We start from the raw sequence: 57,671 nt of genomic DNA on the forward strand, positions 1-57,671 counted from the left end.
CCTTCGGGTGTTTTTTTATTTAAGAAATAATCTCTGTCTCAAAAAGCTAAAGTACAACCGATCAGCAGCACAATTTGAATATGATCTTCTCATTCATTTTTAATGGTTGTATTAAATTTATCACTGTTGCAATTCAACATATTAGCGACTGATTTATCGTGCAGACAGAACACATCGAATAAAAACGATATACAAAACCCTGCTTATATCGTATTATTTCGATATACACCGCAAATTTGAGAAGCCGAATGCGCACATTGTCCGAAACTCAATTTTCTATTTTAGAATTAGCTCCTGTCCGCGAAGATCAAACTGTACAACTCACCCTACAGCATAGCTTAAAATTGGCCCAACAAGCTGAACGTTTAGGCTATAGCCGACTTTGGCTTGCAGAACATCATAATATGGATGGTATTGCCAGCTCTGCTACTGCGGTGCTACTCGGCTATTTACTCGCGAATACCTCAACTTTAAAAGTCGGCTCAGGTGGCATTATGCTCCCAAACCATGCGCCACTTGTGGTAGCAGAACAATTCGGTACACTTGCTACACTCTACCCGCATCGTGTTGAGTTAGGTTTAGGTCGCGCACCCGGTACAGACCAAGTCACCATGCGCGCATTACGTCGTGGTCGTCAAGAAACTGAAGAACAATTCCCACAAGATGTCTTAGAAATTCTGCATTACTTTAAAGATGCTGAGCCGAATCAACGTATTGTTGCAACGCCGGGACAAGGGACTCATGTGCCAGTATGGTTACTCGGTTCAAGTTTATTTAGCGCACAACTCGCAGCAAAACTCGGTCTTCCCTACTCATTCGCATCACACTTTGCACCGCGTATGCTGAAACAAGCGATTCAGCTCTATCGTGAAAATTTCCAACCTTCTGAATACTTATCGAAACCTTATGTGTCGATGGGTGTCCCTACGGTCGTTGCTGAAACTGATGCTGAAGCGGAGTTCTTGGCAACTAGTGCCTATCAACGTGTTTTAGGTCTGATGCGCGGTCAAAGCTTAAAGTTAAAAGCACCGATTTCCAGCATGGATGGCCTTTGGTCAGCTGCGGAAAAAATGTCCGTAGACAGTTTCTATGCTATGGCACAAATTGGTTCCAATGGCACCGTAAAAGAAGGCTTGAAACAACTTCTTTTAGAATATGATGTCGATGAATTTATTTTCACTTGTGACATCTATGATACAGAGAAACGTTTAGAAAACTTTGAACGTTTAATGCAGATCAAAAATAGCTAAGCGGACGTGAACCTATTTGCCCAATGACTGTTCTATCGACATTCATTGGGCAAAATGAACACGAAACCTTTCCATCTCTGTCCATCCTTAAAAGCATAATCAAAATATGTTATCGCCTTAGACTAAAGTTAACGTGACTGCTCAGACAGTTAATCATTTTGCCTTTTTAGAGTAAAAACACTAAAAATAAAAGATTAAGGAAAAACTAAAAAAACAATTAAGGATCGAGCATGGTTAATTTACATCCAACAGATAGCCTATCGGGTTTATTTCAAAACCATCCCGAATATTTTCAGCATTTCAGAGGTCAACTGATTGCATCATCAGACATTAAACAGCATGATTTTAACCAACAACGTGTTGCGATTATTGGCACCAATCAGCACACGGTAAGTGGACTTGAGTCAATCTGCCAGGTGGCACAATCTGTTCGTGTTTTTCAAAATGAACCTCACTTCATTTTACCCAAAACAGAACGCGGGGTTCAGCGCTTAATCCAGCATCCATTAGTCATTAAAAACCGCCGATTATTTAGTACCCGTATTAAATGCCTATTGGCTTTACGTTTTTTAGAAACCCAAGTTGCTGACCCGTGGCTCAGACACCAACTTAAGCCTAATACTGCTGCCAATAAACTCAAATTCTTTAAGTCCGATTTCTACTACCATGCTTTACAGCGTGAAAACTGTAAATTGGTGACTTGGCCAATTGTGAAAATTCGAGAACATGATATCCAGAGTCTTGATGGTGCAGAACATCCAGTTGATTTGATTATTACCACCTATACACACTAGACATCACGTGGGTAAGCATTTTAGCTTGCCCTCTTTAATTCACTACACCCTGATATTGAAAAGCTGACTTTCCACGTGCATAGCGCAAATACTGACCTGTTGGCTGACTATTTTGATTCAGTAATTTGATATCAACATACTTTAAATCTTTCGAAACCCGAATATACGAACCCTGACGCGCTTCATCATAATGACAGTCATAATCCACTTCTATCGAACTCAACTGCTTCTTATTTTTCGTCTGAAAAATTGGGGCTGGTGTCAAAGCTTGAGCATGCATTCTAAAGGCTTGAATTTGATATAGACCGTGGCAACTATCCCCTTTGTAATAGCTTTGCACGAAGTAAATCGGTTGCGTCCCCATTTTCACTTGATCAATATTTAAAATATAGCCCGTATTGATCGCTTGAAGCTTGCTAGACGGTCTCGATTTCATCTGTACATAGGATGAAAATTCACCCATAGTACCACCACCGCCCACATCAAAGGTATAGAATTTAAGCAGTCGATCAGGTGAGCTATTAATCTTTAGTCTAAGATTTTCAGTTAATTTGGGGAAAGAATAAGCATAGCTTGCAGTATTTTTCTGGATTAAATCGACAATATCCTGTTCGATTTTCTGATTGACTTCATAAAAATCCAGTGTCGCATATTTTAAAATAATCGCTTGTTCGGACTGCTGAATGGATATATTTTCCGCATAAAGTGTCATATTAAAAGAACTGAACAAAATAAGGCTAAAAATGCATTTTGATATTATTTTCATATAATCTGATCTATATTTTTCTATTTATAGCGAAATTAATAAACAGTATAAAGCATCACCACGATGACCCTTTATACTGTCATCTCGATATCAACCAATGCGACGTTTTAGACCCGTCATTTGGAGTACACGAGTAGAAATTTCCTCAATTGACATTTCAGAGACATTTAAATATTTAATCCCCTCAGAAATATAGATCCCTTCAATAGCGCGTAGTTCCATTTGACATTGACTAAAGCTTGCATAGCGACTATTCGCCTTACGTTCAGAGCGAATGGCAACCAAACGTTCAGCATCAATCATTAAACCAAACAGCTTATGCTTATGCGCTCGAAGTACTGCAGGTAAGCGGTTATCATCTAAGTCTTCTTCAGTCAGTGGGTAATTAGCAACACGAATTCCAAACTGTAATGACAAGTAAATCGAGGTCGGTGTTTTCCCCGAACGTGAAACCCCAATCAAAATCAAATCGGCCTTGTCATAGTGACGTGTACGTGCGCCATCATCGTTATCTAAGGCAAAATGCACCGCATCAATACGCGCTTTATAAGACTCAGAATCAGTCACAGCATGGGTCTGTCCGACTAAAGTTGTAGGTGGAGTGCCTAACTCTTCAGACAACTTACTTATAAGCCCCTCAAATACATCAAGATTTACTGCATTTGCAGTATTGATAATATCCCGCACATACGGGTCAACCAATGTGTCAAACACCAATGGTTTTTGACCATCGTGTAATGCTCTTTGATTAATCTCAGCTACAACATTGGTCGCAGCTTCTTCTGAACTAATATAAGGAATAATATGAATGTCAAAGTCAACATTTGGAAACTGCGCCAATAGAGAGTGCCCAAGGGTTTCTGCGGTAATTGCAGTACCATCTGAAATAAAAAAAACACTCCGCTTAAACTGTTTACTTTCTGACATTAAAATTCTCCTTAAACATTTGTCTTAGTGCTATATAATCTTTATAGTAAACCGATCTTACATGACTGTCGCTTAGTAAAATCAAAAAGCTAAGTAGATTTGTTATAATCTGATGCCAAGATAGTGATTAAATACTGCAAAAGTGGAGTAACAACTTTGGAAGCGCGCGTAATTGGTCTAGAAAAATTAGGGAAACACGACGTTGAACTCGTAGGTGGGAAAAACTCATCTCTAGGTGAAATGATCAGCCACCTATCAAATGCAGGTGTATCTGTACCAGGTGGCTTTGCTACTACAGCTCAGGCATATCGTGAATTTCTCGAGCAAAGCGGCCTAAACGCTAAAATCAATGCAGAGCTAAAAACACTCAATGTTGATGATGTAAATGCTTTGGCTGAAACAGGTGCTAAAATTCGCCAATGGATTGTTGACACTCCACTTACAACAGAACTAGAAAAAGAAGTTCGTAAAGCATTTGAAGAACTTTCAAACGGCAACCCTGACATCGCGGTTGCCGTTCGTTCTTCTGCAACAGCAGAAGATTTACCAGATGCGTCTTTCGCAGGCCAACAAGAAACTTTCTTAAACATTCGCGGTATCGACAACGTTTTGATCGCGATCAAAGAAGTGTTTGCATCACTATATAACGACCGTGCAATCTCTTATCGCGTACACCAAAACTTTGCGCATGATGTGGTGGCTTTATCTGCTGGCATTCAACGTATGGTCCGTTCTGAAACGGGTGCAGCGGGTGTAATGTTCACTCTTGATACTGAATCTGGTTTCCGTGATGTCGTCTTCATCACTGCATCTTATGGTTTGGGTGAAATGGTTGTTCAAGGTGCTGTCAACCCTGACGAATTCTACCTCTCTAAACCACTTTTAAATGCAGGCAAACACGCTGTATTACGTCGTAATTTGGGTTCTAAACACCAAAAAATGATTTATGGCGAAGAAGCATCTGCGGGTAAATCAGTTGTTGTGGTTGATGTTGAAAAGCAAGAGCGTCAACAATTTGCATTGAACGACCACGAACTTCAAGAACTTGCAAAACAAGCGCTCATCATTGAAAACCATTACGGTTCTCCAATGGACATCGAATGGGCAAAAGATGGTGATGACGGTCAAATTTATATCGTTCAAGCACGCCCTGAAACAGTGAAGAGCCGTGAAAACGTCGGCACAATGGAACGCTACCTTTTGAAACAAAAAGGTACAGTAATTTGTGAAGGTCGTTCAATTGGTCAACGTATCGGTTCTGGTAAAGTACGTATTGTTACGTCTATTAAAGAAATGGACAAAGTACAAGACGGTGACGTTCTTGTATCAGACATGACAGACCCAGACTGGGAACCAGTAATGAAACGTGCGGCTGCGATTGTCACTAACCGTGGTGGTCGTACTTGTCACGCTGCAATTATTGCGCGTGAACTGGGTGTTCCAGCAATCGTGGGTTGTGGTAATGCAACTGAAGTTCTAGTAGACGGTCAAGAAGTAACTGTTTCATGCGCTGAAGGTGATACAGGTTTCATCTATGAAGGTTCACTAGACTTCGAGATTCAAACCAATTCAATTGAATCTATGCCAGCACTTCCATTCAAAGTAATGATGAACGTTGGTAACCCTGACCGTGCATTTGACTTTGCACAAATTCCAAATGAAGGGATTGGTCTTGCGCGTCTTGAGTTCATCATTAACCGTATGATCGGTGTCCACCCTAAAGCATTGTTGAACATTGACAGCTTGCCACGTGAAACACGTGCTGCGGTCATGGCGCGTACTGCGGGTTATGCATCGCCAATCGAATTCTATGTTGAAAAACTAGTTGAAGGTATTTCTACCCTTGCTGCCGCATTCGCAGACAAGCCTGTGATTGTTCGTATGTCTGACTTTAAGTCAAATGAATATGCAAACTTGATCGGTGGTAAATTATACGAGCCTGAAGAAGAAAACCCAATGTTGGGCTTCCGTGGTGCAAGCCGTTATGTGTCTGACAACTTCCGTGACTGCTTCGAGTTAGAATGTCGCGCGTTGAAAAAAGCACGTGACGAAATGGGCTTAACCAACATTCAAATCATGATTCCTTTCGTCCGTACTGTACACGAAGCAAAACGTGTCATCGAATTATTGGCTTTAAATGGTTTGAAACGTGGTGAAAATGGTCTGAAAGTAATCATGATGTGTGAGTTACCAACGAACGCATTATTGGCTGAACAGTTCCTTGAACACTTTGACGGCTTCTCTATCGGCTCAAACGACTTAACCCAGTTAACACTCGGTCTAGATCGTGACTCTGGTATCGTATCTCACCTATTTGATGAACGTGATCCAGCTGTTAAAGCGCTTCTATCTATGGCAATTCATGCATGCCGCAAAGCAGGTAAATATGTGGGTATCTGTGGCCAAGGTCCTTCAGATCACCCAGATCTTGCTCAATGGCTCATGGAACAAGGCATCGAATCTGTATCACTAAATCCTGACTCAGTATTAGACACATGGTTCTTCCTTGCAGCAGAAAAAGCTCAAAAATCTTAATTTTTTGATGCGATAAAAAAGACCCTTTCACGGGTCTTTTTTTATGCCGACTACTTTTAGGTGTCGTCATTAAAATAAGCCCCTTTATACAAAGCTTCAGCTAAATTCAGCATTCATATATCAACATCTTGATTTAGCAAAGATCGTATTGCGATAAAACTAGAAGAAGCGGCTCATTCCTTGCTACACTGTCATAAGTTTTGTGTATCTTTGGTTAATTTCATCTTGAATTTTCCCAGACTATCCACAAGTTTTAACATAAGATTTTTTTATTTGTTTTTAATTTGAAAACAAATACATCTATTATTTTGACATCCCAATTTATATTTTGAGATTAAGTTTATATGCAGATTTACTTGGCACGAAATAATCAACAAGCCGGTCCATATACCTTAGAGCAACTGAATCAGATGCTCGCAAGCCAACAAGTTTTATTGACGGATTTAGTTTGGCATCAAGGTATGCCTGAATGGAAAGCTTTAGGTGAACTCACCCAAGGAAAACTGGCCTATGAACCTGCAGGCTATCAAGCTCAGCCTCCTATTCCTGAACCAGTACAGCTGACAAACCAATTCGCACAGCAGAACCGTACGACTGCAAAAGCGGTTCAACCTGAACTTGCCTCTATTGGTACTCGTGTTTTGGCGAAAATTATTGATTTATTATTATGGTTACCTGCAGCTGCCATTCCCTCATTTTTCTTGCAAGCCGATCAGTTCGGTGAACTCACCGAAATTCAGCAGAAAATGCAAGCAGCTACAACGGCAACTCAAGCCAGTGAACTGCAAGCGCAACTATTTCAATTGATTCCCACTGAAGCTTGGACAAGCATGGGGATTTACTTGCTGATCATGCTTGGTATTCAAGCCTTTTTCTTGGCAAAAAACGGTCAAAGTATTGGCAAAAAAATCACCAAAATTAAAATTGTAGATATTGAAACCAACGAAAAAGTTAGTTTAATGCGTGTATTCACATTACGCAGTGTTGTCTTTATTGTGCTCAACATGCTATTTATGCCATTCATCACGATCGTCGATCACGTCTTTGGTTTAAGCGCAAAGCGTCAAACTTTGCACGATAAGCTGGCTAAAACCAAGGTTATTAAGCAATAATTTGGGCATATTCGGACTGAGGTTTAGCACACATCTATTTTCCGCAGTATATTGATATTCAATATAAATATCTAAGGAAAAACACCCAATTCCGAGTAAAAAAATCGGTTTTTATAACAGTCATTTAAAGCATCTTTACGTATAGCTTAGTTTGTCGATATGAGGCATAATGCCCTACAACGTAGCGGTGTCTTATGATTGAGAAGTGTTTTTAGTCTTAAAAAGAAACTTTTCAATCATGCGACACTTTAATCGCTATCCCAATTTTATTAGGGAATGGGACTCTTCACCGAGGTTGTAAAATGAGACAAACGATTTTAGCTGTATTGTCTTTATCTACGATTGCCGCGCTCTTGACTGGGTGTGGCGGTGATATGGTACTTCTAAACTCGAAAGGTCCAGTTGCACAAGGTCAATCTGACTTAATGATGACTGCGATCTATTTAATGCTGTTGGTGGTTATTCCATCAATCATTATGGCATTATGGTTTGGTTGGAAATATCGCGCGTCGAATAAAGATGCAGACTATAAACCTACATGGGCACACTCTACTACAATTGAAATTGTAGTTTGGGGTATTCCTGTCATTATTATTGGTATTCTGGCGTGGTTAACTTGGTGGGGTTCACACAAGTATGACCCTTACCGCCCTATCGAATCCGATAAAGCACCTGTAAATGTTCAAGTCATTGCAGAACAGTTTAAATGGATCTTCATTTATCCTGATCTTAATATTGCTACGGTTAACGAAATTCGTTTCCCTGAAAAGACTCCAATTGCACTTAAATTAACTTCTAACTTTACGATGAACTCATTCTTCATCCCTTCGTTAGGCGGTCAAATTTATGCAATGGCAGGTATGCAGACTCACTTGAATTTGTTAGCAGATGGAACTAGCCCAGCTGAAGGCTACCGCGGTTTCTCTTCAAACTATTCAGGTTATGGCTTCTCGCAAATGCGCTTCCGTGCTCACTCTTTAACAGACGCTCAATTCGCTGAATGGGTTGCTGCTATTAAAGCAGGTAACGGTACAAGCATTAATCCAAAAGCTGTACAAAAAACAATTTTAGATCAGTCTGAATTTGCATCTTTACGTGACGGTAACCGTGGTAAGCATCAAATTGAAGCTTTAATTGCAAAAGCAAAAACTCCTGAAGAGAAGGCTGTTGCTGAAGCAATGAAGCCTTACCCAACTAAGCCACATCCAGTGACTTACTACTCTTCTGTAGAGCAAGGCTTGTTTGAATCAGTGATCAACAAATACATGAGCAACTATCACGGTGCTGATCATTCAGCAACTGCGGGTGCTCACGGGGCTGCTGCTTCTGAAGCACATGCCGCAGTTGAACCTGCTTCATCAGTTGTAGGGGAATAAGACATGAGCTTCTTAGGTAAGTTAGGTCCGGACGCTATTCCGTATGATCCAATTGTACTGGTAACAGTTGCAATGATGATCTTAGGTGGCATCGCAGTTGTTGCTGGTGTTACCTATTTTAAAAAATGGAGCTACTTGTGGAACGAATGGTTCACATCGGTAGACCATAAAAAAATTGGTATTATGTATCTAATTGTATCAATCATCATGCTTGTGCGTGGTTTTGCTGATGCATTTATGATGCGTTTACAACTTTTCCTCGCTCGTGGTGGCGGTGAAGGTTATTTACACCCAGAACACTACGATCAGATCTTCACCGCTCACGGTGTTATCATGATCTTCTTCGTAGCAATGGGTCTTGTTGTAGGCTTAATGAACATCTCTGTACCTCTTCAAATTGGTGCACGTGACGTTGCCTTCCCATTATTGAACTCACTCAGCTTCTGGTTATTTGCTGGTGCTGTTGGTTTGATGATGGCATCTCTTGCAATTGGTGAATTCGCTGCTACAGGTTGGATGGCATACCCTCCTCTTTCAGGTATCGAATACTCTCCAGGTGTGGGTGTGGATTACTATATCTGGGCACTTCAGATTTCCGGTTTAGGTACGCTCTTAACAGGTGTTAACTTCTTCGTTACCATCATTAAAATGCGTGCGCCTGGTATGTCGCTTATGGACATGCCGATCTTTACTTGGACATCTTTGTGTACAGCAGTATTGATCATTGCGTCATTCCCAGTGTTAACAGCAACCATTGCAATGTTAACGCTTGACCGTTACTTCGGTTTCCACTTCTTTACAAACGACATGGGTGGTAGCCCAATGTTGTACGTAAACTTGATTTGGACATGGGGTCACCCAGAAGTTTACATCTTAGTATTACCAGCATTTGGTATTTACTCAGAAGTTGTAGCGACGTTCTCTCGTAAAACGTTGTTCGGTTACAAATCAATGGTGTATGCAACTATCGCGATCACAGTACTTGCGTTCGTGGTATGGGTTCACCACTTCTTTACTATGGGTGCTGGTGCCAACGTGAACGCGTTCTTTGGTATCATGACCATGGTGATTGCGATTCCTACTGGTGTGAAGATCTTCTCTTGGTTATTCACCATGTATAAGGGTCGTATCAGCTTCACAACACCAATGCTATGGACACTTGGCTTCCTTGTGACTTTCGGTATCGGTGGTTTAACAGGTGTATTAATGGCAGTTCCACCAGCGGACTTCTTGGTACATAACTCGTTATTCCTTATCGCTCACTTCCATAACGTAATTATTGGTGGTGTAGTATTCGCAATGTTCGCAGGTATCATTTTCTACTGGCCAAAAATGTTTGGTTGGAAGCTCAATGAAGCTTGGGGTAAAGCTGCGTTCTGGTTCTGGTTCTTTGGTTTCTATTTTGCGTTCATGCCGCTTTATATCCTTGGTTTCATGGGTATGACTCGTCGTTTGAACACTTATGACAACCCAGAATGGGACCCGTACATCGCTATTGCATTCTTCGGTTCAATTTTAGTCGCGCTTGGTATTGCATGTTTCATTATGCAAATTGTTGTTGGTTTCCTACAACGCAACGACCATCTCGACCTTACAGGCGATCCATGGGATTCTCGTACGCTTGAATGGGCGACTTCGTCTCCTGCTCCGTTCTATAACTTTGCTCATGTTCCAAAGATCAATGGTATTGATACCTTCTGGAATGACAAAGAAAACGGTGTGGCTTATGCGAAACCAACGTCGTACGAAGACATCCACATGCCAACGAATCGTGCTGCCGGCTTTGTTATTGCAATGTTCATTACTGTGATGGGCTTTGGCTTAATCTGGCATATCTGGTGGTTGGTTGCTGTGACTTTCATCGCTGCTATTATCAGCTTCATCACTTCTTCATTCACGAAGAAGGTGGACTACTATGTTCCTGCTGCTGAAGTTGAGCGTATTGAGAATGAACGTTACGCGATTCTTGAAAAACACTTGAAGAAGGACTAAGACAATGGCTGACGTACTTCATCACGAAAACCACGGACACGATGAGCATCATCACCACGATGATACGGATATCACCGTCTTTGGTTTTTGGACTTATTTGATGAGTGACTTGATCTTATTCGGTACACTCTTCATTGCATTCGCTGTATTAAGTAGCCATGTACCTATGGGTACACCAAGTGCAAAAGAACTATTTGGTGAGTCTTTAGGTTTCGTTTTAACTGAAACTTTTGCTCTCTTGATCTCTTCTGTGACTTTTGGTTTTGCGGTTCTTGCTGCATACAAAAAGAACGTCAACCAAGTGTTAGCTTGGTTAGCGATCACTTGGTTATTCGGTGCTTCATTCATCGGTATGGAACTATATGAGTTTCATCACTTAGTTCATGCTGGCCATGGTCCAAGCGTGAGTGCGTTCTTATCGTCGTTCTTTACTTTAGTAGGTACGCACGGTATTCACGTAACTTCTGGCTTAGTCTGGATGATCGTGTTAATGGTTCAAATCAAGAAAAATGGTTTGACTCTTCCAAACACGCGCCGCCTTGCTTGCCTAAGCTTGTTCTGGCACTTCCTTGACATCGTTTGGATCTGTGTATTCAGCGTAGTTTACTTGATGGGAGTTCTATAATGAGTCACGATCATAACTCTGCTGGTGCTTCACACGGTAACACGAAGCAATATACGATTGGTTTCATCCTTTCAGTTATCCTCACCGTAATTCCATTCGGTATGGTTATGACTGGCGGTTTTGGCCGTGGTATTTTGATGACTGTTATTGCAATTACAGCGGTTGCTCAGGTTCTTGTTCAATTAGTTTACTTCTTGCACATGAACTCATCTTCAGAGCAACGTTGGAACGTGATTGCATTTATCTATACAGTACTTTGTATTGCCGTACTTCTGGTTGGCTCTGTATGGATTATGAACTACTTACACTACAACATGATGATCTAAACTGGTTGTCATGCTGAAAAAGTATTTATTCCTGACTAAACCAGGAATTCTCTTTGGTAACTTCGTTACCACTCTGGGCGGCTTCTTTTTAGCCGCTCAGGGGTCTGTAGATTTCCTTCTTCTTATCATCACACTACTTGGTACAACATTAGTTGTTGCTTCTGGCTGTGTCGTCAATAACGTCATTGATCAAGATATTGATCAAAAGATGGAACGGACGATGAACCGTGCATTAGTTAAAAAAACCATCAGTCCTTCCGTTGCTCTAGCATTTTCTGCTGCACTCGGAATATTGGGCTTTGCCCTACTCTGGTTCTTTGTAAATGCCTATGCCTTTGGCTTTGCTGTACTTGGTTTCGTGGTTTATGTGATTTTTTATAGTCTATGGAGCAAACGTACATCTATTCACCAAACCGTGATTGGAAGTATTTCTGGTGCTAGTCCACCAGTGATCGGTTATACAGCTGTGACCAATGAATTTGATGTTGCCGCATTACTAATTTTCTTAGCATATGCACTTTGGCAAATGCCTCATTCATGGGGAATTGCGGTATACCGCTTTAATGACTATAAAAATGCAGGCATTCCAATTTTACCTGTCGCACGTTCAATTTTTCGTACAAAAGTTGAAAGCTTGATTTATGTCTTGCTGTTTGCTGCGGTGTTAAATGGTTTGTATTGTTTTGGCTATACCAATGTGTTTTTCCTCATCACTTTTAATGCACTTTGTGCTTATTGGGTGTATTTATCACTGATTGGTTTTAAAGCCGAAGATGATCAATTATGGGCGAAACGCTATTTCTTATATTCAGTGATTTTAATTACCGCATTAAGTTTTAGTTTTAGTTTTAGCTACGTCTCACCTGCTCCACATTTGCCACTGTTTTAAAAAAGATAGAGTTCTCTCTATCTTTTTTTATTTCAACTTATTTAATATTTAAGTCTAATCTTTAAATTGTTACTATAGCAGGCACAACAATAACTCATGCACTGCAATCAAAATGCCATCACAATTCCTAAAAAAATCTATTTTTATTGGTTTGTTTCCTATCAGTCTTGCTTATAGCACGCACAGTTTTTCTGGTTTTGATGTTTCTTGCTACCCATCGACCAACATCCAAACCAATGCCTATACAGCCTGTGACAATTTACCAGCACTCACGCCTGCTAATGACAACCAAACCAATATGCTTCTACTCCTGAGCGACATGGGGTTGGCCAAATTGAATTTTAATCAGCCAAATAGCCCGCTTTGGGAAACCGAATATAGCAACGTACCATTTGCGGCTAAAACACTGTTTGAAAGTGTAACCAATAAACGCCCCAATGCTCGCTTAAAACCAAGTAATGAAAAGACACCCTACCAAGAACATTGCTCTAGTTTAGACAATGGTTCGGATCAATTTACACAGCAGGTACAAGCCGACAAAAATCTCAGCAAAGCGGAAAAAGATTTACTGATTCAAGAAAGACAAAATATCTCGGCCTGTAACCGTGATCTAGCCCTCATTCAAGTTAATCCGAACTGGTCAATTCAAGCACGTCAATATGCGTCTTATTTAAATGCAACCATTGCCTTTTACAATAGTAACTTTTCCATAGCAACTAAAATTTACTCAGTATTAACTACGGTTGATCATCCTTGGATCCAAGAAACCTCTCAATATATGTTGATTCGTAGTAGCCTCAATGAAAGCTACCAATCTGGAGTTGGTAAATATGGTGACTTAAAAATAGATAAAGTAGATCAGACTTTACTCAAAAACACCTATGAGCATATCACTACATATTTCAAGCGTTTTCCCAATGGAAAATATGCAGCCAGCACACGTGGTTTGCTGCGTCGTTGTTATTGGCTAAGTGGCAATACCGAACTCTTAACCAACGAACTCGCATGGCAAATCAATCATCCAGAGTCGAAATACTATAATTTAGAACTCGATAATCTAGTTTTCGAAATGGATCGCCATGTTTTTCAAAGCCGCTCATTCAATGCAAAAAATTTAAAAGATCCCTTCTTTCTAGCCATTTCAGATTTAATGCAAATGCGTCAGGCAACATCGGCAGAAGCTAAAATCTTGAGCTGGTCTGAACTCAACAACCAAAAAACACGATTTAAGAGTCAGCCAGAACTGTTCCAATACCTACAAGCCAATCACTTATTCTTTGTACAGAACAAGCCAGCCGAAGCTTTAAAATATTTGCCAGAACACTCCTCAAATTCAACCAATAGTTACCTGCAACTCAGTCAAATACTGTTAAAAGGTCGTATTTTAGAAAAACTCGGACAAACTCAAAATGCCCAGCAATATTGGGAAAATTGGTTAGACCGAGCTAAAACAATCGAACAGCGTGGTTTATTTGAGCTGATGTTGTATCCACATTATGCCCAACAGCAAAATGCCAGCGCTTTTATCAGCGCAGATGCTAAAATCAAACAAGCTTCATTGCAAAAAAGCTTTATTGAAAATGAAGCCAATGAAAAAAGCTTAATGCACATCATTCAGACTAAAACATCAAGTACTGACCAAAAAAATTTAGCCTTGTATAAAGCTTTGCAAAAATCATTAATTCATCAAAACTATAAGCTGTTTAATCAAGGCTTTGTACTGCTACCACAAGACGCAGCAAAGTATAAATATGATTCGGAAACATATACGAACTATAAAAATCAGCCACCCTTCAGTGATTTCATTTGGACAGGAACAAAAATCACTGCGCAGATTCAATGCCCTGACTTATTCAACCTGACTCAAAAACTGGAAAATTCACCTCAAGATTTAAAACTCCAACTGTGTCTGGGTGAATATGCACGCTCGCCTCAAGGCTACAACATCACTTATGTCACCGCTTTAGAAAAAGAAACCGCTCGCTTCCAAGGTACAATTTTTACCCGTGGCCAAGTGTATAAAGACATTATCAAATCCAGTTCTATACCCGATTTAAAAGCTTATGCACTTTATCGCTCAATCATGTGTTATTCACCAAGCGGAATGAATGACTGTCAGGATGCAGAAGTTGCTAAATCCACCCGTAAACAATGGTTTGATCAAATGAAACAAGACTATCCAAATACCTCTTGGGCACAATCTTTAAAGTATTACTGGTAAGATTCATGATAAAGCAGTTTTTTTCATTTGGCCTAATGTTGATCTGTATGTTGGGCATCATGGCTTGTCAACCAAGTCAGTCAGCTTCAACATTAACATCTGGTCAAGTAAATGCCGAAGACTATGATTCATTTTGGGTTTGGGGCAACATTTCATCAGCCCCTTATCTCAAAACAGCCAAAGAAATTTATGTATTACAGGGTGAAGTTCGTCTACATCCGCAAACTCATCATTCACACCTCATTCCACAAGGGGTGCAGGTTTTAAATATTCCTCAACAAAAGGTGTGGCTGGTTTTTCGTAATTATCATTTAAACTGGCAAGGCCATGAGCTTACACAAATTTTAAAACGCGTTCAGCAATGGGAAAATGCAGGGAATCATATTCAAGGCATACAAATTGATTTCGATGCCAAAACCAAACACATTCACCAATATGCCCTATTTTTAAGCCAATTAAGAAAACAATTGCCTCAGCACTATCAACTCAGTATCACAGGTTTAATGGACTGGACCAATGTCACAAATCAGGAGACGTTAAAGCTCCTCAATAACACCATCAATGAGTTGGTTATTCAAACTTATCAAGGCTCAACGACCATACCCAATTATGCATCTTATCTAAAGAAAGTTTCAGCACTGAAACTTCCTTATAAAATTGGCATCGTTCAACACGGTGAGTGGCGAAGCCCGCCAAAGCTTGCGAATGATACAAACTTTAAAGGTTATGTGGTCTTCCTTTTACGCTCAAAACCTCAAAATAATTAGGGCTTTTTAAGAGAAGTCCTTGAATTTGGCGAGCAAAGTCTCTAAAATTCCCCCTTCGCATCTAATGCGACACAACCTTGGTTGTGACTCCTTGCTTCTAACAATTATGTTAGGGGCTGTATAATCCGTAAGGAGCTGACAATGCGTCACTACGAAATCGTACTTCTGGTACACCCAGATCAAAGCGATCAAGTTGTGGGTATGGTAGAACGTTACCTAACTCACATCAAAGAAGCTGAAGGTCAAATCCACCGTCTTGAAGACTGGGGCCGTCGTCAATTGGCTTACCCAATCAACAAGATCCACAAAGCTCACTACATTCTTATGAATGTTGAGTGTGGTCAAACTACTCTTGATGAGTTGGAAGAATTGTTCCGTTACAACGATGCAATTATTCGTAGCTTAATCATCCGTCGTGAAAACGCTATCACTGAAGAGTCACTATTGGCTAAGAGTGCTGAAGAAAAACGTGCGCGTAAAGCTCAACGTGAAGAAGCACAACAAGCTCAAGACTCTGCTGAAGCATAAGGAGAACATCAATGGCACGTTTTTACCGTCGTCGCAAGTTCTGCCGCTTTACAGCTGAGAACGTTACGTACATCGACTACAAAGATATCGACACTTTAAAACAGTACATCACTGAAAACGGCAAGATTGTTCCTAGCCGTATTACAGGTACTAAAGCTCGTTACCAACGTCAATTAGCGCTTGCTATTAAACAAGCTCGCTACTTGTCTTTGATCCCTTACACTGACAATCATAAGTGAGGTTGAGCTGTGGATATTATCTTATTACAACGCATTAAAAACCTTGGTAAATTAGGCGATAAAGTTTCAGTTAAAGCTGGTTACGGCCGTAACTACCTTATCCCTCAAGGTCAAGCAGTTGCAGCTACTGAAGCTAACACTGCTGCTTTTGAAGCTCGTCGTGCTGAACTTGAGAAACAAGAAGCTGAAATTTTAGCTGCTGCTCAAGCACGTGCTGACCAATTGAACGAAGTTAACATCGTGATCACTGCTAAAGCTGGTGACGAAGGTAAACTATTCGGTTCTATCGGTACTCGTGACATCGCTGACGCGTTAACAAATGCTGGTCTTACAGTTGACCGTGCAGAAGTTCGTTTACCGAACGGTGCACTTCGTCACACTGGCGAATTCAACATCGCAATCCAATTGCACCATGATGTTGTTGCTGAAGTTCTCGTTACTATCGTATCTGAGTAATTTCTTGCAAAAAAAAGAGCATGCCTTGGCATGCTCTTTTTTTATCTCTATCAAAAAGCCATTTTTTACACAGTCCTATTTAGGCTTCCAAAATCCATTTTTAACATGATGGTTTTTATCCATAACACAGTTTTTCAATTCAACACACAGCACGCACATTTTTTGGTAAAGTGCATATTGCTGATCAACTGAAAGTTTTAAAAAAAATTTCAGTGAAATTGACTTTTGTTTCAACATTTACTGCATTAAAAATCAGGGCGTTATATGTCACAGGCGACTGCCACTGCTCAAAAGAGCTCATCGAAACAAGGCAATAAACCGAATGAGTCAGGGCAACTGAAAGAATTCCGCACGCCTCCGCACAATTTAGCATTAGAGCAAGCTGTTCTTGCCGCGCTAATGACGGTTGCTGAGTCCTTTGAACAAGTCGGCGATGTACTTACTGAAAATGACTTCTATGCAACACGCCACAAGTATATTTTCCGTGCAATTGCACAACTTTCTAAAGACAGCTCCCCCTATGACGCTGTTTTAGTGCATGATTGGCTCACCACACAAAACCTACTCGATGCTGTAGGCGGTGAAGAATATCTAATGCAACTGATGGCAGACTCCCCTTCCAGTTTCTATAACATGGAAACTTATGCCACCAAGATTAAAGAGTTTTCAACTTTACGCAGCATGATTAAAGTCAGCTCTGAGATTCTACAAAATGCCTATGACACCAAAGGTCGTAGTGTCAGTGAAATTTTAGATTTGGCAGAAACCAATATTTTCTCATTGGCTGAACAACACAATAACAATGCGAAGGCACAAGGCCCGAAAGCTATCAACACCGTTGTAGCAGATGTTTTTGATAAGTTAAATGAACTGTCTCAGATGGAAGGTAGCATCACTGGTTTAACCACAGGTTTTGTTGAACTAGACAATAAAACATCAGGTATGCAAGCAGGAGACTTGATCATTGTCGCAGCACGTCCCTCAATGGGTAAAACCACCTTTGCAATGAATTTAGTGGAAAGTGTGCTATTTAATAATGACTTACCTGCTCTGGTTTATTCCATGGAAATGCCAGCAGATTCGATTGCTATGCGTTTGATTTCTTCTTATGGGAAAGTGCATCAAGGGCATTTGCGTGCGGGCAAACTTGATGGGGATGAATGGTCTAAAGTTACGGGCACTATTTTGCAACTGCAAGAAAAAAAGCTCTATATTGATGACTCCTCTGCACTTCCCCCAACAGAAGTTCGTGCGCGTGCACGCCGTATTGCGAAACAGCACGATGGTAAATTGGGCTGTATCATGGTCGACTATTTACAGTTGATGAAAGTGCCTGGCATGGGTGATAACCGCGTAGGCGAGATTTCGGAAATTTCACGAAGCTTAAAAGCTCTAGCCAAAGAAATGATGTGCCCTGTGATCGCACTATCTCAGCTTAACCGTTCTCTTGAGAACCGTCCCAACAAGCGCCCCGTAATGTCGGATTTACGTGAATCTGGTGCGATCGAGCAGGATGCCGACTTAATCATGTTCATTTACCGTGACGAAGTCTATAACAAAGAGTCCAAAGAAGCAGGCACAGCGGAAATCATTATTGGTAAACAGCGTAACGGACCTATTGGTACCGTGCGACTTGCCTTTGAAGGCCAATATACCCGCTTTAGTAATCTATCCCCTGAGTTTTATGCTCAGTACGATGATGAAGAATAGTTAATGCTTCATCATCGCCTTTCCATGACCCTGTAGGAGTAATGAGGGTGCGTCAAGCAACAGTTTATATTGACAGTACAGCACTGCAATATAATTTAAACCGTGTCAAACAACTTGCCCCAAACGCGAAAATCGTCAGCATGGTCAAAGCCAATGCTTATGGACACGGAGTCAAAGACTGTTTAGCAGCCTTAAGTGAAACAGACGCCTTTGGTGTCGCCTGTTTAGAAGAAGCACTGGAAATTCGTGCACTCGGTTTTGAGCAACCGATTACCCTGATTGAAGGGGTTTTCACGGCCGATGAAATGTCGAGTGTCATCGAACAAAAGCTTGAATGCGTAATTCACCATTCACAACAAGTCGATTGGTTACTCGCGCATAAAACTGCATATATCGAAAACAAGCTTAAAGTGTGGGTCAAACTCAACAGCGGTATGAACCGTTTAGGTTTTAAAGTTGCTGAAATTATAGATGTAATCAACACACTGAAAGCCGAAGGCTTTACATGTGTACTGGCTATGCACTTTGCGAATGCTGATAGCGAGCAGCACCCACTGAATGACCAACAGCGAGAACAATTCCTACAGGTTAAAAATGCCTGTGCTCCGATCCTCGCATCTTGTTGTAATTCGGCTGCTATTTTTAAATGGCCAGAACTTAATTTTGATTTTGTCCGTCCGGGCATCATGCTTTATGGCGCATCGCCTTTTGCCGATAAAAATGCACATGACTTGGACTTAAAACCTGTTATGACTTTCACAGCAGAAATCATTGCGTTGAATACCATTCAAGCAGGTGAAGCAGTTGGTTATGGTTCACATTTTGTCGCAAACAACAAAACTGAGCTGGCTATTGTGTCTATTGGTTATGGTGATGGCTACCCACGTGCATTTCCAAAGCAAAACTATGTTGCCATTAAAGGACAAACTGTCCCAGTGGTTGGACGTGTGGCAATGGACATGATTGCCATTGACGTGACTGGACTCAATGCTCAATTAGGCGCAAAAGTTGAACTTTGGGGCAATACCCGTTTAGTCGATGAAGTCGCTGAAGCCAATGGAACCATTGGTTATGAGTTGCTTTGCCGTTTAAGTAACCGCCCTACCCGCAAGCAAATCTAACAAAAAAGCCCAAGTTTTAACTTGGGCTTTTTTCAGTGCGAACCATCATCAGCCTGAGCATCATCAAGATCTTGCAACAACTAAACAATTTACCGTTGGTGCATGGTCTGTGGGTCAAATTTAGTAAAACTCATCTCATACATTTTGTGATGTACACGCTTCAGGTGTTAGGCATACTTCATGCCTCAAGCCTGAAAATGTCTTGCCTGTATGGGTTTTACCTCAAAGACCTTGATATCTTTATGTCTGGGGTGCTTTTAATAATTTTGACATTAATCATCATAAAACAACGTCATCACCTACTAAGTATTAAAAAATAATGCTGATCTACATCGTAAAGAACAACCAAAACATCCAACAACGCATTAAAATTGCGCGCTTGCTTTAAAATATCTCAAACATCTTAAAACAGTTGTACATGACTTGAAGTTGAAATACTTGCATAGAAAATTTGCCGCATAAACTTCTACAAGTTTCTATTTTTAATACCGAGGACTATTATTCTAAATAGTCATCTGTAGGTTTTGCCAGTTCTTGCAACCCTTTTCTTAAAGTGTCTGACCATTGCTTACTGATACTTGAAAAGTACGGATCCTCTTCGTAAATCCTTTTACCTACAGGAACATGCAGACTATCTTTTTTATATACCAATGCATCTAAGGGTAATCCAACAGAGACGTTAGAGCGTAAGGTCGAATCAAACGAAATGAGACTACATCGTACGGCCTCATCTAAAGGCATGTCATAACGTAGCGCGCGGTCTAAAATTGGTTTGCCATACTTACTTTCACCAATTTGAAAATAAGGGGTATCTTTCGTTGCACAAATAAAGTTACCTTGTGGGTAAATATTATAAAGTTGCATTTCTGCACCTTTAATTTGCCCGCCGACCAATAAACTACAGTAATAATTACTTTGTTCCTGCGTGTCTGAGGTCACATCTGCCAAGACCTTTTTTAAGGTATGCCCAACCAGCTCTGCAGCCTCAAACATAGTGTTGACACTATATAAATTGGGTTCTTGGCTTAACTCCAAATGATTTTTTAGATGTCCTATCACAGCTTGGGTTGTGGCTAAGTTTCCAGAGGTCTGAATGGCAATAAATCGTTCACCCTCAATCCCAAAGGTATACAGCTTTCTAAACACTGATATATGGTCTACGCCCGCATTGGTACGTGTATCACTAATAAAAACCAAACCATCTTGAAGACGAAGAGCACAACAATAGGTCATAGAACATCCTTTTCAGCTAAACCTTAACAACTTAAAACTTGTACAATGGAATGCATAGATTCCACTCCACCTTTTTCACGTACACCGCGAACGGGTGCAACATCCCAGTAATCACGTCCAATAGCTACATAAATATGCGACTGCGGTCTAAATAATTGATTACTGGTGTCAAAACAATACCATACATCATCAATATACACCTCTGCCCATGCGTGACTGGCGAGGTGCGAAGTTTCAGGTACATGTAAATAACCCGAAATATAACGTACTGGCAAGCCTAAATGCTTACACATCGCAATAAAAACATGACTATGGTCCTGACATACGCCTTGCTGACCATTAAATGCATCAATTGCAGATGTATGTACCGACGTTTCTGCAGCTACATAAGGAATATGCCCCAAAATTGCATTGGATAGTTGCATTAAATTTTCACGATTAACTGTCGGCACATACTGATGTGCAAAAGCCTTCATTTCAGCATTACATTGAGTATTCGGCGTAGGCTGTAAAAATAAATTTGGGTTAAGATGATCTTGAATACCATGTTCAGCCTGCGTGTTAATCTCAACAATACCTTGCGCCATAATAGTCAATTGTTGATAAGCTTCACGCTGTGAACTCGTGATCCAAATATTTTGAAAGGCATCTCGTTTCTCTTCACGTACTCCTGGCACACTCACATGCCAGTGGCAAACTTCCTGATGTGAATTATCCGATGGTGTCATTTTAATATATTGGATGCTATTGCATGCAGCTTCACTGTATTGATAATGCGTCTGATGGTTGATCATAAGTCTCATACATCTACCTCAAACAATTGTTGGATATAATCACTAAAATGATAAAAACTCATTGCATCTGGCTGTGCTTTAAGTTGTGTCCACGCTTGAGCGAGAGCAATCCACCCCATTCCTTTTAACACATCAACAATATTATCAATCTCAACCAATGTACGGTGCTTCTCTTGCTTCAGACGAATTTGCCTATCAAGCTGTTCAATCATTTGTCCTAAACTAAAAAATAAGAATACATCACTTGCTTCTGCTTCGAGCACATCCTGACATTCACCAACAACATCACAAATATAAGCTGCATTTTCTGTAGCATTTTTTATAAATTGATTTAGTTCCGCATAGGCTTTTGCCGATAAAATACCACGCAGGTCTTGCACATTGGATTTAGCATTTTGAAATTGTTGATTAAATGATGCAGGATTGCTTTGGTCTAAAATCAGTTCATTCAACGAACAAGCATCAAAAGCAGGTAGGCAAAACGCATGTGCATAGTCCATTGCAGGTTGATCTTGTGTAAACGGAAACTGTGAACACAAATATTGAGTACGAGTTAAATAGCGTCCTAACCAAAAAATATTTTCTGCATTGGTGCTTAATAAAATCATTCTTATACCCTCATATTTAGTTATTTATGAATGTAAATTTTCTACAACCCAAGTATCTTTAATTCCTCCTCCTTGGGATGAGTTGACCACCAGTGAACCTTCTTTCATCGCAACACGGGTTAGTCCACCAGGGACGATTTCGGTACGATATGGGGAACTAAGTACAAAAGGTCTTAGATCAATATGGCGCTCTGAAACACCCAATTCAGTCATCGTTGGGCTAACGGAAAGCTCTAATGTAGGCTGAGCAATATATAAATGTGGCGTAGCCATGAGCTTGTCTCTGAACTGCTCAATTTGGCTTTTGCATGCTTGCGGTCCAATCAGCATACCATAGCCACCTGAGCCTTGTGCCTCTTTAACCACTAATTGCTCAAGGTTATCCAGTACATAAGCCAGATCTTGCTTGTTACGGCATTGATATGTTGGAACATTTTTTAAAATAGGTTTTTCACCTAAATAGAATTGGATCATTTTATCGACATAAGGATAAATCGCCTTATCATCTGCGACTCCTGTGCCAGGCGCATTTGCAATCACCACGTTATGGCTGAGATAAGCCGACATTAATCCAGCTACACCTAAAGTACTGTCTGGCATAAAACATAAAGGATCAAGATAAGCATCATCCAAACGGCGGTAAATGACATCAACACGCTGACGTCCACGAATCGTTTTCACATAGACTTTATCATGCTCAACAAAAAGATCACGTGATGTCACTAAAGGCACATCCATTTCACGAGCTAAAAAGGCATGTTCATAATAAGCACTGTTAAAACGTCCCGGTGTTAACACCACAATAAAGGGCTGATCGACATAGGCATTTTCAGCCAAAATTTCTTTGAGTAATTGTGGATATTGTTCTATGCCTAAAATATTGCTTTTTTGCATTAAATCAGGCATTAATTTTTCACTAATTTTGCGACTCTCTAGCATATAAGAGACGCCTGACGGTGTTCTTAAATTATCTTCAAGTACATAAAACTCACCCTGACCATCACGTATAATATCTATACCACTGATTTGACTGTAAATTTTACCTTTTAAGCTATGTTCATACATATGTGGCTGATACGCTTCATGTGTTAGCACTTGAAGTTCTGGAATAATCTTAGCTTTGAGAATCTCTTGTTGATGATAAATATCGTGTAAAAATAAATTTAAAGCCCTTACACGCTGTGCGGAACCCGATGAAATTTTATTCCATTGCTGTTTCGCAATTACTCGCGGAATCAAATCGTAAGGAATAGTGCGTTCAATGCCCTCAGATTCTCCATAAACAGTAAAAGTAATACCTTCATATAAAAAATGTTGCTTTGCGACTTGGTTTAATCCTTCAAGTTCTTTTAAGTTGTACTGTGACAACCATTGCTCAATCCGTACACAGGCATCGCCTGACATCGCGTTATCGTCCGTCATTTCGTTAAAGAAATTTGACGTCATTTGATGGAATAATCCAACAGATTGGCTCGATAAGCGATCTTGAGAGTCGATCGGGTTCAATACAGGTTGGTCTAGGTTGTAGCCTTCCAACATCGTATTCACATTTGTATCTTTATCTTCTTTAAACATACAAACCTCTCAATTATTATCGGTATGTAATACTTATGAAGCAATAACTATGCCATAGGTATGGTGATTGCTTTCTTTCATTAATTGATAAAAAGCCAAACACTTCAATTCTATTTCGCATTAAGTTGTGTCAAAAAATATAACTGAAAAAATTAAAGCAAAGCTTGCTTAAACGAGTGAGTTTTTTTATTGTGTTCTCATTCAAGTAAGTAATTTCGACTTCTATATTTTATTCCATTATGTCTGCACAAGAAAAAGAAACGTCCAATAGCCTCTACCGTCAGTGGCAAATTTTATCCCGCCTTTCTACTGGAAAATGGATGGGGACACGCGAGTTGCAAGAGATTTTGCAACGCGAAGGCATCGACATTACTTTACGTACCATTCAACGTGATTTAAATCAAATTTCGCAACGTTTTCCTATTGAAAATAATGGTACGGTTCCTCAAGGTTGGCGCTGGCGCTCCGATGCACCTATTCAGAGTTTACCGCACATGACCAGTTCGCAGGCGGTCACTTTTATGATGGTTGAGGAACACTTAAAACATCTGCTGCCACCAAGTTTAATTGAAGAAATGAATCCTTGGTTTGACTTGGCTCGCCGAAGTCTATCCACACAAAACAATGTGCGTCAATGGATTAACCGTGTACGCATCGTGCCTGCAACTCAACCTTTGATTCCTCCGATTGTTGAAAAATCAGCACAACAAGCCATCTATGAAGGACTACTACAAGACAAACAACTTGAGTGTGTATATCAAGGCTTAAATCAAGCTATTGAAGCAAAAACTTATACATTAAACCCACTGGCATTGGTCCAAAAAGGTGCAATTATTTATCTGATTTGTACCCGTCACGATAAAACGGATATCCAAACTTTCGCGCTGCACCGTTTCAAGTCAGCCACAGTTTTGAACTCTCGTGCTTTACATCCTGTTAATTTCGATATTGATGAATATATCGAATCAGGTGCTTTGGGTTTCCGTGTTGACTTCTCTAAACCCACAGAGAATGTTGCACTCACTCTGACCATGACTGAAATTGATGCGTTGTATTTGGAAGAAACCAAACTCAGCACCAATCAAGTATTAGAACCGCTTGGAAATGGACATATTTTGGTTCATGCTACAGTACCTTTCACCTCGCAACTGGTGTGGTGGTTACGTAGCTTTGGCAATAAAATTAGCCATATTGAACCCAAAGAAGTGCGTGATGCTGTGAATCAAACAGTTACAGATTAAAATAAAAAAAGCCCCAATCTCAGGGGCTTTACAGTTTTTTTGGCATTAGATATTTGAATTGCTTGTGGTTGTCATTTTCATTGCTCATCTTGATTTGATACCTCCCCTAAACCAAGACGAGTGCGCTGTTTTTGGTGATTCATACAAACTGGCATTGGCATGCAAGTTCTCCACTGTTAAAACGGATACATTTCATCGTCATGTTATTGACCTCATATTAAGAACGTAAAATCAATTTAAGATACAGCGACGATTTTGTGAAATAACATAATTGGCAATTTTTATCTATTTTTCTATTAAACAACTCTTAAGCTTAGTTTATCTGTCAAAACAAAAAGCAGACAATCTCGTCTGCTTCTTAAATACCCATTTACACCAAAAAGTTACTTATGCTTTCGTTTTATAACGAGACAAGACTGTCACAGCTGCCGCTGAAATCATTACTGCTGGTAGGCTTGCGACTAAAATTCCTGTAGCTCCAAGGCCAAGTGCTAAAATTTTTCCCGTTAACAATGGTCCAGTCATTGCACCCAGGCGGCCTAGAGAAATAGCACTTCCCACCCCTGTAACCTTGCCCGCACCAGAGTAAAAGATAGGTGAAATACCATATAAAATCGACTGTCCACCCGTTGAAAATATTCCACCCATTACACCAGCAAAAACCAATAGCGGAATTGATGTGGTTGTGAACAACAAAACAAGTGCTACAGCAAGCCCGACATAAATAATGCTGGCCATTTGCCAAAGTTTCAAACGATCTAACAAATAGCCCAAACCCAAAGTACCGACTACAGCCCCGACTTGAAAAATCAGCATAATACTGAAGGCTTGTTGCTTCGTTAAACCTTGTTCCATCAATAAATTCGGTAACCAACTAATTAAAATATAGTTGATCATAAGGGTAAAAAAGAAACCTAACCATAAAGGCACTGTTCGTTGATATTGCTGTGCTTTAAACAGAACATCTGCCATTTTTGGAACAGCTTGATTAAATTCAGTTTCGATCTGTACAGTTCTAGGCTTATCTTTCAAAATCATCGCCATAAACGGCAACAAAAGTAGTGGAGTCAATCCACCGACTAAGAACAAAGTTTGCCACTGAATGTCTTTAAAATAAATCGCTAAGCCTGCAACAAAAATTGCTCCTACAGGCAAACCACAGTACATCAAGCTATTGAGCTTACCGCGGTTGGCTTCCGTAGCTTCATCTCCAACCACCGAAATCATGGTTGGCATAGCTGCCCCTAAACCGAGTCCAGTCAGGAAACGAGCAAGATATAGAACTTCAAGATTCGGTGCGATGGCTGTAATTGCAAAAAATACCCCAAAAATACCAATAGACAACATCAAAACTTTCTTTTGTCCCAAGTAGTCTGCAATGCGTCCACCAAAAAAAGCTCCAAACAACATACCAAACACACCAAGGCTAAACACATAACCCATTTGCACTTGATCTAAAGCAAAGCTTTGCGCAATTCCCTTTGCCGCAATTCCTGGGGCTTGCAGGTCAAAACCTTCAAAAAAAGCGACCCAAAAGCATAAAAAAACCACCAGAAATTTTTGTAATTTTTCACGTTGTGTTAACGCCATGATTGATCTCCATCCATAGTAAACATCCTTATGGCAAAACACGCATAAGCACGTGACTAAATTGTCAGCTCAAACATAATCAATAAACACCACGACAATGGTCGGGATTCACTCTCTACAATGTCTAAATAGCTTCATTATTTAGACCTAAATCATAATAAACCTATAGTTTAAAGATATTTCACATACAAATAGTTTATTAAATACATATATTTAGATTTATAAAAGCTATTAACGATACAACCATAGCAAATAGCAATCGTCGCAAAAAATTTACTTTTTATTTCTTCCAAAATTGCCACCTGCTACGTTTCGGTCGCTTTTCTTCAATACGTACCAATCCCTTGAGTGCTTCATTATTGATGCTGTCATACATTTTTAAATGCTCAGGATTCAGCTGCTCTCCGATATATTCGGGCGTATACGCTGTACAAGGTTTTCGTAATGAGCGCTTATACCATTTTTCTGCAATGTCTAAATCTGCATTAAAATAGAGCCCTTTTTCATACATATATCCAATCTTTCATTCTGCATACAGGTCTTTCTGATCCGCCGCTTTCTGAATCCAATACGCCGCTTCCTCTAAATCTTTTTCGGTATAGAAACCATTTAAATACCAATAACCCACTTGATACTGTGTGGAAGCTTCACCTTTTTGGGCATTTAGTAAAAACAGTTTGAAGAATAATTGTTTGGCTTCATCTAAATGTAAAAAGGAATCAATTTTTCGGATCTGATCATTAATCTGATCAATTGAGTAATCCCTTGCGTTTTTAAGAAAATATTGTGCCTGCTGCAATGGGTTGTCTTCTGTAAAGGGCGCGATTAATTGCATTGCTTCTACCCGCATCTCATCTGTCCCACTAATCCGGGCATCCAGTACCACATTTAAATGTTTTCGGGCAGATGCTAAATCGCGCTCAACCCCTCGTCCCTCTAAATACATACGGCCTAAACTTAAATCTGCCACTATGACCTGACCTGCTACTTGTTGATATAGTTCAATTGCCATATCTAAATCCAGCGGTACATCTAAACCATACTCATACTTATCTGCTAAATTATTGATCGCGACTAGATTCCCCAAATCGACAGATTTTGGTTTTAGCAAGCTCCCAAACTTTCATAATGGCTCAATCAAATTGATAAAACTCACCACTTTGATTGAGCCAGATAACCACATCACCCGCGCGAATCTCTTCTCCGCTTTTATACTGTAATGACATAATTCACCTTATTTTTTATTGTATATTTCCCCTGCGCAGTTTTTACCCAAAAAAAAGCCCGCATAAAGCGGACTTTTTCAATAACTTTCAAAGATTAAGCAGATTTTTTCGCTTGTGCATTTTTACGGATCGTAATCATGATCAATTGCACTGCTGCAGGTGTTACCCCTGGAATACGATTTGCTTGAGCTAATGTTTCAGGACGTACATCTTTCAATTTTAAAGTAATTTCACGGGATAAGCCTGAAACGACATCATAATTAAAATCGGCAGGAATTTTAGTTTCTTCCAAACGCTTCATTTGTGCAACGTCTTCATGCTGACGGTTAATATAACCTGCGTATTTCACCGCGATTTCAATTTGATCACCCACTTGTGCAGACACTTCTGAACCTGTGAGTTCTGCAATTTGAGCAAACGAAATATTCGGGCGTTTTAACAAATCAATCGCTGAGCATTCTTTCGATAAATCTGCACCTGTCATTTCGACAAACTTTTTGCCCATCGGGTTGTTTGGTGCCGCCCAAAGGTGTTGTAAACGGCCTGTTTCCAATTCAACTGCTTCCATTTTTTCACAGTAAGCAACCCAACGCTCGTCATCTACCAAGCCCATTTCACGACCCACTGGCGTTAAACGTTGATCCGCATTGTCTTCACGTAGCATCAAACGATATTCGGCACGTGAAGTAAACATACGGTATGGTTCTTTCGTACCTAGCGTAATCAAGTCATCCACCAACACACCCATATAGGCTTCATCACGTTTTGGTGTCCACTGCTCTTGATCCCACGCACGACGCGCAGCATTTAAGCCTGCAAGCAAGCCTTGCGCACCCGCTTCTTCATAACCTGTCGTACCATTAATCTGACCCGCAAAGTACAAGTTATTGATGGCTTTGGTTTCTAAAGTAAACTTTAACGCTTGTGGGTTGAAGTAATCGTACTCGATGGCATAGCCCGGACGTAAAATGTGCGCATTTTCCATCCCGCGAATTGAACGAACCAACTCAAACTGCACATCAAATGGCAATGAAGTTGAAATACCATTTGGATAAAGCTCATGTGTATCTAGGCCTTCAGGCTCTAAGAATACTTGGTGCGAGTCTTTATCAGCAAAGCGGTGAATTTTGTCTTCAATAGATGGACAGTAACGTGGACCCACGCCTTCAATAACACCAGTATACATCGGTGAACGATCTAAACCGCCACGGATGATGTCATGGGTTTTTTCATTGGTGTGTGTGATATAACAATTCACTTGTTCAGGGTGCATAGATGCATCACCCATGAAAGACATGGTCGGTGATGGGAAATCACCTGGCTGCGGAATCATCACAGAAAAATCAACTGAACGCGCATCAATACGTGGTGGCGTACCTGTCTTTAAACGTCCCACAGGCAAATTCAATTCACGTAAACGGTGAGCCAATGAAATTGAAGGTGGATCGCCTGCACGGCCACCGCTTGATTTTTCAAGCCCTACGTGGATTACCCCCCCCAAGAAGGTTCCTGCTGTGAGTACCACTGTTTTCGCATCAAAGCGAATCCCCATTTGGGTCACAACACCTTTTACGGTATCACCATCAACAATCAGGTCATCTGCCGCTTGTTGGAAAATATCGAGATTAGCTTGGTTTTCTAAGGTGTCACGAATTGCAGCTTTATAGCGAATACGGTCTGCCTGTGCACGCGTTGCACGAACGGCTGCACCTTTACGTGAGTTTAGGATGCGGAACTGAATCCCCCCTTTGTCGGCAGCCAATGCCATTGCACCGCCCAAGGCATCAATCTCACGTACTAAATGCGATTTACCAATACCACCAATCGCTGGATTACAGCTCATCTGCCCTAAAGTCTCAATATTGTGAGTTAAGAGTAAAGTCTGTCGCCCCATACGTGCCGCAGCCAATGCTGCTTCTGTACCTGCGTGACCGCCGCCGATAACAATGACATCGTAAACTTTAGGATAATGCATAGTGGTAAGGAGATTAAAAAAATGATAACGAAAGATTATAGCAAATTTTCAATTGTAAGTTGACTGCTTCCGTAGAATTTATTGTATATGCCATCAACGTATTAGACCGTTCAAAGCTAATTTTATGTAAGTTGACTTGCAGTACAATAGCAAAAAATCAACAAATGAATCGTTTTGTTACCTGAAAAGCCTTGTATTAATTTGATCATTTTTTATTCTATAAATTGATCATACAACAACCAAAGGTAAACATTATGAATAAGAAGATTCTTTTTTCATCCATTCTCTGCGGTTTATTATTTTCACCTTTTGTATCTGCCAATGACAAGGTCGAAAAAGTTTATGATAGCCAACGCTATCAACAAGTATGTAAAGGTAAATCTCAAGGAACAGCCGTCAGTTTTGCTTACCGTGGCATTATTTGGAATGGTACTTGTGAACCTCAATTTTTCCCGAGCTCAAAAAACGCCAACATTCATGGTGATGAGGCTGAATTAACCAGCATCTGCCACGGTGATCCTAAAGCAATGTCTATTAATATTGAAGGTAAAGAGATTAAAGGTAAATGTGCACTCGGATTTAGCGCACCAAAACCTAAAATGTAGATTAAGCCACTAAAATCAAGTTGTTTCACTAGGGTAAAAAATCGTCTTTTTTACCCTTTTTTTGCGTCTTGTAAATTATTGGATTCGGTATACACTCAAGCAAAGATGAAAAATAAAAACCAATAAAAAAGGGATTCCATGGATTCGGAATTATTTAATGTTTTTTTGCCTTTGACCTTGGCATTGATGATGATGGGATTGGGTTTACACCTACGACCCGTTGATTTTTATCGCCTCGCACAATACCCCAAAGTGATTTTTATTGCCTTATTTTCACAGTTAGTGCTACTGGTGGGCATTGCATTCCTCATTTGTAATTTTTTAAATTTATCTCCTATTTTTTCTATTGGCTTAATGCTTGTTGCAGCGTCACCCGGTGGGCCAACATCAACTATCATGACCTATTTATTTAAAGGAGATATTGCACTCAATATCACCTTAACTGCGGCAAACTCAGTCATCGCAACATTTACCTTGCCGTTTATTCTTAATCTCTCCATGATATATTTTTTGCAAACAGCTCAACCCATTGATATACCTGCAACAAAAATCGCAAAAGTCTTTTTCCTGACTTTAGTTCCAGTCAGTACTGGGATGTGTTTACGTTATTTTCTTCCAAAATTTGCCATACGACTGCACCACCCTATGCGAATATTATCGCTTAGCTGCTTATTTTTTATTTTTTTCATTGCTTTATATCTAGAACGACACAATCTGATTCAATATATTTTTGAAGTTGGACCAGCAATTGCGTTATTTTGTTTCAGTAGCATGTTCATTGGTTTTTTTATACCTCACATTGCCAATATTACAGAAAAACAAGCATTAACCTGCTCATTTGAGATCACCATTCATAATACAGCGCTTGCGATTACTGTTGCACTATCAGTATTGGGTAATACAGCCATGGCAATTCCTGCGGGAATTTATTCTATTTTCATGTTTGTTTTTGCCACCCTCTTTGGCTTATTGGTATCACAAAAAAAAGACCGTTTATTTTTCAAAAGGCAAAACTTAATAGACTAATTTCACAGCCGTTATTAATAATGATTTTAAGGAGAAAATAAGCGAATGGATTCTAGTATTATTACCATTTTTTTACCTATTGCACTTGCTATTGTTATGGCAGGTTTAGGTTTAGAGTTAACCCCAAATGACTTTAAGCGAGTTAGCAAACATCCTAAGGCTGTTCTTTTGGCATTGTTCTGTCAGCTCGTCATTTTGACCAGTATCGCGTTTGTCATTTGTAAAGTTTTGACATTACCACCATTACTCGCAGTTGGACTCATGCTACTCGCAGCTTCTCCAGGTGGACCAACAGCAAACTTATTTAGCTATTTATATAAAGGAGACATTGCTCTCAATATCACCCTCACCGCAGTTAACTCAATTATTGCTGCATTCACCTTACCTTTAATTGTCAACTTTGCAATTCAACATTTTATGAATGATGGTCAACATGTGGGCTTACAGTTCTCTAAAGTCATACAAGTCTTTCTTATCATTATTATCCCCGTGTGCTTAGGGATGCTGGTTCGGTATTTCAGACCTGAACTCGCCGATAAACTAAATAAACCCGTTCGAATATTTGCTGTAGTATTTTTAATCATCATCATTATTGGCGCGGTGGCTAAAGAGCGAAGCAATATCATGCAATATATTGGTGATGTAGGCCTAGCTACTGTTCTGTTCTGCATCTGTAGTTTAGTTATCGGTTATTTTGTTCCTCGTCTTTTTGGTATCAGTAGTACTCAAGCACGTGCTTGTGCCTTTGAAATTGGTATTCATAACAGTACTCTTGCCATGACGATTGCACTGACGGTAATGGCGAGTACGACCATTGCAATGCCCGCAGCTGTTTATTCTATATTTATGTATATCTTTGCTGCTATCTTTGGAACATTGCTCAACCGTTATGCTCCTTCCGTTCAACCCAGTATAGAACAAGCCCCAAATTAATGTTGTGCATAAGGATGCTTCGGCATCCTTTTTTATTTTGAGGAATGCTGTCGAACTGCGCACCGTTCCGCTACAATATTTATTTATACATAAATATTAGGTTATTCCTGTGAAGTGGTTACAAATTCATATTACGGTTGATCAAGCGCAAGTCGATTTTACTGAAACCCTTTTAGAATCGTTGGGTGCAGTCAGTGTCACATTAGATGATGCAGAAAACCAAGACTTACTTGAACCACTTCCTGGTGAAACACCACTTTGGAATAAAGTTATTGTAACGGGTATATATGCGCAAGAAGACGACGAAGAAATTGATGTAAACGCATTAGAAACTTTTATTCGTACTCAAATGCCTGATGCACCGATGCGTAGCGAATTTCTTGAAGATCAAGAATGGGAACGCACATGGATGGATGCCTACGAACCAATTCAAATTGCTGACAAGTACTGGATCGTTCCTGAATGGATGGACGCACCAGAGCCTGATGCAGTCAACATTAAACTCGATCCAGGTTTAGCGTTTGGTACAGGTAACCATGCCTCTACATTCCTTTGCCTTCAATGGCTAGGTAAAACCGATGTTAAAGACAAAATCGTGATCGACTACGGCTGTGGTTCAGGTATTTTGGGTGTTGCCGCTTTATTGTTAGGTGCAAAGAAAGTCTACGCAACCGATATTGATCCGCAAGCTGTTTTAGCTACGGAACAAAATGCACTATTGAATGGTGTTTCTGAAAACCTATATGTCGGCTTACCAGATGAGTTCAATTTAGAGCTAGCTGACCAAAAAGCAGATGTTTTTGTTGCCAACATTTTAGCAGGGCCTCTCATGATGTTAGCGCCACAGTTCGCAACTTTAATTAAATCTGAGGGAGAGTTCGCACTTGCAGGTGTAATTGAAGAGCAAGTTTCTGATGTTTCTAGTGTTTATTCTGAATTTTTTGATATATTAGAGGTCGAAAAACGCGATGAAAACTGGTGCCGAATTTCGGGTAAACGCCACACCCTTTAAATGAACCACTAAAACACTATGAGCGACAAACAAACATCTTGCCCAAAATGCTTAACTATCTATAAAGTAAGTGTTGCACAACTGACCGTTGCACAAGGTATGGTTTGTTGCCCAAAGTGCTCAATGACCTTTAATGCCCTTTCACATTTGACGATGGGTCATGCGGTTAATGAGAATGAGGAAAAAGCGTCGAATTTGAATAACTATTTAGAGCCTTCAAATCCAGCGCTTTCATCCACTCATATCGACAGTATCCATTTTGATCTATCACAATCTGCTGCTCTTTCGATGACCACAGCGAACTTGCTCGATATTTTCAATTTGAAAATTGAACATTCCAACATTGATCTCAAAACCTATTTAAATAATTTAAATTACTTTAGTACCGATCCAATTGGTAACTATCCTGCGATGAACTTAGCTGAGCATAGTCCAGCTAAACCGCCAAAACGTCCCATGTATTATGTGCTTTGGGGAATGATCAATTTTGGTTTATTGGCACTATTGTGCTTTCAATATTTATGGTTTAACCCACATATCATTAATAACAGCCCAGCATTGGGTGCAACATATAACAAAGTTTGTCTTGTACTGAATTGTAGTAGCCTTCAGGAACGCTACAGTCTCATCAGTATTAATAAGTTAAAAGTTAAAAGTACAGGCTCACAGGAAACCCAGTTTTCAGGGGAGCTCATCAACTACCATGAAACGAGCTTACCTTTGCCGATCATCAAAGTGATCTTAAAAGAAGATGGTGAAATAGATTCAACTTATCAATTGCATTCCAATGACTATTTGATCGACAGTCTAGTTGGAATTAAGCGGATTCCTAAAAATAGTCCATTCAAATTCAAATTTACCCTGCCAGTAAGCCGTAAAAGCTTCAATCATTACAGTTTAGAAATAGTCCAGCCCTAAAATTTAAAAAAAATGTAAAAAAAGTGAAAAAAAATGCAGTTTTCTTGCTCACTTTTTCTTAGACAATGGTATGATACGCGCCACGAAAGCTTAGTGCTGCAATCTCCTCAGTCTTTTAATACAAATAGAACATCAGCTAAAATACGCGTTATCCAAATATCGCGTATCGAGCAGATTTTTTTTGTTTAAAAAAGGTCAGTAACAAATATTTAACTATTGTTACGCTTATATTTCGACCAACTTAGCGATATTGTGGCATGCTAAATGTACAGTTTTAGAACTACTCGTTTTAGGATCTAAAACGAAGTTCATTTTAATTTTAGACCACTTTATATATGTCACTTTACCCAAGTGATATTTAGATTTTTCGGATTAATTCGCATGAATAGCAAATCTCCTATTTTTACTGCACAGTCTGATGTCGCTCTTCGTATTCACGTAGATCGCGCAGTTCGCCACTATTTTGCACAATTGCAAGGCGAGCAACCATCTCAGGTCTACGACATGGTGCTAGCAGAAATGGAGAAACCTCTTCTATCTGTAGTTTTAGAATATACCCGCGGTAACCAAACACGTGCTGCGGAGATTCTAGGTCTTAACCGTGGCACTTTGCGTAAAAAGTTGAAAGCTCACGGTTTAATGAGTGAATAAATGATAAAATGCTTGCGGCTTCCGCGGGCATTTTTTTTACCTGCTATTTTTGGCTTTTTTTGTTTTAATTCTTGATAACTGTGACGAAGATCATGACCATTAAACGCGCTTTAATCTCTGTTTCCGATAAAACTGGCATTGTTGAGTTCGCTCAAAACCTTGTAGCTCTTGGGGTAGAAATTTTATCTACTGGCGGTACATATAAGTTGTTAAAAGACAACAATATCGCTGTAGTCGAAGTTTCAGAGCATACGGGTTTCCCAGAAATGATGGATGGTCGTGTAAAAACGCTACACCCGAAAATTCATGGTGGTATCTTAGCTCGTCGCGGTCTAGACGAAGCTGTGATGGCTGAACACAACATTGATGCGATTGATCTTGTGGTTGTGAACCTTTATCCATTTGCTGCAACTGTAGCTAAACCAAATTGCTCACTTGCAGATGCGATTGAAAATATCGACATTGGTGGCCCAACTATGGTTCGCGCTGCGGCAAAAAACCATGCATCTGTGGGGATTGTAGTTAATGCTACAGACTACGACACTGTTGTTGCTGAGCTAAAAGCAAATGGTGCTTTGTCTTATGAAACTCGTTTTGATTTAGCCGTTAAGGCATTTGAGCATACAGCACAATATGACGGCATGATTGCTTCTTACCTAGGCGCTCGTGTAGGCAAGGAAGAAGGTCAAGCAGACAAGTTTGCTCGTACTTTTAATACACAGTTAAATAAAGCTCAAGACTTGCGTTATGGTGAAAACCCGCATCAGTCAGCAGCATTCTATGTAGAAAGCACAGCAACTGAAGCTTCTGTTTCAACAGCGAAACAACTGCAAGGTAAAGAACTTTCTTATAACAACATTGCAGATACAGATGCCGCACTTGAATGTGTGAAATCATTTGCAAAACCTGCTTGTGTTATTGTTAAACACGCAAACCCTTGTGGCGTTGCGGTGTCTTTAGATGGTATTCAAGCAGCATACGACTTGGCTTATGCAACTGACCCTGAATCAGCTTTTGGCGGCATCATTGCATTCAACCGTGAATTAGACGTTGCAACTGCACAAGCCATTGTAGATCGTCAGTTTGTTGAAGTTATCATTGCACCGAGCATCGCTGAAGGCGTGCTTGAAGTCACTGGTGCAAAGAAAAATGTTCGTGTACTCGTTTGTGGTGAATTACCAGCAATTGACGCACGCCAAGCTCAACTTGACTATAAACGCGTCAATGGCGGCTTATTGGTTCAAGACCAAGACTTAGGTATGATCACCAAAGATGACCTAAAAGTTGTGACCAAACGCGCACCAACTGAAGATGAAATTGATGATTTGATCTTCGCTTGGAAAGTTGCGAAATACGTGAAATCAAATGCCATTGTTTATGCTAAAGGTCGTCAAACCATTGGTGTAGGCGCAGGTCAAATGAGCCGTGTTAACTCAGCGCGTATTGCTGCGATTAAAGCGGAACATGCCGGTTTAGTGGTTGAAGGTGCGGTTATGGCATCGGATGCATTCTTCCCGTTCCGTGATGGTATTGATAATGCAGCGAAAGCAGGCATTAAATGTATTATCCAACCGGGCGGTTCTATGCGTGACGAAGAAACCATTGCTGCTGCGGATGAAGCAGGCATTGCGATGGTCTTTACTGGTATGCGTCACTTCCGTCATTAATTGATTAGAAGTCATATTTATTAATCCCCCTAAATCCCCCTTTGTAAAAAGGGGGACTTTTCACGTAAGAAACCTTAGTTTTCATGCGTGATCCCTTCCCTTTTTTAAAGGGAGGTCGGGAGGGATTCTTTTCTTTGAGGGATTTTTAGATGAACATTTTAGTTTTGGGTAATGGCGGTCGTGAACATGCATTGGCATGGAAAATCGCACAAGATGAGAAAGTTGCAAAAGTATTTGTAGCTCCTGGTAATGCAGGTACAGCGACAGAAAATAAATGTGAAAATGTTGCGCTTAACATTTTAGACAACCCTGCAATTATCGACTTTGCAAAAAATAATGCGGTAGATTTGATTATTGTTGGCCCAGAAGCACCGCTTGTAAATGGTGTAGTGGATGCCTGCCGCGCGGCAGAGCTTAAAATTTGGGGACCCACTCAATTTGCTGCTCAATTAGAAGGCTCGAAAGCTTTTGCTAAGCACTTCTTAAAGCGCCACAACATTCCTACAGCATTCTATGATGTATTTACTGAAGTCGATGCAGCGAAAGCTTTTGTTGAAAAAAATGGTGCGCCTATCGTAATCAAGGCAGATGGTCTTGCTGCGGGTAAAGGCGTGATTGTAGCCATGACCAATCAAGAAGCTTTTGATGCAATTGATGACATGTTGGCAGGCAACAAATTTGGTGATGCAGGTTCACGTGTCGTAATCGAGCAATTCCTTGCAGGTGAAGAAGCCTCTTTCATTTGTATGATTGATGGCGACAACATTTTACCAATGGCAACGTCGCAAGATCATAAACGCATTTTTGAAGGTGACCAAGGTCCAAACACAGGCGGTATGGGAGCTTACTCTCCTGCTCCTGTGGTGACTGCCGATGTCTTTGACAAAGTCATGAAGGAAGTGATGCGTCCGACAGTTGATGGTATGAAAGCCGATGGTCATGTCTATACAGGCTTTTTATACGCAGGCTTGATGATTGATGATGCGGGTCAACCACGTGTGATCGAATTCAACTGCCGTTTTGGTGACCCTGAAACTCAACCGATTATGATGCGTTTACAATCATCTTTGGTTGAATTAGTAGAAGCAGGTATTGCAGGAAAGCTTCCAGAAGAAGCACAGTGGGATGACCGTAAAACGGTCGGTATCGTACTGGCATCTAAAGGCTACCCTGAAACATCAAGCAATGATGATGTGATTTCAGGTTTAGATATACAAATGACCGATGCTAAAGTGTTCCATGCTGGCACGAAGGCCAATGAAAATGGCGAGATCGTGACTGCTGGTGGTCGTGTACTCTGCGTAACTGCGCTAGGGAATACAATCGGTGAAGCACAAGCCAAAGCTTTAGAACTTTGCCAAAAAGTAACTTTTGAGGGTGTTCAATATCGTAAAGATATTGGTTACCGCGCGATTGCTCGTGAAAATGCTTAATTTCAACTGAGTCAGTTAAGTTAAAAACCCGCATAATAATGCGGGTTTTTTATTGATCTTGATTTCTCAGCTTTTTCAACTGGCGCGGTGCCACACCAAACCAATTTTTACAAGCACGACTTAAAGCAGATTGTTCAGAAAAACCCAATACTGAAGCAATTTGGCTCATTGATGCTTTTGAGTCGGCTAAATATTGCAGTAATAATTGCTGTCTAAGTTTATCTCGGATCTGTTCGAAACTTGTGCCCTCTTCATCTAATTTACGTTGTAAGCTTCGCGGGTGCATCGCAAGCATACATGCAATATCCGTTTTATTGGCTTTAGGTCCAGACAAATGAATACGTATCGCATGTTGTACGCGATCACTCAATGAACCCTGATGACTGCGAAAGCTCCGCTCAAGATAACTATCCACAATTTCACGTAGACCATGATCAATACTAGCCAAAGTAATATTCAACATATCTTTATGTAAAAATAAGGCTGCATGTTGTTGGTTTTCAAGCACATCTGTATGAAAAAAACGCTTATACGTACTTAAAGGCGCGATTGGACTATGTGGTAATGTCACCTTCAGTGGCTGATATTGTTCACCACTTAAATAGCGCATAACACGATGACATACGGCAAGCCCAAGATCCATAGACTGGCGTTTACTCAAAATAGGAGTCGAATCATTTAGCTGTATATCAAAAACGATTGCAACAATATCCGCATGTGGCTCAAATAAATCGGCGGCAATGGCTTCATTAATATATAGCCGCAATGCCGAACCATGAAGAAACAATAAATCTGAACTGTACTTAATCACTTCTCGCAGTGTAGAAGCACTCTGTAAAATTAGCCCGAGCACACCTAAAATACCAATGTCTTGATACTGGGAAATACGTAAGCCGAAATCAGGACAATGGGGCTGCTGTGCACTATCCTCTAAAAGTTGAATCATTGCAGCGTGTGATATCCACGCATTATCATCTTGTAATTGCCCAAGTTGAATACCATATTTTTCCAATAACGGCATTGGGTCTATTCCCAATTGTTGCATAAGATCCAAGTATCCCCGTAAACCGGAACTATGCACCATGTCATCATGGATATTTTTATGGCGTAAAACCGCGAGCGAATCTTCCTGATTCATTCCAACAATTCCTGTCTCAACAAGTCAAAAAATAGACTCATTCTGTCAAGTTAACATATAAATGTCTCGGCAGAATAGCTCCAATGAACATTTTATTGCTTCATTGATACTGTATATCAAGCAAATAAAATGATGTCCTAAAAATGTAGCTCATGGATATGAAAACTACATTCATCGTTAAAGACAAAAAAGGAAAATAGAATGAATTTTAAAAATGTCACTGTTGCAGGTAGTGGTGTACTCGGCTATCAAATTGCATTTCAAACCGCATTTCACGGCTTTAAAGTCAGCGTTTATGACATCAATGATGAAGTGCTTGGCAAAGCCAAAGCCAAATTTTTTGAATTATGTGAATGCTATAAACGTGATCTCAATGCAACCCAAGATCAACTCGACAATACATTTAACAATCTTAGTTATCATTCGAACCTTGCCGAAGCAGTCAAAGATGCAGACCTTGTGATTGAAGCTGTACCAGAGGATCCAGCTATTAAACGGGATTTTTATGAAAAATTAAGCCAAGTTGCACCTGAAAAAACTATTTTTGCAACCAACACGTCGACGTTATTGCCAAGCGAATTTGCTGAAGTGACTGGACGCCCAGCAAAGTTTTTAGCCTTGCATTTTGCTAATATGATTTGGGTGAATAATATGGCTGAAATTATGGGACATGCATCTACAGATCTTAGCGTCTTCAACCAGTTAGTTGAATTTTCCAAAGCGATTGGAATGTTACCACTGCCAATTTACAAAGAACAATCTGGCCATCTCCTCAACTCAATGCTGGTTCCGTTTTTAATTTCAGCACTAGACCTTTGGATCAATGAAGTGTCTGATCCACAAACCGTAGATAAAGCATGGATGAAGTCATTTGGTTCACCCAAAGGTCCGTTTGCAATCTTAGACATTATTGGCATTAACACAGTATATAACGTTGCAAAATTGCATGCCGATACCAACCCACTGATGGCACGTCTCATGAATCGACTGCAAACAGAATTTATTGAGCCTGGTCACCTCGGTATGCCAACAGGACAGGGTTTTTATAGTTATCCGAATCCAAATTATGAATCTAAAACCTTTTTACAGTAATTTGAGTTTTTAGCCTTAACCGCCTATGGCTATTCTAGGATAGTCGTAGGCAATACCAACGAATATGCTCGATTCTCCTGTCTTCACTACTATCTAAGAATAAACAGCGATAGGCTCAGTTTTTGCATTGACTCAAATACTCAAACAAACCTAATCATAAGCATTGAACTGCTTACATCTTTATAATTTCATCTGATTCAGCCTTTCAATCGCAGAAATATCCGTATTTTCGTCCGAGACTTTATTCAGCTTATATCTATTTTTTGTATTTAGTTTAGATAAAATCTTATAAAGAACAAAATTTAAACAAACCATTATTTTTTAATAGTTTAATTAAAAATAATATATTGTTTTCACTATAAAAATATAAAGTACCGCGCTATTGCTAATATTAAAATCAGATAAGCATTAAATTTTTATGCTCTATATCGAATATTACTTTGTTGATATGATGTGCAAAATTTAACGATTGAGCATATATGTTACTCGTTATTTGAAAAGCATCATTTTTTAAATATGAAGGAAACATATACGACTGATATAGCATTGCAAGCTTGCAAAACACACATTACAGTCTTATGCATCAAATCAGGAATGTCTGATTTAAAATCAATTAATCTCTCTATAGTTCAGGTAAGTGATACCTCATTTGGATGCTTACTCGGGAAGAAAAAATGAAAAAAATTCTAGGAATTGCACTGGGTTTATCTGTTGTTTTAACAGGTTGTAGTAAACCTGAAGCACCTGCAACAGATGCAACTAAAAAGGATACAGCAACCACTGCTGAGCAAACAGTAACTATCGCATCGACAGGGTCTGATGCGGACATTTGGCGCTATATTGCAACTTTGCCAGAAACCAAAGAAGCAGGTTTAAAATTAGACATTAAAAACTTCACTGACTATGTTGCAATGAACACTGCTGTTGCAAACAATGAAGTCGATGTCAACGCATTCCAATCTTATGCTTATTTGGTTGCCTACAACGAAGCAAACACAGCGAAGATTGCTCCGCTTTCTACCACCTACCTAGAGCCAATGGGTATTTACTCAAGCAAAGTAAAAACACTGGCTGAATTTAAAAATGGTGCAACGATTGCGATTCCAAATGACGGTGCGAACGAATCACGTGCATTGTTATTATTACAATCTGCGGGTCTCGTGAAGTTAAAAAATGACTTTGACTTTGTGAAAGGTACATCTCAAGACATCGTTGAAAATAAAAAAGCATTGGTGATTAAGCCTATTCAAATGGCAACGGCTGTTCGTGTGAAAGACGAAGTTGATGCAATTGTTTTGGGGAATACCCTTGCAATGGAAGGTGGCCTAAACGTATTGAAAGATGCGATTTACTATGAGCCAATCGACCAAACCACGAAAATGAACGTCAACGTTCTTGCTGTGGCTGAAGCACGTCAAAACGATCCAGTACTGAAAAAAGTCGGTGAGCTTTACCATGTCGCTGCAGTAGGCAAATATGTTCAAGAGCATTTTGGTGGTACAAAAATTGATGTGAACAAGCCAGTAAGCTACCTTACTCAAGCTAAATAGTAATATAATCAAATCAACGAAACAGGCAAAGTCTCTTTGCCTGTTTTTTCATTTTTGTGTAGTTTTTGACGATATGATTCAATTTAAAAACATTTCAAAGCACTATCAGCTGAAAGGCCAAACCATTCCTGCACTGGACCAAATCAATTTGGACATTCCAGAAGGCAGTATTTTTGGCATTATTGGCTATAGTGGTGCAGGTAAAAGTACCCTCATTCGATTGATCAATTTACTTGAACGCCCAACCCAAGGCCAAGTGATTATCAATCAAAAAGACTTTACTGCATTAGATGCAAAAGCATTACGTCAAGAACGTGCAAATATTGGCATGATTTTCCAGCATTTCAATTTACTGCAGACCAAAACTGTTGCAGCCAATATTGAAATGCCAATGAAACTTTTAGGTTATAGCAAAGCTGAACGTGAAAAACGTTTAAATGAACTACTTGAGTTTATTGACCTCAAGCATAAAAAAGAAGCTTATCCAGACGAGCTCTCGGGTGGTCAAAAACAACGTGTCGGTATTGCTCGTGCGCTTGCCAACCACCCTAAAATTTTACTTTGTGATGAAGCAACTTCTGCACTAGACCCACAAACCACCAAGTCGGTCTTAGACTTGCTCAAAAAAATCAATCAAGAGCAAGGCATTACCATCGTCATGGTGACACATGAGATGGATGTGATTCAAAGCATCTGCTCACATGTAGCCGTGATGGAACTCGGCAAAGTAGTTGAAACAGGCAAAACGGTGGACTTATTTAGTCGCCCACAACATGCAACAACACAGAATTTTATCCAAACCATTTTGCATCAACAGCTACCGATTAAACTGCTGAATAATTTGGAACATAAGCACCATCACAGTATTTATCGCTTACAGTTCCTTGGTCAGTCTGCACATGAAACCGTGATCCAAAATTTAATTAAACAGTTTGATATTAGTCTCAATATCCTATTTGCCAACATGATTGAAATTGATGGCAATGTGATTGGCCAAATGTTTGTTCAGTTATTAGGGGATGAAACTTTAATTACTGAAGCAGTGGAGTTTTTAAAACAGCATGGTGTGGCTGTTGAGCAATCAGGAGAACTGGCATGAGAGATTTAATTGTCCAGTGGTTAACTCAAATTACCGCGCCGTTTTGGAAAAGTTCACTATCTATTGATCAGTTCATTACCGCTTTGCAAGAAACCTTTCATATGGTGTTTTTTGCAATGCTATTTGGCTGTATTTGGGGCTTTATTCAGGCCATCATTTTATTGGTGACACGCCCAGATGGTATTTTGCCCAACAAAGCGATTTATCACATTCTTAACCCGATTGTGAATGCCCTGCGCTCTCTACCCTTTATTATCTTGCTCATTGCAGTTCTACCTTTAACTAAACTGATCGTAGGCACCTCGATTGGCACGTGGGCGGCAATTGTTCCTCTTACGATCTATGTTGGACCCTATATTGGTCGTTTGGTCGAAACGTCATTGCTTGAAGTGAATGAAGGAATTATCGAATCTGCTCAAGCCATGGGCGCAACACCGCTACAAATCATTTTTAAGTTTATTTTACCTGAAGCACGTAGTTCACTGATTTTGAACTTAACCACAGCCACGATTAGCTTAATTGGCGCAACCGCGATGGCTGGTGCAGTAGGTGCAGGTGGTATTGGTGATCTTGCGATTTCTTATGGTTATCAACGTTTTGATACTAGTGTTGTAATACTCACGGTGATTGTGCTGTTGATCATGGTACAAATTGTACAATCCGTTGGAGATTGGCTGTCTAAACTGCGTTAACAAAATTAAGCTCTCAATATTGAGAGCTTTTTTTCAGATTTAAATTTTATAGAATGACAACACAAAGAATTCAAAATTACGACTTTAAAATCATCACCATGAAAACACCCATTTTATTTCTAAATATAAGTCTTTTGCCGATACTCAGTCATGCAGTGCCAAATACGTATGACTACGTCACCAGTGTGAAAGTGAATCAGGTCGAACTGAATGCCCCTGTGACAGCACATCAAGTCAGTCAATTATTCGCTCAATCGAATGGAAAAGTCAGCAAACAATATGCCGAATGCACAGGCAACTATGAATACAGTACTGCAAATGCCCAATACAAAACCCTAAAGTTTGAAATTTTTAACGAAGATAATCCCAAGATTCAGACTGAAAAATTCTATAAAGACAAAGCGAATTTCAAACAACTCGGACAAATCAAAGGCCGGGTTTGGCTTGACTGGAAAAGCACTCAAGCGATGAGCGAAAACATACGCGTACAAAATATTCAAATCACGCCCAATTATACTTTGCAGCAATTTAAACAAGACTTTAAATACAGTGCACACGGCATGGCAGCATCAGGTGAAGCTCAAGTCCTGCTCTTGCAGCTCAGTGAAATCAAAGCTTTTTTGAAAGAACCGCAAGACTTTGCCCCACCCTACACGGCTTATCTCAACTTTAGTTTTAAAAATGGACGGCTAAACAGTTTTGCCATTCAGCAAGCGGTGGCCTGCTAAAATCTTTTTATGCCAAGAACAAGGACTGCCATTGCCTTTTCTAAGTTGTTTTGAACTCACTGACAATAAAATATACAGTCCAAACGCTAGATGCTATTAAATTTTGCCAATTCATTTGAATCGCACTCAGAATGAAGGCAGAGCATGTTAAACTATTTAGCGGTTTTTGCAGGGACTCACTTATGCACTTTGTACATCTTGGTATTCATACAGAATTTTCAATCACAGAATCAATTGTACGTATACCTGATTTAGTCAAAGCTGCTAAGGCAGAAGGTATGCCAGCCCTTGCCATTACTGACCTATCTAACTTACATGCTGCTGTAAAGTTTTATGGTAAATGCTTAGATAATGGCATCAAACCAATTATGGGTTCAGAAGTTCGTTTGAACGATGCTGAACATCGCGTAACTTTATTGGCGACGAGCAATGTTGGCTGGCGTAATCTGACTGAACTGGTTTCCGAGGGTTTTATCCGTGGTCAACAGCTTGATATTCCTTGCGTTGCAAAAGACTGGATTTTAGCGCAAAACCACGACCTGATTGCCCTACTTGGCATGCAATCTGATGTCGGCAAAATGCTCTGTACATCAAATCCGCAAAAAGCCGAACCTTTACTCGAAGAATGGATTGCAAAGTTTGGCAATCGGGTTTATTTGGCCCTATGCCGAACAGGCCGTTCAGGTGAAGAAGACTTCAACTATGAAGCCTTAAAACTGGCTAAAAAATATAACATAGGTGTGGTTGCGCACAACGATGTGCACTTCATGAAAGAAATCGACTTTGAAGCACACGAAGCCCGGGTCTGTATTGCCGATGGTTATGTACTAGGGGATAACCGCCGACCAAAAAATTACTCTCCAGAGCAATATTTTAAATCTGGCCAACAAATGGCGGAATTATTTGCAGACATTCCCTCTGCAATTGAAAATACTTATCAAATTGCCAAACGTTGTAACGTTACCCTGCAATTAGGTAAATACTTTCTGCCTGACTACCCTATCCCTGAAGGCCATACCATTGACACCTACTTTGCACATTTATCCAAAGAGGGTTTAGAAGAGCGTTTAGACTTTTTATATCCACCAGAAACGCGTGATGAATACTGGCCTGAAAAACGTAAAGAATATGATGATCGTTTAGAGTATGAAATCGGGACCATTCTTAAAATGGGTTTCCCGGGCTACTTCTTGATTGTCATGGACTTCATCCAATGGTCCAAAGGTAATGGCGTGCCCGTTGGTCCAGGCCGTGGTTCAGGTGCAGGTTCGCTTGTTGCCTACAGCTTAAAAATTACAGATCTCGATCCTCTCCCATACGGGCTGCTGTTTGAACGCTTCTTAAACCCAGAACGTGTTTCAATGCCCGACTTCGATGTCGATTTCTGTATTGCTGGTCGTGATCGTGTAATTGACTATGTGGCGCGTACATACGGACGCGATGCAGTATCACAAATTGCTACTTTTGGTACCATGGCAGCCAAAGGTGCTATTCGTGATGTGGCACGTGTCTTGGGTAAATCCTATGGTTTGGCAGACCGAATCTCAAAAATGATTCCGACCAAACCTTTAGGTTTAAGCCTCGAAGAGTCGATTGAAGCAGAGCCACAACTTAAAGACATTGTCACCAATCCATCCAACCCAGACAATGACGATGCTGCTGAAATTTGGGAAATGGCATTAAAACTCGAAGGCATTACCCGTAACACAGGTAAACACGCAGGTGGCGTGGTTATTTCCCCAACTAAAATTACCGACTTTTCTGCCGTCTTATGTGACGCAGATGGTACAGGCCGTGTTGCGCAATACGATAAAGACGACGTTGAATCTGCTGGTCTAGTAAAGTTCGACTTCTTGGGTCTACGTAACTTAACGGTTATTGAAGATGCCGTGAAGAATATCAATAAGCGCATTAAGCTCGATGTGCCTTTAGACATTGCTTTCATTCCGCTTGATGACAAAGATGCATACCTCATCTTTGCCAATGCCAACACCACAGCGGTCTTCCAGTTTGAATCCGTGGGCATGAAAAAAATGCTCAAGGAAGCACGTCCAAGCAAATTTGAAGAAATTATCGCCTTTGTATCCCTTTACCGTCCAGGTCCGATGGACCTGATTCCAGACTTTATCCACCGTATGCATGGCGGCGAGTTTGAATATCTCCATCCCCTACTTGAAGGTGTACTTGAACCGACTTACGGCATTATGGTTTACCAAGAACAGGTGATGCAGGCAGCACAGTATTGTGCGGGCTATAGCTTAGGTGGTGCGGACTTACTACGTCGTGCGATGGGTAAGAAAAAGCCCGAAGAAATGGTCAAACAGCGCCAAATTTTCACGGAAGGTGCAGCCAAAAAAGACATTGATGAAGCAACTGCCAACCATATCTTTGACTATATGGAAAAGTTCGCAGGTTATGGCTTTAACAAATCACATGCCGCAGCTTATGCACTGGTTGCCTATCAAACCGCATGGCTCAAAGCGCATTATCCAGCTGAATTCTTAGCAGCAGTGATGTCATCGGAAATGCAAAACACCGATAACGTGGTGTTCTTGATTGATGACTGTCGACACAATGATATAGATGTATTGCCACCTTCGGTCAATATGTCTATCTATCAATTCCATGCTTCGGACGACAAAACGATTGTCTATGGACTCGGTGCAATTAAAGGCGTCGGTGAAGCCGCGATGCAGTCAGTCATTGACTCGCGTATCCAAGATGGGCCGTATCGTGACTTGTTTGATTTCTGCCATCGTATTGATCTGAAAAAAATCAATAAACGGACTTTAGAAGCATTAATTCGCTCAGGTGCTTTAGACTGCCTCGGCATTGAGCGCTCCAGTTTAATGGCGCAACTTCCAGAAGCAGTACAAGCGGCGGAGCAAGCTCGTTCAAACCGTGAAACAGGCATCATGGACTTGTTTGGTGAGGTTGAAGAAGTACAGCGTAAACCTGCCAAACCTGTGAAACCGTGGTCAGATGAAGTCCGTCTCAAAGGTGAAAAAGACACCTTAGGTTTGTATTTAACTGGTCACCCAATTGATGTATACCGTGCAGAGCTGAAAGCATTTATTCCAAATAAAATCAATGAACTCACCCCTACACGTCGTGGGGTAACCACTGTTTTTGCTGGTCTTGTAGTCGATGTAGCCAACTTTCCAAACCGAATGATGGTCACCTTAGATGATGGTACCTCCCGAATTGAAGTCTCTGCGAATCATGAACGCTTTATGCGTTTTAAAGACATCATTCAAAATGAAAAAGTGGTGGTGATTGAAGGTGAAATTTACGAGCGTGAAGGCTTTGACCGTCCAATGGGACGCTTGACCAAAGCATTTACCCTAAATGAAATTCGCCAAAAACGTGCCAACTGTATTCAAATTCGCCTTGACCCAACGCATAGTACGAAAGCACTGAACCAAGATTTGAAAAATATTCTTGCACCCTTCTGTAATGTCGATATGTGTAATCACATTCCGCTACAATTACTGTTGGACTACCCGTATGCCACGGCTGAATTGCACTTAGGGATCAATTGGAAAGTGGCACCGCTAGATGAACTGCTGTCTAAACTTCGTGACTATTTTGGTAAAGAAAATCTTCATGTGGAATATCAAGTCAAATCTAAAGCTGCCAAAGCGGTCAGCTATGAAGAAGCCAAACCCGTAGATGTACCACCGCCACCTGCGGATATGAGCATGGATGATGCCATGGACTTATATCAGGCTGAGGTCGGTCAGTTCTCTTAAATATTTTCAAATTTTAAAATTCATTGGAAAAATCATGAGCCAATTTGACAATGCCGCTGTTTCAGCGCATCTCTCCCATGTGCGTATTGTCATGGTCAATACTACACTCCCTGCGAACATTGGAAGCGCATTACGTGCCATGAAAACAATGGGACTCTCAAAGCTGGTTTTGGTTGCGCCAAAAACCTATCCACATCCCGATATTGATGCTTTAGCAGCGGGTGCAACTGATTTAATCGCGCAGATTGAAATTGTTGAAACCCTTGCCGATGCCATCAAAGACTGCCATTTAGTGTTTGGTACCAGTGCACGTAGTCGTACTATTCCTTGGCCTTTGCTAGACGCACGTCCTGCGGCAGAAAAATCAATTTCAGCAGTGGTGAGTGATCAACAAGAGGTTGCTGTGGTCTTTGGTCGTGAAGACCGCGGACTGACCAATGAAGAACTGGCGATGGCCAACTACCACGTTACTATTCCAGTCAATACAGACTATGGCGTACTGAATATAGCCCAAGCTATTCAGGTCATCTGTTATGAAATGCGTATGGCAACTTTGGCTGCTGTAGAAAGTGGTGAAGATGAAACTGCAACCATGCCTGTGACAGATACAGAGTCCATGCAGTGGGATGAGCCTTTGGTCACACATGAGCAAATGGAACAGTTCTATCCACACATTGAAAAAATGTTGGCTGAAATTGAATTTTTAGATCCAAAAAATCCACGATTATTGCCTTTACGCTTGCGTCGCCTTTTTGGACGTATACAATTAGATCGTATGGAATATCATTTACTTCGTGGTATTTTTAGTCGTGTACAAGCCTTAAATAATGGCACATGGAAAAAGTCAAATACGGATCAAATAGAGGATCAATCTAATGCTTAAACAGCTCAAAGAAGATGTACAAGCTGTATTCGCGCGCGATCCTGCAGCACGAAACACTTTAGAAGTTCTAACCACATACCCAGGTATCCACGCGTTGATCATGCACCGTATGGCGCATGAATTATGGAAAAAGGAATGTAAGGGCTCTGCACGCTTATTGTCTTCTTTCAGCCGTTTTGCAACAGGTATTGAAATTCACCCAGGTGCTAAAATTGGTCGTCGTTTTTTTATCGACCACGGCATGGGCGTTGTGATTGGTGAAACAGCTGAAATTGGCGATGATGTAACCCTCTATCACGGCGTAACTTTAGGCGGTACAACTTGGAATAAAGGCAAACGCCATCCGACTTTAGAAGACGGCGTAGTTGTTGGTGCAGGCGCTAAAATTTTAGGCCCCTTTACAGTCGGTAAGAATGCGAAAGTTGGCTCAAATGCAGTTGTGACAAAAGCAGTACCTGCCGATACCACTGCCGTTGGCAACCCAGCGCGTTTCATATCAAAAGATAAACCAAAAGATGAGGCTGAAACACATCGTCGTGATTATGCAGAAAGTATCGGCTTCCAAGCTTATGCTGCAACGCAAGACCAGTCCGATCCTATACTTGAAGGCATGCGCGTCCTGCTCGACCGTATTCAGTTGAATGAAAAACGTATGAATACCTTATGCCAACGTTTGTCGTTACTTGATCCAACCTTTAAAAAACAGCAACAAAATGAACAACCCTTTAGTGCTGAAGAACTGAAAATTTTGGAAGACGTTCGCCGTGAATGTGAAGCTCAAAGCACTCCATCAAATGATTAAACATGAAAAGTGTTAGTTTTTGAAAACCAGCCTATAGCAAGCCTTGCATGTTCCTCAGAGTTTTCTTAGACTGACGGACATGCCTTTTACACCACTTCTTAAAATAATGAATGGATGAACCTTATGATGCTTAAACCCTTAGCGGTTGCTGTACTTACAGTGTCGTTTTTAACAGCGTGTAGCACAACACCACCGAAAAATAATAACAATACCATTGTGTTTACTGAGCCTGAATTAACTGCACCGTTTTACGCATTAAATCCATTTAACTATGATGCGCCTCCTCCGTTTGAAATTAATTTAAAAAAGGCTGCTTCACAACCTGTAACCAAGATGGAAGTGACACGTTCTGATGATCCATCGAAGAAAATGGTTTTAGACACCAACAAGTTGATTATTCCGACTGTTAACAGCAAAGAACGTCAGTTGAAATACGCGGTGCTGGCAGGTGACAACGAAGTCGACATCACTGAAATTGATGACTTCTTGCAGTTGGTTGAAGGTAAAGCACGCCATTACCCACCTCGTTTTACAGAGCGCCAAGAACGTAAAGGTTTTGAGTCAAAACTAAAAGAAGTGACCCAGCAGTTAGATACGTTGGCATCAAAAGACAATGCATCATTTGATGTACTCATTCGTGCATTCAAAGCTAGCGTTATGGCTCGTAATTTAGACTTAGGTTCCGTGTATACCACCAAATCTTTAACTTATGCTCAGCGTATTTTAAAGCTTAATCAAGAAGACCCTGAAGCAAACTTCTGGTTTGGTTTTGCCCTGTCTGAAGGGGGTGGTCAACGTGAAGCTATGCCGTATTTAGATAAAGCCATGAAGTCTGGTGTTCAAGAAGCTTATTTAGCGAGTGCAAATAACTACATCGCGATGGAACAGAAGAAGAATGCGGTGCAAACGCTGAAAAACTACAAGTTGAAATACCCTCAAGAAGCTGAAGTTGCAGATCGCTTGATTACTGAAATTGAAAAACAAGGTCGTTGGAATGTTTGGCAAGTATTAAATACGAGCAAATAATTCGCTACTTTTGTAACACACTCTAAAATAGACCGAACTTTTCGGTCTATTTTTTTTGAGCGAATTGATAAATCCGAGAATTATCGTATGATTTAAAAAATTCAAAAAAATAGATCGCAGTAGACTCGTTTATGCCTAAATACATCCGTAGCACCTTAATGCTCACTGCTCTGATTTCTATCTTGAGTGGTTGCCAAGTGGTCAGTGTAAAAAATCAATCACTGAACGTCACCATTAATAACGAACGTGAAAGTATTTTAACGCGCGATAAACTCAGTGAAGCAAGTCTGAATGTATTATCTATGACAGGCAGAGAAGCCAAAGTCTGTTCTGAACAGCCTGAGGAATGTGTGAACGAACTCAAACAAATTCCCCAAATTCAGGATGAGCAATTACTATCAACGGCAAGTGAACTTTATCTTGCTAAAGCACTTTCTTTAGAAAAATCATCTGCATGTAAAATCAGTATTTTGGCTAAGACGCAGTCAGAAGAAAAAAAGGCTGTTCAAAAGCAAAATTACCAAAACTGTTTAGATCAACAGCTCGGCATGCTCGATAAAAGTATTCGCTATAGTTATGCTTATATGTTTAAAACTAAACGTGGCCCACAAGATCGAATTTTTGATAACCGTCAAGTACAACTTCGGGACTTTTATAACCAAGCAATTGCCAAACTAGTTAGTGCTTATGGTTTACGTTATGAGCCTTCAGATGTTACGACCCAAATCCAAGTCGGCAAAAGCATTTATCGCATTAATTTCGACAAATATTCCCTTTTAAAAAATCAAAAAATTGAACAACTCATGTCGACGTATAATTTGAACTTTTCAGGTTTGCGTTCAATTACCCGTCGAGATGGATTTGGTTCTGAGTTTTTAATTGTACTGCCTGCAGAACCTCACGACATCTCACCTGAAAAAACAAAATATATTGTTGATCCATTACATCATCAGTATACAAATGGTCATAATCCCAATATTCATAATGCTCGTTATTTAGCAGCGACCATCACAGCCCAACCTCGTTCTGCGGCAAGTGTGGATGAAATCTTAAATAGTCCAGAGTTTGAGATGACAGCCTATGATCCATATAAATATGAAACTGCTGAAATAGCTGGAAAGACTTATCCACTGGCAGCAAATTTTTCAGCACCATATGGCTTATGGCTGGCACAAAATAATCTAGGTAAGTCTGCTTATTTGTCACTGATAGATCGTGATGAACGCCTGACCATGCCTCATTTGTATATGCTTGAACCTTATAACCCGAACAAGAAAGTCATCGTTCTTATTCACGGTCTTGCAAGCAGTCCTGAGGCATGGATTCGTCTAACCAACGATGTAATGGGTGACCCTGTATTGCGTGAGCATTACCAAGTGTGGCAGGTTTTCTACTCCACAAACATGCCTATTCTGGAGAGTCGCTTTCAAATTTATGCAGTGATCCAACAAGCTTTTAGTCAAGTCGATAACAAAGCTTCTGCAAAAAAAGACGCAGTGCTGATTGGGCATAGCATGGGGGGCATTATTGCGCGGCTTTTAGTCAGTGATGCAGACTTAACATCTGCAGCAATCAAATTACTTCCAGATTGGCGCGCCAAACAATTTAAAAATGATCCATTATTTAAATCACGCTTAGATATTCAGCCAATTCCAAACTTTAGTCGTGCCATTTTCTTGGCAGCACCACATCGAGGAACAGAATTTGCTGACCGTTGGTTTACCCTTGCTGCGCGTAAAGTAATTAAACTACCAGGTGCTTTTTTAGGTGCATTAACTGATGTATTACAAAGTAGTGACCCTGATCTACAAGCATTTATCAAAGATATAGATAATGGGTTAATTCAAAATGGCCCAAGCGACCTCAGTAAAAACTCTAAATTTACTCAGTTAACTAAAAATATTGTTCCATATAAGGGGATGAAATTTCACAGTATTATGGGAAATATGACCAACAGTAATGATATCAATGTGATTACTGATGATGTCGTACCTTATACCAGTGCCCATCTGGATGGGGCATTGTCTGAGAAAATTATTAAAGGTGGACATTCTATTCAGGAAACCCCTGAAGCGGTACTTGAGTTGCGCCGTATTCTGCGGCTACACCTTACAGAATTGGGACTATATAAACCTTGATCATAAAAAGCCTAAACTTTTGTTTAGGCTTTTTTTATTTACTTCGTTTATATCAACAGTTGAAGTCGTTAATAGGTACAGCCAACTACAATACTTCTCAACCCTTGTATTCGTGGGATACTACAATTTTTATTTAAACAATCCCACCATTGACCCGAAGTATTTGGGCATTGACCCAATTACTTCCTTCATTGACTGCAAAATCTAATACAGCAGCAATATCCTCAACTGTACCTAAACGCTCTAAAGGCGCCGCCTGAATTAGCCGTGCAATCAGTTCATCACTTTTCCCTTCGAGAAAAAGCGCTGTTGCTGTTGGCCCTGGTGCAATCGCATTCACCGTAATATTTTTACCTCTTAACTCTTTGGCTAAAATCGCAGTTAAAGACTCTATGGCAGCTTTTGACGCAGTATAAACACCATAAGTCTCAAGCTTCATACCCACAACACTGCTGGATAAGTTAATAATTTTACCGCCATGAGCCAAGCGCTTGGCCGCTTCACGCATGGTATATAATGGTCCTTTTAGATTGATTGCCAAAAGTTGATCAATCGTTTCATCATCCACGTCTTCAATTTTATTGAGTCGCATAATGCCTGCATTATTCATCAGCACATCCAGTCTGCCATAAGTCTGAATTGCATAATCAAATAACTGAGTCACTTCATCTGAATGGCTAATATTTGCCTTAAATGCTGTTGCTGTTCCACCATTCGCTTGAATTTTTTGCACCACAGCATTTGCCTCTTGATCATTATTGGCATAATTAATGATGATGCTATGTCCTTGCTGGGCCAATAAACTTGCTGTAAATGCCCCTATACCTCTTGAGGCCCCTGTAATTAAAATTACTTTTTTCTGTTTTTCTTGCACTGCTGTATTCATTGATGACCTCATCGAGTGAAACTTATCATGGGATACGTTCTATGATACTGTTCATAAATAGCAAGATAATCTAGCCAGTTCTGACATCTTTATCCGAATTAGCCGAACAAAGGATCTACAAAAAGATGGATAAGTTAAATGCGCTGTCTGCTTTTGTACACGTTGTAGAGCAACAAAGCTTTACCAAGGCTGCACAGATACTGAACTTACCCCGTTCAACTCTCACCGATGCCATTAAGCAACTGGAAGTACAGCTCAACACACGCTTATTATTTCGTACCACGCGTCAGGTACGAACAACTGATGAAGGTCAAATTTATTACGAACGTTGTAAGTATATCTTGGACTATATCAATGAATCAGATCATGATTTTCTCAATGCAAAACCTCAAGGAACCTTAAAGATAGAAGTACATGGAGTGTTTGCTGCGTATTTTATTTTGCCTCATCTGCATAAGTTTCAAAGTGAATATCCTGGCATTCAGGTACAACTGACAGAAAGTGACCGCTATGTCGATGTGATTAAGGAAGGCATTAATTGTGTTATTCGTATTGGACAACTGAACAAGAGTGAACTAATTGTAAGACACTTAGGTCATTTGCAACAAATAACTCTTGCGAGTCCAAGGTATTTGGAAAAGCACGGTACTCCAAATCATTTAGATGATCTGCATGAGCATTTTATGGTGGGCTTCTATTCAAGTGCACGCCAGAAACATCTGCCACTCGAATTTATCATTCAAAACAAAACGCAACTTTATGACTTGCCTTTCAATATTCAAGTCAACGGAGCAAATACCTATTCAGCCGCAGCCCAACAGCATTTTGGGATTATTCAAGTGCCTCACTATGCTCATATCAAAGTGCTAGAACAAGGATTGCTTTGCCGAATTTTAGAACACTATACTGTACCGTCTATGCCTGTGTCTCTGCTCTATCCGTCTAAAAGATTGGTTTCACCTAAACAAAAAGTCTTTATTGAATGGATATTACAATTGTTTAAGGATCATCCCATCGTATAATCTTGGGTCTTTTTATGAATCAATATTCAACCTAGATAAGCAAGAAAATACCAATACCTTATCTTTCCAAAAATCGTAGCCCCACGCCTGCAATGGTAAAAATATATTTTGGAGTAACTGCAGAATCTCCAATTTTGGTACGGAGTTTTTTCACCAAGATTCGAAGATAATGGGTATCGTCTTCATGGCTAATTCCCCATAACTCGGTCATAATTTGCTTTTGCGTAACGATCTTACCCTGATGGCGAATCAATAATGCTAACAGTTGAAATTCTTTTTTGGTCAGAATAATTTCTTCATTCACGAACCTCACTACATGTTCAGCCACATCCACAGATAATTGACCATCATCAAATACAATATTCTGTTCAGACTGTTGTGGTTTATTACGAAACATCACTCGAATACGGGCACATAATTCCTGAATGCTAAACGGTTTGGTGACATAGTCGTTTGCACCTGCATCGAGCAATTTAATTTTTTGATTTTCATCAGGACGGGCAGATAACACAATCACAGGAATATCTGACCATTGCCTCATCTCGGTCAACACCTGCTGTCCTTCCATATCAGGTAAACCCAAATCTAAAATCAGTAAATCCGCACCCCGTGTTGCCAAAATTTCTAAGCCTTTCATGCCATTTTCAGCAACATGCACCTGATAACCTTGCGCACGTAAGGCAATGTCTAAAAATTTTCGAATTTGAGGTTCATCATCAATAATTAAAATTGATGCATTCGGATGGATTGTTTGCGGCATAAATAGTAATTTTAATCCTGATGTAACGGTAATCGTATGCGAATTAAGGTGCCTTGACCATCTGTTCCAGCAAATGCTTCGATACTGCCCATATGTGCGCCAATAATGGCTTTGACAATCGCCAGTCCTAAACCTGTTCCCGTTTTACCACGATCACCACGCTGCATGGTGTAGAACATATCAAAGATTTGCTCGCGTTCATCTTCGGGAATGCCAATCCCTTGATCGATAATGTCAATTTGCAGAAATTGTTCCTCTTGCTGAATCTTCACTTCAATCGGAACATCATTTGGTGAAAATTTAGCGGCATTTTCCAAGACATTAAAAATGGCTTGTTCAATCAAAGCAGGATGCACATACAATTGCGGAAGTTCTTCCGCCAAAGCAACTTCGATTTTCACCTCAGGCTGATAGCGTTTCAGTCGTTGAGTTGCCGAGCCAATCAGTTCATCTGCACCGATCCAAGCACGACTTAAAGTCAAACCCTGATGACCTAATCGAGTCATATCCAATAGGTTTTGTATATAACGATCCAGTCGTTCCCCTTCAATGTGAATAGTGTCTAATAATTCATGGCGATCGCTTTCAGGCATCTGTTCGCCATAATATTTAAGCGTATCTGCTGAACCAATCATCGCGGCTAAGGGTGAACGTAAATCATGCGAGACCGAAGAAAGTAAGGCGGAACGCAACTTTTCCGTTTCAGCCACCACACGAGAATTTTCTAACTGTAAAGACAGTTGAACCCGAGCAACAGTTTGCGCAATATCTTCAATCATCAACTCAGTTAAACGTTGCAATTCAAAACTGATGGTTTGAGCATTTTGATGAAAGCGAATCGCAATTACGCCATATTCTTTCACCAAATTTAATGGAATAAACCACCACTCAGAATTGGTCAGCGTATTGGTAAAACGTCCACAGGGTTTCGCATTCTTCTGCGTCCAATCTGCGGCAATCTGATCTTTTTCATTTAAAGCAGAAACATCACCTAAAGACTGATTTTCAACTTTTAACCAGACCGTCGCATTTAATGAGGTTTCTAAATGTTGTTTGGCAACGGTTAATACCTGTTCAATATCCACACAGGTCGATAGTTTTCTTTCCAATTCTTGCAACTGTAATGAGACTGAATTTGCAGCACGTAAACTCAAGACCTGCGCACGTAATTGGTTGGCTAAACGCCCGACCAGTAAGGCTGAGACAATAAACGTAATGATGGTAATCACGCCTCGTTCAGCGCTAATCATAAAGGTAAATCGAGGTTCGATAAAAAAATAGTTGTAGAGTAGAAAACAGATGAATACGCTGATAATCGTGATCAACATGCGGGCGCGTATCGCAACCAGTAATACGGTCACAATAAAAATTAAGGCTAAATCACTATACCCAATAAAATGATCACTGATTGCGGCCACAATCAGTCCCAGTAATACAATGATAATACTTTCGACTACTTCACGTTGATTAAACGCCAAACCTTGTTCTAGCCAAGATGAATGAGCCACATTTGTCTGCAAACGCTTTTCATTATTTTTGGCTTTTAAAGGCTGAACAAAGGTGATTTCAAAAGGGTGCTGTTTCTCTAACAGTTGATCGGCAATATGATCTGAAAATAGACGCTGCCATAGCGATTTTTGAGGACTTTTGCCAAGCAAAATATTAGATGCACCATAATCATAAGCTGCCTGTAAAATGGTCGATGCAATATGATTGCTATAGAGTAAATAAGTGTCTGCACCGAGCTTACGTGCTAGATTAAAAGCCTTTGTCACTGCAAAGGCTTGGGTCGTTTCAACCTTACTTTTTTGAATCGAAATGACGCTCCACGTTGCATTGCGTCTTTCCGCAATCCGATGGGCACGGCGCACCAAATCTTCTGAAAACTCAGAACCATCTATCGCCAACATGACATGATTTTGAATCGGGATGATCTGCCCTTGTGCAACAAACTTTTCTCGATAATCAATATCGACCTGCCC

The 57,671-nt window shown here is 40.3% G+C and carries 50 protein-coding genes (1 of these 50 running past the window's edge); 36 read left to right on the forward strand and 14 right to left on the reverse strand.

The window, feature by feature from the left end:
- Positions 1-248 precede the first annotated feature (248 nt).
- The gene (locus tag DPG01_RS11785; RefSeq protein WP_110975224.1) at positions 249-1,250 is read left to right on the forward strand and encodes an LLM class flavin-dependent oxidoreductase; all 1,002 of its coding nucleotides are present in this window, start codon (positions 249-251) and stop codon (positions 1,248-1,250) included.
- 230 nt (positions 1,251-1,480) lie between these two features.
- Positions 1,481-2,044, forward strand: a complete 564-nt coding sequence (locus DPG01_RS11790; protein ID WP_110975225.1) for a flavoprotein — start codon at positions 1,481-1,483, stop codon at positions 2,042-2,044.
- A gap of 34 nt (positions 2,045-2,078) precedes the next feature.
- Here DPG01_RS11790 and DPG01_RS11795 read toward each other — a convergent pair whose 3' ends face one another.
- Together DPG01_RS11795 and DPG01_RS11800 are read right to left on the reverse strand one after the other, a co-directional pair.
- Positions 2,079-2,756: a hypothetical protein gene (locus DPG01_RS11795; RefSeq protein ID WP_228157000.1), complete on the reverse strand. Its 678-nt coding sequence runs from the start codon at positions 2,754-2,756 to the stop codon at positions 2,079-2,081.
- 144 nt (positions 2,757-2,900) lie between these two features.
- Positions 2,901-3,737 (reverse strand): pyruvate, water dikinase regulatory protein, encoded by an 837-nt coding sequence (locus tag DPG01_RS11800; protein WP_110975227.1) that lies wholly within the window; start codon positions 3,735-3,737, stop codon positions 2,901-2,903.
- A gap of 156 nt (positions 3,738-3,893) precedes the next feature.
- Between DPG01_RS11800 and ppsA the strand changes: the two genes are divergently transcribed.
- The 14 genes from ppsA to alr all read left to right on the forward strand — a co-directional run bounded on the left by ppsA (position 3,894) and on the right by alr (position 19,634).
- Positions 3,894-6,272 carry a phosphoenolpyruvate synthase gene (gene ppsA, locus DPG01_RS11805; RefSeq protein WP_110975228.1) on the forward strand — a complete coding sequence of 793 codons (2,379 nt, stop codon included), beginning with the start codon at positions 3,894-3,896 and terminating at the stop codon, positions 6,270-6,272.
- 344 nt (positions 6,273-6,616) lie between these two features.
- Positions 6,617-7,384 (forward strand): RDD family protein, encoded by a 768-nt coding sequence (locus tag DPG01_RS11810; RefSeq protein WP_110975229.1) that lies wholly within the window; start codon positions 6,617-6,619, stop codon positions 7,382-7,384.
- Between the two features lie 302 nt (positions 7,385-7,686).
- Entirely contained in the window at positions 7,687-8,760 is a 1,074-nt protein-coding gene (gene cyoA, locus DPG01_RS11815; protein WP_110975230.1) for a ubiquinol oxidase subunit II, read from the forward strand.
- A gap of 3 nt (positions 8,761-8,763) precedes the next feature.
- Positions 8,764-10,752 carry a cytochrome o ubiquinol oxidase subunit I gene (cyoB, locus tag DPG01_RS11820; protein ID WP_086207731.1) on the forward strand — a complete coding sequence of 663 codons (1,989 nt, stop codon included), beginning with the start codon at positions 8,764-8,766 and terminating at the stop codon, positions 10,750-10,752.
- A gap of 4 nt (positions 10,753-10,756) precedes the next feature.
- Positions 10,757-11,377, forward strand: a complete 621-nt coding sequence (gene cyoC, locus DPG01_RS11825; RefSeq protein ID WP_110975231.1) for a cytochrome o ubiquinol oxidase subunit III — start codon at positions 10,757-10,759, stop codon at positions 11,375-11,377.
- Positions 11,374-11,703: a cytochrome o ubiquinol oxidase subunit IV gene (locus tag DPG01_RS11830; protein ID WP_171327408.1), complete on the forward strand. Its 330-nt coding sequence runs from the start codon at positions 11,374-11,376 to the stop codon at positions 11,701-11,703. The genes cyoC and DPG01_RS11830 overlap by 4 nt, the downstream gene beginning before the upstream one ends.
- A gap of 10 nt (positions 11,704-11,713) precedes the next feature.
- Entirely contained in the window at positions 11,714-12,592 is an 879-nt protein-coding gene (gene cyoE, locus DPG01_RS11835) for a heme o synthase (protein WP_086207734.1), read from the forward strand.
- A gap of 112 nt (positions 12,593-12,704) precedes the next feature.
- Positions 12,705-14,813: a hypothetical protein gene (locus DPG01_RS11840; RefSeq protein ID WP_110975233.1), complete on the forward strand. Its 2,109-nt coding sequence runs from the start codon at positions 12,705-12,707 to the stop codon at positions 14,811-14,813.
- A gap of 5 nt (positions 14,814-14,818) precedes the next feature.
- Positions 14,819-15,580, forward strand: a complete 762-nt coding sequence (locus tag DPG01_RS11845; protein ID WP_110975234.1) for a DUF3142 domain-containing protein — start codon at positions 14,819-14,821, stop codon at positions 15,578-15,580.
- Positions 15,581-15,721: 141 nt separating this feature from the next.
- Complete coding sequence (gene rpsF / locus DPG01_RS11850) at positions 15,722-16,108, forward strand: 30S ribosomal protein S6 (RefSeq protein WP_004696436.1); 387 nt, start codon at positions 15,722-15,724, stop codon at positions 16,106-16,108.
- 11 nt (positions 16,109-16,119) lie between these two features.
- Entirely contained in the window at positions 16,120-16,347 is a 228-nt protein-coding gene (gene rpsR / locus DPG01_RS11855) for a 30S ribosomal protein S18 (protein ID WP_004278792.1), read from the forward strand.
- Between the two features lie 9 nt (positions 16,348-16,356).
- Positions 16,357-16,803 (forward strand): 50S ribosomal protein L9, encoded by a 447-nt coding sequence (gene rplI / locus DPG01_RS11860; protein ID WP_086207736.1) that lies wholly within the window; start codon positions 16,357-16,359, stop codon positions 16,801-16,803.
- Between the two features lie 264 nt (positions 16,804-17,067).
- Entirely contained in the window at positions 17,068-18,513 is a 1,446-nt protein-coding gene (dnaB, locus tag DPG01_RS11865) for a replicative DNA helicase (protein WP_110975235.1), read from the forward strand.
- Between the two features lie 47 nt (positions 18,514-18,560).
- Positions 18,561-19,634, forward strand: coding sequence for an alanine racemase (alr, locus tag DPG01_RS11870; protein ID WP_110975236.1), 1,074 nt, complete (start codon positions 18,561-18,563; stop codon positions 19,632-19,634).
- 498 nt (positions 19,635-20,132) lie between these two features.
- On the opposite strand, the gene DPG01_RS11880 is transcribed toward alr, so the two are convergent.
- Genes DPG01_RS11880 through DPG01_RS11895 form a run of 4 tightly spaced genes read right to left on the reverse strand, consistent with a single transcriptional unit; the run spans position 20,133 to position 23,844 of the window.
- A complete protein-coding gene (locus tag DPG01_RS11880; RefSeq protein WP_086207739.1) occupies positions 20,133-20,867 on the reverse strand; it encodes a proteasome-type protease in 735 nt (244 codons plus the stop codon).
- Positions 20,868-20,890: 23 nt separating this feature from the next.
- Positions 20,891-21,670 carry a transglutaminase family protein gene (locus tag DPG01_RS11885; RefSeq protein ID WP_110975237.1) on the reverse strand — a complete coding sequence of 260 codons (780 nt, stop codon included), beginning with the start codon at positions 21,668-21,670 and terminating at the stop codon, positions 20,891-20,893.
- Complete coding sequence (locus DPG01_RS11890; protein WP_086207741.1) at positions 21,667-22,269, reverse strand: alpha-E domain-containing protein; 603 nt, start codon at positions 22,267-22,269, stop codon at positions 21,667-21,669. Before DPG01_RS11890 ends, DPG01_RS11885 begins: the two co-directional genes overlap by 4 nt.
- Before the next feature lie 24 nt (positions 22,270-22,293).
- Positions 22,294-23,844 (reverse strand): circularly permuted type 2 ATP-grasp protein, encoded by a 1,551-nt coding sequence (locus DPG01_RS11895; RefSeq protein WP_086207742.1) that lies wholly within the window; start codon positions 23,842-23,844, stop codon positions 22,294-22,296.
- Positions 23,845-24,083: 239 nt separating this feature from the next.
- Here DPG01_RS11895 and DPG01_RS11900 point away from each other — a divergent pair, with 239 nt between their 5' ends.
- Positions 24,084-25,085, forward strand: a complete 1,002-nt coding sequence (locus DPG01_RS11900; RefSeq protein ID WP_086207743.1) for a helix-turn-helix transcriptional regulator — start codon at positions 24,084-24,086, stop codon at positions 25,083-25,085.
- Positions 25,086-25,472: 387 nt separating this feature from the next.
- On the opposite strand, the gene mhpT is transcribed toward DPG01_RS11900, so the two are convergent.
- From mhpT to mnmG, 4 genes are all read right to left on the reverse strand, one after another.
- A complete protein-coding gene (gene mhpT, locus DPG01_RS11905; RefSeq protein WP_110975238.1) occupies positions 25,473-26,675 on the reverse strand; it encodes a 3-(3-hydroxy-phenyl)propionate transporter MhpT in 1,203 nt (400 codons plus the stop codon).
- A 280-nt stretch (positions 26,676-26,955) separates the two neighbouring features.
- Positions 26,956-27,186: a hypothetical protein gene (locus DPG01_RS18925; protein WP_228157001.1), complete on the reverse strand. Its 231-nt coding sequence runs from the start codon at positions 27,184-27,186 to the stop codon at positions 26,956-26,958.
- A 12-nt stretch (positions 27,187-27,198) separates the two neighbouring features.
- Positions 27,199-27,786: a tetratricopeptide repeat protein gene (locus DPG01_RS11910; RefSeq protein ID WP_228157002.1), complete on the reverse strand. Its 588-nt coding sequence runs from the start codon at positions 27,784-27,786 to the stop codon at positions 27,199-27,201.
- A 209-nt stretch (positions 27,787-27,995) separates the two neighbouring features.
- Entirely contained in the window at positions 27,996-29,876 is a 1,881-nt protein-coding gene (mnmG, locus tag DPG01_RS11915) for a tRNA uridine-5-carboxymethylaminomethyl(34) synthesis enzyme MnmG (protein ID WP_110975239.1), read from the reverse strand.
- A gap of 254 nt (positions 29,877-30,130) precedes the next feature.
- On the opposite strand from mnmG, the gene DPG01_RS11920 reads away from it, so the two are divergent.
- The 8 genes from DPG01_RS11920 to purD all read left to right on the forward strand — a co-directional run bounded on the left by DPG01_RS11920 (position 30,131) and on the right by purD (position 38,121).
- Positions 30,131-30,481: a hypothetical protein gene (locus tag DPG01_RS11920; protein WP_086207746.1), complete on the forward strand. Its 351-nt coding sequence runs from the start codon at positions 30,131-30,133 to the stop codon at positions 30,479-30,481.
- A 138-nt stretch (positions 30,482-30,619) separates the two neighbouring features.
- Positions 30,620-31,507 carry a bile acid:sodium symporter family protein gene (locus tag DPG01_RS11925; protein WP_110975240.1) on the forward strand — a complete coding sequence of 296 codons (888 nt, stop codon included), beginning with the start codon at positions 30,620-30,622 and terminating at the stop codon, positions 31,505-31,507.
- A gap of 45 nt (positions 31,508-31,552) precedes the next feature.
- Entirely contained in the window at positions 31,553-32,440 is an 888-nt protein-coding gene (locus DPG01_RS11930) for a bile acid:sodium symporter family protein (RefSeq protein WP_086207748.1), read from the forward strand.
- Between the two features lie 109 nt (positions 32,441-32,549).
- Positions 32,550-33,452 carry a 50S ribosomal protein L11 methyltransferase gene (prmA, locus tag DPG01_RS11935; protein WP_086207749.1) on the forward strand — a complete coding sequence of 301 codons (903 nt, stop codon included), beginning with the start codon at positions 32,550-32,552 and terminating at the stop codon, positions 33,450-33,452.
- 18 nt (positions 33,453-33,470) lie between these two features.
- The gene (locus tag DPG01_RS11940) at positions 33,471-34,370 is read left to right on the forward strand and encodes a DUF3426 domain-containing protein (protein WP_110975241.1); all 900 of its coding nucleotides are present in this window, start codon (positions 33,471-33,473) and stop codon (positions 34,368-34,370) included.
- Between the two features lie 381 nt (positions 34,371-34,751).
- Entirely contained in the window at positions 34,752-35,021 is a 270-nt protein-coding gene (fis, locus tag DPG01_RS11945) for a DNA-binding transcriptional regulator Fis (RefSeq protein ID WP_001086304.1), read from the forward strand.
- A gap of 92 nt (positions 35,022-35,113) precedes the next feature.
- Entirely contained in the window at positions 35,114-36,688 is a 1,575-nt protein-coding gene (gene purH / locus DPG01_RS11950; RefSeq protein ID WP_110975242.1) for a bifunctional phosphoribosylaminoimidazolecarboxamide formyltransferase/IMP cyclohydrolase, read from the forward strand.
- Positions 36,689-36,837: 149 nt separating this feature from the next.
- Entirely contained in the window at positions 36,838-38,121 is a 1,284-nt protein-coding gene (gene purD, locus DPG01_RS11955; RefSeq protein WP_110975243.1) for a phosphoribosylamine--glycine ligase, read from the forward strand.
- A 49-nt stretch (positions 38,122-38,170) separates the two neighbouring features.
- On the opposite strand, the gene DPG01_RS11960 is transcribed toward purD, so the two are convergent.
- Positions 38,171-39,259, reverse strand: a complete 1,089-nt coding sequence (locus tag DPG01_RS11960; RefSeq protein ID WP_110975244.1) for an AraC family transcriptional regulator — start codon at positions 39,257-39,259, stop codon at positions 38,171-38,173.
- Positions 39,260-39,460: 201 nt separating this feature from the next.
- Here DPG01_RS11960 and DPG01_RS11965 point away from each other — a divergent pair, with 201 nt between their 5' ends.
- From DPG01_RS11965 to DPG01_RS12010, 10 genes are all read left to right on the forward strand, one after another.
- Positions 39,461-40,351, forward strand: a complete 891-nt coding sequence (locus tag DPG01_RS11965) for a 3-hydroxyacyl-CoA dehydrogenase (RefSeq protein ID WP_110975245.1) — start codon at positions 39,461-39,463, stop codon at positions 40,349-40,351.
- Positions 40,352-41,025: 674 nt separating this feature from the next.
- The gene (locus tag DPG01_RS11970) at positions 41,026-41,901 is read left to right on the forward strand and encodes a MetQ/NlpA family ABC transporter substrate-binding protein (RefSeq protein WP_110975246.1); all 876 of its coding nucleotides are present in this window, start codon (positions 41,026-41,028) and stop codon (positions 41,899-41,901) included.
- Between the two features lie 73 nt (positions 41,902-41,974).
- On the forward strand, positions 41,975-43,000 hold the full coding sequence (locus DPG01_RS11975) for a methionine ABC transporter ATP-binding protein (protein WP_086207756.1): 1,026 nt from the start codon (positions 41,975-41,977) through the stop codon (positions 42,998-43,000).
- Positions 42,997-43,692 (forward strand): methionine ABC transporter permease, encoded by a 696-nt coding sequence (locus DPG01_RS11980; protein WP_086207757.1) that lies wholly within the window; start codon positions 42,997-42,999, stop codon positions 43,690-43,692. The genes DPG01_RS11975 and DPG01_RS11980 overlap by 4 nt, the downstream gene beginning before the upstream one ends.
- Before the next feature lie 98 nt (positions 43,693-43,790).
- On the forward strand, positions 43,791-44,420 hold the full coding sequence (locus DPG01_RS11985) for a hypothetical protein (protein WP_110975256.1): 630 nt from the start codon (positions 43,791-43,793) through the stop codon (positions 44,418-44,420).
- Between the two features lie 182 nt (positions 44,421-44,602).
- On the forward strand, positions 44,603-48,172 hold the full coding sequence (gene dnaE, locus DPG01_RS11990) for a DNA polymerase III subunit alpha (protein WP_110975247.1): 3,570 nt from the start codon (positions 44,603-44,605) through the stop codon (positions 48,170-48,172).
- 34 nt (positions 48,173-48,206) lie between these two features.
- Complete coding sequence (locus DPG01_RS11995; RefSeq protein WP_110975248.1) at positions 48,207-49,055, forward strand: RNA methyltransferase; 849 nt, start codon at positions 48,207-48,209, stop codon at positions 49,053-49,055.
- On the forward strand, positions 49,048-49,857 hold the full coding sequence (gene cysE, locus DPG01_RS12000) for a serine O-acetyltransferase (RefSeq protein ID WP_086207760.1): 810 nt from the start codon (positions 49,048-49,050) through the stop codon (positions 49,855-49,857). The genes DPG01_RS11995 and cysE overlap by 8 nt, the downstream gene beginning before the upstream one ends.
- Before the next feature lie 123 nt (positions 49,858-49,980).
- Positions 49,981-50,883 (forward strand): ABUW_2363 family tetratricopeptide repeat lipoprotein, encoded by a 903-nt coding sequence (locus DPG01_RS12005; protein WP_086207761.1) that lies wholly within the window; start codon positions 49,981-49,983, stop codon positions 50,881-50,883.
- 131 nt (positions 50,884-51,014) lie between these two features.
- Positions 51,015-53,021, forward strand: a complete 2,007-nt coding sequence (locus tag DPG01_RS12010) for an esterase/lipase family protein (RefSeq protein ID WP_086207762.1) — start codon at positions 51,015-51,017, stop codon at positions 53,019-53,021.
- A 133-nt stretch (positions 53,022-53,154) separates the two neighbouring features.
- Here DPG01_RS12010 and DPG01_RS12015 read toward each other — a convergent pair whose 3' ends face one another.
- Positions 53,155-53,907 (reverse strand): SDR family oxidoreductase, encoded by a 753-nt coding sequence (locus tag DPG01_RS12015; protein WP_110975249.1) that lies wholly within the window; start codon positions 53,905-53,907, stop codon positions 53,155-53,157.
- A gap of 125 nt (positions 53,908-54,032) precedes the next feature.
- Between DPG01_RS12015 and DPG01_RS12020 the strand changes: the two genes are divergently transcribed.
- Positions 54,033-54,929: a LysR family transcriptional regulator gene (locus tag DPG01_RS12020; protein WP_110975250.1), complete on the forward strand. Its 897-nt coding sequence runs from the start codon at positions 54,033-54,035 to the stop codon at positions 54,927-54,929.
- A 58-nt stretch (positions 54,930-54,987) separates the two neighbouring features.
- On the opposite strand, the gene DPG01_RS12025 is transcribed toward DPG01_RS12020, so the two are convergent.
- Together DPG01_RS12025 and DPG01_RS12030 are read right to left on the reverse strand one after the other, a co-directional pair.
- Complete coding sequence (locus tag DPG01_RS12025; RefSeq protein ID WP_110975251.1) at positions 54,988-55,689, reverse strand: response regulator; 702 nt, start codon at positions 55,687-55,689, stop codon at positions 54,988-54,990.
- 11 nt (positions 55,690-55,700) lie between these two features.
- Positions 55,701-57,671 carry the 3' portion of a sensor histidine kinase gene (locus DPG01_RS12030; RefSeq protein WP_110975252.1) on the reverse strand. Its footprint extends 678 nt past the window's final position, so 1,971 of the gene's 2,649 nt are visible here — the last part of the coding sequence; its start codon lies off the right edge, out of view; its stop codon occupies positions 55,701-55,703.

The sequence above is a fragment of the Acinetobacter sp. WCHAc060042 genome (genome assembly GCF_003231195.1).
GTDB lineage: Bacteria > Pseudomonadota > Gammaproteobacteria > Pseudomonadales > Moraxellaceae > Acinetobacter.

Coding starts and splice junctions, on each gene's coding strand:
- DPG01_RS11925 (WP_110975240.1), top strand. CDS start 30,620: ATGGATTCGGAATTATTTAATGTTTTTTTGCCTTTGACCTTGGCATTG.
- DPG01_RS11960 (WP_110975244.1), bottom strand. CDS start 39,259: ATGAATCAGGAAGATTCGCTCGCGGTTTTACGCCATAAAAATATCCAT.
- DPG01_RS11890 (WP_086207741.1), bottom strand. CDS start 22,269: ATGATTTTATTAAGCACCAATGCAGAAAATATTTTTTGGTTAGGACGC.
- DPG01_RS11840 (WP_110975233.1), top strand. CDS start 12,705: ATGCCATCACAATTCCTAAAAAAATCTATTTTTATTGGTTTGTTTCCT.
- DPG01_RS11785 (WP_110975224.1), top strand. CDS start 249: ATGCGCACATTGTCCGAAACTCAATTTTCTATTTTAGAATTAGCTCCT.
- cyoA (WP_110975230.1), top strand. CDS start 7,687: ATGAGACAAACGATTTTAGCTGTATTGTCTTTATCTACGATTGCCGCG.
- cysE (WP_086207760.1), top strand. CDS start 49,048: ATGCTTAAACAGCTCAAAGAAGATGTACAAGCTGTATTCGCGCGCGAT.
- DPG01_RS11880 (WP_086207739.1), bottom strand. CDS start 20,867: ATGACCTATTGTTGTGCTCTTCGTCTTCAAGATGGTTTGGTTTTTATT.
- dnaB (WP_110975235.1), top strand. CDS start 17,068: ATGTCACAGGCGACTGCCACTGCTCAAAAGAGCTCATCGAAACAAGGC.
- DPG01_RS18925 (WP_228157001.1), bottom strand. CDS start 27,186: ATGTATGAAAAAGGGCTCTATTTTAATGCAGATTTAGACATTGCAGAA.
- DPG01_RS11970 (WP_110975246.1), top strand. CDS start 41,026: ATGAAAAAAATTCTAGGAATTGCACTGGGTTTATCTGTTGTTTTAACA.
- fis (WP_001086304.1), top strand. CDS start 34,752: ATGAATAGCAAATCTCCTATTTTTACTGCACAGTCTGATGTCGCTCTT.
- DPG01_RS11800 (WP_110975227.1), bottom strand. CDS start 3,737: ATGTCAGAAAGTAAACAGTTTAAGCGGAGTGTTTTTTTTATTTCAGAT.
- DPG01_RS12015 (WP_110975249.1), bottom strand. CDS start 53,907: ATGAATACAGCAGTGCAAGAAAAACAGAAAAAAGTAATTTTAATTACA.
- DPG01_RS11985 (WP_110975256.1), top strand. CDS start 43,791: ATGAAAACACCCATTTTATTTCTAAATATAAGTCTTTTGCCGATACTC.
- DPG01_RS12025 (WP_110975251.1), bottom strand. CDS start 55,689: ATGCCGCAAACAATCCATCCGAATGCATCAATTTTAATTATTGATGAT.
- cyoE (WP_086207734.1), top strand. CDS start 11,714: ATGCTGAAAAAGTATTTATTCCTGACTAAACCAGGAATTCTCTTTGGT.
- purD (WP_110975243.1), top strand. CDS start 36,838: ATGAACATTTTAGTTTTGGGTAATGGCGGTCGTGAACATGCATTGGCA.
- DPG01_RS11980 (WP_086207757.1), top strand. CDS start 42,997: ATGAGAGATTTAATTGTCCAGTGGTTAACTCAAATTACCGCGCCGTTT.
- DPG01_RS11810 (WP_110975229.1), top strand. CDS start 6,617: ATGCAGATTTACTTGGCACGAAATAATCAACAAGCCGGTCCATATACC.
- rpsF (WP_004696436.1), top strand. CDS start 15,722: ATGCGTCACTACGAAATCGTACTTCTGGTACACCCAGATCAAAGCGAT.
- purH (WP_110975242.1), top strand. CDS start 35,114: ATGACCATTAAACGCGCTTTAATCTCTGTTTCCGATAAAACTGGCATT.
- DPG01_RS11895 (WP_086207742.1), bottom strand. CDS start 23,844: ATGTTTAAAGAAGATAAAGATACAAATGTGAATACGATGTTGGAAGGC.
- DPG01_RS11790 (WP_110975225.1), top strand. CDS start 1,481: ATGGTTAATTTACATCCAACAGATAGCCTATCGGGTTTATTTCAAAAC.
- DPG01_RS11845 (WP_110975234.1), top strand. CDS start 14,819: ATGATAAAGCAGTTTTTTTCATTTGGCCTAATGTTGATCTGTATGTTG.
- rpsR (WP_004278792.1), top strand. CDS start 16,120: ATGGCACGTTTTTACCGTCGTCGCAAGTTCTGCCGCTTTACAGCTGAG.
- DPG01_RS12010 (WP_086207762.1), top strand. CDS start 51,015: ATGCCTAAATACATCCGTAGCACCTTAATGCTCACTGCTCTGATTTCT.
- cyoC (WP_110975231.1), top strand. CDS start 10,757: ATGGCTGACGTACTTCATCACGAAAACCACGGACACGATGAGCATCAT.
- DPG01_RS12005 (WP_086207761.1), top strand. CDS start 49,981: ATGATGCTTAAACCCTTAGCGGTTGCTGTACTTACAGTGTCGTTTTTA.
- DPG01_RS11900 (WP_086207743.1), top strand. CDS start 24,084: ATGTCTGCACAAGAAAAAGAAACGTCCAATAGCCTCTACCGTCAGTGG.
- DPG01_RS11975 (WP_086207756.1), top strand. CDS start 41,975: ATGATTCAATTTAAAAACATTTCAAAGCACTATCAGCTGAAAGGCCAA.
- DPG01_RS11940 (WP_110975241.1), top strand. CDS start 33,471: ATGAGCGACAAACAAACATCTTGCCCAAAATGCTTAACTATCTATAAA.
- DPG01_RS11930 (WP_086207748.1), top strand. CDS start 31,553: ATGGATTCTAGTATTATTACCATTTTTTTACCTATTGCACTTGCTATT.
- dnaE (WP_110975247.1), top strand. CDS start 44,603: ATGCACTTTGTACATCTTGGTATTCATACAGAATTTTCAATCACAGAA.
- DPG01_RS11995 (WP_110975248.1), top strand. CDS start 48,207: ATGAGCCAATTTGACAATGCCGCTGTTTCAGCGCATCTCTCCCATGTG.
- mhpT (WP_110975238.1), bottom strand. CDS start 26,675: ATGGCGTTAACACAACGTGAAAAATTACAAAAATTTCTGGTGGTTTTT.
- DPG01_RS11795 (WP_228157000.1), bottom strand. CDS start 2,756: ATGACACTTTATGCGGAAAATATATCCATTCAGCAGTCCGAACAAGCG.
- cyoB (WP_086207731.1), top strand. CDS start 8,764: ATGAGCTTCTTAGGTAAGTTAGGTCCGGACGCTATTCCGTATGATCCA.
- DPG01_RS11920 (WP_086207746.1), top strand. CDS start 30,131: ATGAATAAGAAGATTCTTTTTTCATCCATTCTCTGCGGTTTATTATTT.
- DPG01_RS11965 (WP_110975245.1), top strand. CDS start 39,461: ATGAATTTTAAAAATGTCACTGTTGCAGGTAGTGGTGTACTCGGCTAT.
- DPG01_RS12020 (WP_110975250.1), top strand. CDS start 54,033: ATGGATAAGTTAAATGCGCTGTCTGCTTTTGTACACGTTGTAGAGCAA.
- mnmG (WP_110975239.1), bottom strand. CDS start 29,876: ATGCATTATCCTAAAGTTTACGATGTCATTGTTATCGGCGGCGGTCAC.
- DPG01_RS11885 (WP_110975237.1), bottom strand. CDS start 21,670: ATGAGACTTATGATCAACCATCAGACGCATTATCAATACAGTGAAGCT.